53 protein-coding genes and 1 pseudogene (2 of these 54 only partly in view) are annotated in these 57671 nt (G+C 49.6%); 5 read left to right on the top strand and 49 right to left on the bottom strand.

Annotation, left to right across the window (positions count from 1 at the left end; translation table 11 throughout):
- On the top strand, nt 1-346 hold the final stretch of the coding sequence (locus tag BMW94_RS30825; protein WP_254790103.1) for a glycosyltransferase family 4 protein. It extends 1088 nt beyond the left edge of the window; the window shows 346 of its 1434 coding nt (coding positions 1089-1434); its start codon lies beyond the left edge, outside the window; the stop codon is at nt 344-346.
- Nucleotides 343-1014 carry a class I SAM-dependent methyltransferase gene (locus BMW94_RS04115; RefSeq protein WP_090994783.1) on the top strand — a complete coding sequence of 224 codons (672 nt, stop codon included), beginning with the start codon at nt 343-345 and terminating at the stop codon, nt 1012-1014. Before BMW94_RS30825 ends, BMW94_RS04115 begins: the two co-directional genes overlap by 4 nt.
- An 88-nt stretch (nt 1015-1102) precedes the next feature.
- On the opposite strand, the gene BMW94_RS30705 is transcribed toward BMW94_RS04115, so the two are convergent.
- The 5 genes from BMW94_RS30705 to BMW94_RS04085 form a co-directional block, all read right to left on the bottom strand.
- Nucleotides 1103-3118, bottom strand: a complete 2016-nt coding sequence (locus BMW94_RS30705) for a glycosyltransferase (RefSeq protein WP_090994780.1) — start codon at nt 3116-3118, stop codon at nt 1103-1105.
- Between the two features lie 45 nt (nt 3119-3163).
- Nucleotides 3164-5068 carry a glycosyltransferase gene (locus BMW94_RS04105; protein ID WP_139209294.1) on the bottom strand — a complete coding sequence of 635 codons (1905 nt, stop codon included), beginning with the start codon at nt 5066-5068 and terminating at the stop codon, nt 3164-3166.
- The gene (locus BMW94_RS04100) at nt 5025-7397 is read right to left on the bottom strand and encodes a glycosyltransferase (RefSeq protein ID WP_175480572.1); all 2373 of its coding nucleotides are present in this window, start codon (nt 7395-7397) and stop codon (nt 5025-5027) included. The genes BMW94_RS04105 and BMW94_RS04100 overlap by 44 nt, the downstream gene beginning before the upstream one ends.
- A gap of 79 nt (nt 7398-7476) precedes the next feature.
- The gene (locus BMW94_RS30820) at nt 7477-8982 is read right to left on the bottom strand and encodes a DUF6385 domain-containing protein (RefSeq protein ID WP_254790102.1); all 1506 of its coding nucleotides are present in this window, start codon (nt 8980-8982) and stop codon (nt 7477-7479) included.
- A gap of 45 nt (nt 8983-9027) precedes the next feature.
- Nucleotides 9028-9525 (bottom strand): DUF6385 domain-containing protein, encoded by a 498-nt coding sequence (locus BMW94_RS04085; protein ID WP_090994773.1) that lies wholly within the window; start codon nt 9523-9525, stop codon nt 9028-9030.
- A gap of 232 nt (nt 9526-9757) precedes the next feature.
- Here BMW94_RS04085 and BMW94_RS04080 point away from each other — a divergent pair, with 232 nt between their 5' ends.
- Nucleotides 9758-10291 (top strand): hypothetical protein, encoded by a 534-nt coding sequence (locus tag BMW94_RS04080; RefSeq protein ID WP_090994770.1) that lies wholly within the window; start codon nt 9758-9760, stop codon nt 10289-10291.
- A 33-nt stretch (nt 10292-10324) separates the two neighbouring features.
- Nucleotides 10325-10906 (top strand): hypothetical protein, encoded by a 582-nt coding sequence (locus BMW94_RS30085; RefSeq protein ID WP_139209293.1) that lies wholly within the window; start codon nt 10325-10327, stop codon nt 10904-10906.
- Nucleotides 10907-11006: 100 nt separating this feature from the next.
- On the opposite strand, the gene BMW94_RS04070 is transcribed toward BMW94_RS30085, so the two are convergent.
- The 44 genes and pseudogenes from BMW94_RS04070 to BMW94_RS03865 form a co-directional block, all read right to left on the bottom strand.
- Nucleotides 11007-12338 (bottom strand): MFS transporter, encoded by a 1332-nt coding sequence (locus BMW94_RS04070; RefSeq protein WP_090994764.1) that lies wholly within the window; start codon nt 12336-12338, stop codon nt 11007-11009.
- A 72-nt stretch (nt 12339-12410) separates the two neighbouring features.
- Nucleotides 12411-13589 (bottom strand): winged helix-turn-helix domain-containing protein, encoded by a 1179-nt coding sequence (locus tag BMW94_RS04065; protein WP_090994762.1) that lies wholly within the window; start codon nt 13587-13589, stop codon nt 12411-12413.
- A 139-nt stretch (nt 13590-13728) separates the two neighbouring features.
- The gene (locus BMW94_RS04060; protein WP_063567603.1) at nt 13729-14523 is read right to left on the bottom strand and encodes an ABC transporter ATP-binding protein; all 795 of its coding nucleotides are present in this window, start codon (nt 14521-14523) and stop codon (nt 13729-13731) included.
- Nucleotides 14524-14525: 2 nt separating this feature from the next.
- A complete protein-coding gene (locus BMW94_RS04055) occupies nt 14526-15446 on the bottom strand; it encodes an ABC transporter permease (RefSeq protein WP_072733758.1) in 921 nt (306 codons plus the stop codon).
- Between the two features lie 91 nt (nt 15447-15537).
- Nucleotides 15538-16587, bottom strand: a complete 1050-nt coding sequence (locus BMW94_RS04050; RefSeq protein ID WP_090994759.1) for an ABC transporter substrate-binding protein — start codon at nt 16585-16587, stop codon at nt 15538-15540.
- 338 nt (nt 16588-16925) lie between these two features.
- Nucleotides 16926-17786: an aminoglycoside phosphotransferase family protein gene (locus BMW94_RS04045; RefSeq protein WP_090994754.1), complete on the bottom strand. Its 861-nt coding sequence runs from the start codon at nt 17784-17786 to the stop codon at nt 16926-16928.
- Between the two features lie 22 nt (nt 17787-17808).
- On the bottom strand, nt 17809-18381 hold the full coding sequence (locus BMW94_RS04040; protein ID WP_090994752.1) for a TetR/AcrR family transcriptional regulator: 573 nt from the start codon (nt 18379-18381) through the stop codon (nt 17809-17811).
- A gap of 187 nt (nt 18382-18568) precedes the next feature.
- The gene (locus BMW94_RS04035) at nt 18569-19510 is read right to left on the bottom strand and encodes an Rpn family recombination-promoting nuclease/putative transposase (protein WP_090994750.1); all 942 of its coding nucleotides are present in this window, start codon (nt 19508-19510) and stop codon (nt 18569-18571) included.
- Nucleotides 19511-19699: 189 nt separating this feature from the next.
- A complete protein-coding gene (locus BMW94_RS04030) occupies nt 19700-20347 on the bottom strand; it encodes a helix-turn-helix transcriptional regulator (protein WP_090994748.1) in 648 nt (215 codons plus the stop codon).
- A 13-nt stretch (nt 20348-20360) separates the two neighbouring features.
- Nucleotides 20361-21248: an oxygen-dependent tRNA uridine(34) hydroxylase TrhO gene (locus BMW94_RS04025; RefSeq protein WP_090994747.1), complete on the bottom strand. Its 888-nt coding sequence runs from the start codon at nt 21246-21248 to the stop codon at nt 20361-20363.
- A gap of 251 nt (nt 21249-21499) precedes the next feature.
- Entirely contained in the window at nt 21500-22924 is a 1425-nt protein-coding gene (locus BMW94_RS04020) for a YfcC family protein (protein ID WP_254790101.1), read from the bottom strand.
- A gap of 4 nt (nt 22925-22928) precedes the next feature.
- On the bottom strand, nt 22929-24122 hold the full coding sequence (locus BMW94_RS04015; protein WP_090994745.1) for a M20 family metallopeptidase: 1194 nt from the start codon (nt 24120-24122) through the stop codon (nt 22929-22931).
- Nucleotides 24123-24496: 374 nt separating this feature from the next.
- Nucleotides 24497-25405 (bottom strand): LysR family transcriptional regulator, encoded by a 909-nt coding sequence (locus BMW94_RS04010; protein ID WP_090994743.1) that lies wholly within the window; start codon nt 25403-25405, stop codon nt 24497-24499.
- A gap of 129 nt (nt 25406-25534) precedes the next feature.
- Nucleotides 25535-26644 carry a DUF5050 domain-containing protein gene (locus BMW94_RS04005; RefSeq protein ID WP_175480571.1) on the bottom strand — a complete coding sequence of 370 codons (1110 nt, stop codon included), beginning with the start codon at nt 26642-26644 and terminating at the stop codon, nt 25535-25537.
- A gap of 55 nt (nt 26645-26699) precedes the next feature.
- Nucleotides 26700-28205 (bottom strand): sensor histidine kinase, encoded by a 1506-nt coding sequence (locus tag BMW94_RS04000; protein ID WP_090994739.1) that lies wholly within the window; start codon nt 28203-28205, stop codon nt 26700-26702.
- Nucleotides 28202-28912 carry a response regulator transcription factor gene (locus BMW94_RS03995; RefSeq protein ID WP_090994737.1) on the bottom strand — a complete coding sequence of 237 codons (711 nt, stop codon included), beginning with the start codon at nt 28910-28912 and terminating at the stop codon, nt 28202-28204. Before BMW94_RS03995 ends, BMW94_RS04000 begins: the two co-directional genes overlap by 4 nt.
- Before the next feature lie 225 nt (nt 28913-29137).
- A pseudogene (locus BMW94_RS03990) lies at nt 29138-29668 on the bottom strand (Rpn family recombination-promoting nuclease/putative transposase); the annotation flags it as partial.
- Complete coding sequence (locus tag BMW94_RS03985; protein ID WP_254790100.1) at nt 29665-30561, bottom strand: helix-turn-helix transcriptional regulator; 897 nt, start codon at nt 30559-30561, stop codon at nt 29665-29667. The pseudogene BMW94_RS03990 and the gene BMW94_RS03985, both read right to left, overlap by 4 nt.
- A gap of 288 nt (nt 30562-30849) precedes the next feature.
- Complete coding sequence (locus tag BMW94_RS03980; RefSeq protein WP_090994732.1) at nt 30850-32256, bottom strand: MATE family efflux transporter; 1407 nt, start codon at nt 32254-32256, stop codon at nt 30850-30852.
- A 306-nt stretch (nt 32257-32562) separates the two neighbouring features.
- The gene (locus BMW94_RS03975; RefSeq protein WP_090995164.1) at nt 32563-33426 is read right to left on the bottom strand and encodes a carbohydrate ABC transporter permease; all 864 of its coding nucleotides are present in this window, start codon (nt 33424-33426) and stop codon (nt 32563-32565) included.
- A gap of 54 nt (nt 33427-33480) precedes the next feature.
- Nucleotides 33481-34362: a carbohydrate ABC transporter permease gene (locus BMW94_RS03970; protein WP_076287393.1), complete on the bottom strand. Its 882-nt coding sequence runs from the start codon at nt 34360-34362 to the stop codon at nt 33481-33483.
- Between the two features lie 29 nt (nt 34363-34391).
- Nucleotides 34392-35711, bottom strand: a complete 1320-nt coding sequence (locus BMW94_RS03965; RefSeq protein ID WP_090994729.1) for an extracellular solute-binding protein — start codon at nt 35709-35711, stop codon at nt 34392-34394.
- A 111-nt stretch (nt 35712-35822) separates the two neighbouring features.
- Complete coding sequence (locus BMW94_RS03960; protein ID WP_090994726.1) at nt 35823-36626, bottom strand: response regulator transcription factor; 804 nt, start codon at nt 36624-36626, stop codon at nt 35823-35825.
- Nucleotides 36595-38376 carry a cache domain-containing sensor histidine kinase gene (locus tag BMW94_RS03955; RefSeq protein WP_254790118.1) on the bottom strand — a complete coding sequence of 594 codons (1782 nt, stop codon included), beginning with the start codon at nt 38374-38376 and terminating at the stop codon, nt 36595-36597. Before BMW94_RS03955 ends, BMW94_RS03960 begins: the two co-directional genes overlap by 32 nt.
- Before the next feature lie 289 nt (nt 38377-38665).
- Nucleotides 38666-39493: a carbohydrate ABC transporter permease gene (locus BMW94_RS03950; RefSeq protein ID WP_076287389.1), complete on the bottom strand. Its 828-nt coding sequence runs from the start codon at nt 39491-39493 to the stop codon at nt 38666-38668.
- Entirely contained in the window at nt 39493-40359 is an 867-nt protein-coding gene (locus tag BMW94_RS03945) for a carbohydrate ABC transporter permease (RefSeq protein ID WP_090903199.1), read from the bottom strand. The genes BMW94_RS03950 and BMW94_RS03945 overlap by 1 nt, the downstream gene beginning before the upstream one ends.
- A gap of 25 nt (nt 40360-40384) precedes the next feature.
- Entirely contained in the window at nt 40385-41590 is a 1206-nt protein-coding gene (locus BMW94_RS03940; RefSeq protein WP_090995161.1) for an ABC transporter substrate-binding protein, read from the bottom strand.
- Nucleotides 41591-41882: 292 nt separating this feature from the next.
- Nucleotides 41883-42377, bottom strand: a complete 495-nt coding sequence (lspA, locus tag BMW94_RS03935; protein ID WP_090994720.1) for a signal peptidase II — start codon at nt 42375-42377, stop codon at nt 41883-41885.
- Nucleotides 42378-42586: 209 nt separating this feature from the next.
- Nucleotides 42587-43534: a nucleoside hydrolase gene (locus BMW94_RS03930; RefSeq protein WP_090994716.1), complete on the bottom strand. Its 948-nt coding sequence runs from the start codon at nt 43532-43534 to the stop codon at nt 42587-42589.
- Between the two features lie 60 nt (nt 43535-43594).
- A complete protein-coding gene (locus BMW94_RS03925) occupies nt 43595-43999 on the bottom strand; it encodes a DUF350 domain-containing protein (protein ID WP_090903191.1) in 405 nt (134 codons plus the stop codon).
- Nucleotides 43981-45378 (bottom strand): glutathionylspermidine synthase family protein, encoded by a 1398-nt coding sequence (locus tag BMW94_RS03920; RefSeq protein ID WP_090994713.1) that lies wholly within the window; start codon nt 45376-45378, stop codon nt 43981-43983. Before BMW94_RS03920 ends, BMW94_RS03925 begins: the two co-directional genes overlap by 19 nt.
- A gap of 6 nt (nt 45379-45384) precedes the next feature.
- Complete coding sequence (locus tag BMW94_RS03915; RefSeq protein WP_090994710.1) at nt 45385-45660, bottom strand: hypothetical protein; 276 nt, start codon at nt 45658-45660, stop codon at nt 45385-45387.
- Entirely contained in the window at nt 45660-46094 is a 435-nt protein-coding gene (locus BMW94_RS03910) for a hypothetical protein (RefSeq protein ID WP_254790099.1), read from the bottom strand. The genes BMW94_RS03915 and BMW94_RS03910 overlap by 1 nt, the downstream gene beginning before the upstream one ends.
- A 570-nt stretch (nt 46095-46664) precedes the next feature.
- The gene (abc-f, locus tag BMW94_RS03905; protein WP_090994704.1) at nt 46665-48656 is read right to left on the bottom strand and encodes a ribosomal protection-like ABC-F family protein; all 1992 of its coding nucleotides are present in this window, start codon (nt 48654-48656) and stop codon (nt 46665-46667) included.
- 98 nt (nt 48657-48754) lie between these two features.
- Entirely contained in the window at nt 48755-48916 is a 162-nt protein-coding gene (locus BMW94_RS30375; RefSeq protein WP_017691697.1) for a hypothetical protein, read from the bottom strand.
- 113 nt (nt 48917-49029) lie between these two features.
- A complete protein-coding gene (locus BMW94_RS03900) occupies nt 49030-49314 on the bottom strand; it encodes a YesK family protein (RefSeq protein WP_090994701.1) in 285 nt (94 codons plus the stop codon).
- A 220-nt stretch (nt 49315-49534) separates the two neighbouring features.
- Nucleotides 49535-50443 carry a ketose-bisphosphate aldolase gene (locus BMW94_RS03895; protein ID WP_090994698.1) on the bottom strand — a complete coding sequence of 303 codons (909 nt, stop codon included), beginning with the start codon at nt 50441-50443 and terminating at the stop codon, nt 49535-49537.
- Nucleotides 50444-50535: 92 nt separating this feature from the next.
- The gene (locus tag BMW94_RS03890; RefSeq protein ID WP_090994694.1) at nt 50536-51627 is read right to left on the bottom strand and encodes a PTS fructose transporter subunit IIC; all 1092 of its coding nucleotides are present in this window, start codon (nt 51625-51627) and stop codon (nt 50536-50538) included.
- A 15-nt stretch (nt 51628-51642) separates the two neighbouring features.
- Nucleotides 51643-51960, bottom strand: coding sequence for a PTS fructose transporter subunit IIB (locus BMW94_RS03885; RefSeq protein ID WP_090903173.1), 318 nt, complete (start codon nt 51958-51960; stop codon nt 51643-51645).
- 63 nt (nt 51961-52023) lie between these two features.
- Complete coding sequence (locus BMW94_RS03880; RefSeq protein ID WP_090994691.1) at nt 52024-52488, bottom strand: PTS sugar transporter subunit IIA; 465 nt, start codon at nt 52486-52488, stop codon at nt 52024-52026.
- Complete coding sequence (locus BMW94_RS03875; RefSeq protein ID WP_090994688.1) at nt 52463-54514, bottom strand: BglG family transcription antiterminator; 2052 nt, start codon at nt 54512-54514, stop codon at nt 52463-52465. Before BMW94_RS03875 ends, BMW94_RS03880 begins: the two co-directional genes overlap by 26 nt.
- Nucleotides 54515-54699: 185 nt before the next feature.
- Nucleotides 54700-54840, bottom strand: a complete 141-nt coding sequence (locus BMW94_RS30370; protein ID WP_175480570.1) for a hypothetical protein — start codon at nt 54838-54840, stop codon at nt 54700-54702.
- A 3-nt stretch (nt 54841-54843) separates the two neighbouring features.
- Complete coding sequence (locus BMW94_RS03870; protein ID WP_090994685.1) at nt 54844-55842, bottom strand: glycosyltransferase; 999 nt, start codon at nt 55840-55842, stop codon at nt 54844-54846.
- A gap of 18 nt (nt 55843-55860) precedes the next feature.
- Complete coding sequence (locus tag BMW94_RS03865) at nt 55861-56832, bottom strand: phosphotransferase family protein (RefSeq protein WP_217648173.1); 972 nt, start codon at nt 56830-56832, stop codon at nt 55861-55863.
- Nucleotides 56833-57064: 232 nt separating this feature from the next.
- On the opposite strand from BMW94_RS03865, the gene BMW94_RS03855 reads away from it, so the two are divergent.
- Nucleotides 57065-57671: the 5' portion of a TetR/AcrR family transcriptional regulator gene (locus BMW94_RS03855; RefSeq protein ID WP_090994678.1), read on the top strand. 5 nt of this gene lie beyond the right edge of the window; only the first 607 of its 612 coding nucleotides appear in the window; its start codon is at nt 57065-57067; the stop codon falls past the right edge of the window.

Genomic DNA, 57671 nt, shown 5'->3' with positions numbered 1-57671 from the left:
CCATCAGGCAGATATCGCCGTGATTCCGACCGTCTTCTCGGAAGGAACATCCTACGCTTGTCTGGAGGCGATGAGCTGTGGGCTTCCGGTTGTTGCTTCCAATGTTGGCGGTCTGAATGATCTGATTCAGGATGGCTTCAACGGTCTGCTGGTACCTCCAGGTGAAGAAGCACTGACCGCCGCGCTGGTACGTCTCGTTCAGGATCGGGCCGAGCGGGAGCGGCTGGGTATCTATGCGCGTGAGACGGCGCTGTCTTACGACATATCCCACTGGCGGCGCAGGTGGAGTACGGTATTGGAATCTTTTTTGGCAGAAGCAGGATTAAAGGAGGGAATTCGGGGATGATGGATACGCCAAATGCAACGGATTTCACGGAATCAAGATACATTCGGGAGGGTGACCCCAAAACGGATACATTGGTTTTTCCACTGCATCCTGCGTGGTGGAGCCGTCCGTACGAGTACGAATGGGCACGCCAGTTTGCGCGGCAGGAAGACGTCGTACTCGACGCTGCCTGTGGTATATCCCATCCATTCAAATTTTGGCTGGCAGAGCACTGCCGGGAAGTTTATGCCTGTGATTGGGATGAGCGCATTTTGTCCAGAGAAGCGATCCGGCTGGATATCGCTTCTGATTTTGGTGAGCAGGCCGCACGTGATCTGCCCGAATCGAGCCTGGACCGACTGCATCTTGCGCAGGCCAATCTGGCTCAGCTTCCGTATGAATCGGAGATGTTTGACAGCGTATTCTGCATCTCTGTGTTGGAGCATCTGGATACAGGCACGATGCTGCGCGCCTTTCGCGAATTCGCCAGGGTGCTGAAGCCAGACGGACGGTTGATCGCCACGTTTGATGTGCCCGAGATGCGTCCGGACCTGCTAGAGACGATTATGGCTGTTACCGGACTGACGATCGAAGGCAAGCTGAGCGTGAAAGAACCGGAGGATGCCATCTGGTCTGACATGTACGGCCCGGCCATCCGTTGTTTTCGTGCTGTTATTCGTAAAGAGTAATTGGGGTGGATAAACGGGATCAGGATCAGGGGCATCGATTAAGATTAACTCTACATCCTTAAAACCCTTGGATTGCATTGCCTAAGCGTTAGAGATGAACCAGCAGCATGCTGCACTGGTTGGCATATGCTTCGGTGGATGCTGCGCCGGGTGATGTCAGGCGCAGCAGGGCGTGCAGGCCCGGCGGGATGGTCTTCGCCGGGCTGCCGGAGGCGGCAGGTTGCCGTGCAGTGACTTGGGCCGATTCGGCCCAATCACGCGCAGTGCGCTGCCGCCCGGCGAGCAAAGCGAGCGTGCCCGCCAGTACCATGGCGGGCACTTCGTGCGTGAAGGGCTGCTGCGCGCCATGCGGCGTGCCGAACAGCACAAGCAGCCCTTCACGCACGCTTGCGGGCGCGCGCAGCAGCCCGCAGCGGGCCGCAGGCGGAAGCGCCGCGAGCAGCGCCGGCGCCTGGCCGGGCGGCAGGGCCCGCAGCAGGCGCAGCCATGCGGCCCAGGCGCCTACGCGCGCGAGCGCCAGCGCCGCGGCGCGCACGGCCTGCGGCGCTGGCAGGGCGCTGCTGGCTGGGGCGCCGCGCAGCAGCGCTTCGGCTGCGCGGACTGAGTCGGGCGCGGCTGCCTGCTGGCAGGCCTTACGCCGCGTCGCCGGGGGCACGGCTGCGCCCCGCGCTGAGCCCGCCGCAGCACTGGCGCGGTGCTCGCCGGGCTGCTTGTGGCCGAGCGCCCACAGCGCCAGCGCCGCCTCCGGCCCGTGCTGCGCATGCGTCGCCCAGGGCTGCAAAGCCGCCCGGGCAGCGGCGTCCTCGCCGAGCTGGGCCAGCGCCAGCCCGGCGGCGAGGGGCTGCGCCCGCAGCGCGGCGGACAGCGATGCCGCGTGGCGCAGCAGCCAGTCCGGCCGATGCGCATCCAGCGCGGCCGGGATCAGCGCCTGCCAGGCCGCAGGCGGCAGGCTGATCCGCTGGGCTGCGCTTGCGATGGCGTTCGGCCGCCCGGTAGCTGCGGCCAGCAGTAACAGCCGCTGCCATGCTGACAAGCTACCGGGCTGTAAGGCGAGCGCAGCGGTATAGGCCTTAGCTGCCTCCTGCCAGCAGCCCATCCGTTCATGGGCCATGCCTTCCAGAGTCAGGCTGCGATACGTTCCGGCACCGGAAACGGACGTATATCGACTGGCTGTGGATGCTGCCGCTTTGGCCTGCTTGAGCCAGTCGAGGGCCGCAGCATCCCGTCCTTGATCGAGCTCCAACACAGCACCAAGCTCCAGCAGATCAGGGAAATCAGCATACACTGGCCTCCACTCCTCAATGATAGCGAGCGCTCTCTCTGGGCGGCTACGTTCCCGCCAGGCATAAGCCGTTTTGAGTACCAGATCCGAATGATATCCGCATTCCGGCGTAAGCTTTGCCAATAAAGGCTGCAGCAACCTGAGCGCTTCATCGTATCTCGCTTGCTGAAACCACTCGGCGGCCATGGCATATAAGAGTTCCGGTTGATCCGGTGACTCCTGGAGAGCGGAGCGAATCAGACGCATATTGCGCTCGGGTTTATTTTTGCCAACAATAACGTGCTCCAGATAGCCATGGTGAATAATCTCAAGCCCGGAATTGACCACACCCCACGGAGCGAAGGACAGAATGGAAGATGCCACTTCTTCATGAATCATGCCTTGAAAAGCAATCCGGGGATCATTCCGAAATAAACGACATACCGCATCCGTCACACGCTCTTCTCCAGACATGCCGAGCAAACTTGTGACCTGTATCCAGTATCCCCATACATCGTCCTGACCTGACTCCAGCAGCCGCTTCATCTCCGCCAGATTATGCTCGGACTGTATCCAGACTTCATCCGCATCCAGTACCAGAATCCAAGGATGGGTGGCCGCAGCAAGGGACAGGTTGCGGGCAGCGCTAAAATCTCCGGTCCATGCTGCATTAATGACAACCGCACCATAACGACGGGCAATGTCGGTCGTATCGTCCGTTGATCCCGTATCCACGATGATAATCTCATCCACAACATCCTGAATAGCATCCAAGCATCGCTGAAGCGACCGGGCCTCATCCTTTACGATCATGCACAGGCTGATTCCTGTCTGCATGTTCATCCTCCCTCCTTCCTATACGGGGTTCTGCTCTCTTTCACTCCATCCTCAAAACTCAAAACCATCCGGCCCCGGTAAATCCAGTCTAATCTGCTGAACCACAGGCCAACACCGGTGTCGCTGACCTTCTGTCCCTTGAGCGAACGCCTTCAGGTGATGATCGGCAGCACTGACAAGCCCTTTCACCAACCAGCTGGTTCCCACACGTGAATTGGAGGCTCCAACAAAGGGTTCTCCCGCTTCCTGCCGGGCGCCTTCCACCAATGGATACACCCCTTCTGCCAACTGCCTCTGACTAAGCTGGACCAGCGTATGCAGCACATCCCATTTCCCGGATGACACGCATCCCTCCATCATTAATCCAATTGCCTGCCAGCCATTATATGCTGTTCCAGCAGCCACGTTTGAGTCGTCATTTTGGGCAACGGCTTGTGAACTACTGATTCTTTCTGCCTGTTGATATCGCTTCGACTCCGTACCCGGTTGCGAATGACGACACAGCCACGCAGTCAGTTGATCTTTCCCCTCGATCGGTCTTCCTTCAATCCAGTTTAGTCGCTCTATCCAATGGGTAGCTGGTACAGAAAGCTCTCCTTTTTTTCGCCGTATCGTGTCCAGCTTAAGGCGTGCCTTGTGCCATTTTCCCAGTTGAATCTGAAGCAAAGCCTCAGCCATGGATAACCTCTCCCGCATCTCCCCGGAAGGGTCTGAAGATAGGTCTGGCAACAACTTCACAGCTGTATCATAGCAACGACACTGCTCCAGAATGCCCAATACTTTCTGGATCGCCTCTTCTGAAGTGATTGCAAATCGCTCCTGAATCAGCTCCACCAAGTGTTGCTCTTGACCCGAAACCCGCATGATCCGAAAAATCCGGTACAACGGCGGCAGCAGGCTCGATTTCGCACGGACTGCTTCCACATAAGCATCCACTGCGCCTTCAAGATCCGCCCGCCCCTCCAGCAGCCTACCCAAGGTATACCAGGTCTGATAGGTTCCGATTCCTTCTTCCGTATGAAATATGGGTGGTGGCGGTCCCATACGAACTGCTTCACGCAGCGATAGTTCTGCCTTTTCGGTCTCCCCTAACGCCTCCTCACATACTCCGCGATGATGCAGCAGGTCCGTGTATTCTGGGAAGAGTTCAAGAGCAGCATGGATATGATCCAATGCTTCCTGCCAGCGACTCAAATGCTGGAAACAGCGAATCTCATATTTGAACAACAGATGTGCATAACTTGTGAGGGTGGGATCAATTCCCGCTTTGGCTACGCCAAACGTCTTTAGCGCCTGTTCCGTTTCTCCCATCCGCAGATACTCAACACCCAGGTTATAGTGATGGAACGGCTGATCTGGCTCTTCCTCCACCGCCTGTTGAAGCAAACGCAAATTCCGGTTCACCTTATCCTTGCGCTCCACAATGGCCGTCTGATACCCGTAATGGTGAATGATCATGTCTGTCACGTGAAAAGCAGCCTGTGGATTCTTCCGACAGATTGCCACCGCAATCTGCTCATGAATCCGACCCTCGAACCGATGCTCCGGCTCATTCCTGAAGAGGCGCAATACCGGATTTACCGTCACCCCCTGCTGACCCGAACCCGTATAGTTATGGATATTTAAAAACAATCCGTCACATCCGCTGGATGCCGCCCAGCTTCTGATCTGCTCCCGTGCAGTCTCATCCAGCGCCTCGTCCGCATCGAGAAAAAGAATCCATTCGCCAGAAGCCTGCTCCAGGCCAGCATTTCGTGCCGCGGCAAAATCGTCGCTCCACTTAAACGGCACAACCACTGCCCCATATTCCCTGGCAATGGCAGCACTTCGGTCCGACGAACCGGTTTCTACTACAATGATCTCGTCCACCGCCCCGCGGACACTTTCAAGACAATGAGGCAGCAGTTCTTCTTCATCCTTCACGATCATGCATAATGAAATGTGCTTGGTCGCCAAGCTGGTTCCTCCTCTCCCTCGCACGGAACACCGTGCGCCAAGGGATTCCCTCGGCGGTGCGTAGTTGCTGCTCCAAAATAGTTTTTTGTGCCATAAGTACCTTGTCAGCAGGAGAACGAGTTCGTTCCTGTCTGATAACCCCAAGCGCCAGCCACATATAACAGACAGCAGCTCCAGCCCTCGCCTGCCGTTGTTCTGAATCCTTCTCCAATGCCTGCTGGAAAAGAATTAATGCCTGATCGTAATGCCCTTTGGCATACACGGCTTCCCCAAGGTAAAAAAGGCTTTCCGCATCCAGATCGCCTTGTGACATAGATTGAATCAGCAGCTCTGCGGCCGCCATGGTGTATCCCTGGCGATAAAGAACCGCAGCCAGCCATCGGCTATGAACATCATTCTCCTCGTGTTCAGGTTTAATTGCAGCCATCTTCTCATAAAGCTTCCTGGCAAACGCCAGTTGTCCCGTCTGCACTGCCCGAATCAATATGTTTTTAGTCAGCTCCGTTACAGCCTGAAGCGCCTGATGAACTGTTTTCTCTTCTCTGTCATCCTCAACATGCATCTGTTCTTCCGCATCCAGCAGGCCATCCACCAGTCTCCAGCCTTCCCTCTCCTGAGGTTCTGCTGCGGCCACAAATAATTCGGATACAGATAATTCATTTGTCCAATAGGTCAATGCCAAGTCCAATCGTTGCTCAGGCTGGAAGTTAATGCCCGCAATACCCTCCTCACTCCACTGATTCTGCACGTACTGCAAGGCTTCTGATACCCTGTTGGCACATAACATCCAATACAGATAATCTTCATGTTTTATAGGCGTATTTCGGTCATCTCCATCTAGCAAGTTCAATGCCTGCCCATACGCTCCGCTGGAAGCAAGTGCATGAACCACATGCGTCAGATCATCCTCGGATGTTATTACACTCGGATCTGAATCCTCTTCCTTTGAGCGCTCTTTCTTTGAATACTCTTTCCAGCGTGCGAGTAATGTCTCTGTTATGCTTTCATCCGTCTCGCCGGATTGCTGCAATACATCGGCTAACCCTGTCCATGCAGGAGCATACGTGATCTCGCTCCCCAGAGCCAGGCTGTACAGATGAGCAGACTCCTGCAGAAAGCCTCTTTTCTGTGCAAGCCTTCCCATGGCTGTATAGGCCTTGTAGCTATCGCAACCTATATCCGTTACGTAATATCTTTCCATTCGAGCTGGCTCTCTGTAAACATCTTCAGAGGACTTGCCCTCACATAATTCATCGCTTCCTGGTTTATCTGTTTGCTCAATTGCCTGCTGATGTACGCCTCGAATCTCTGCCTTGTTATTGTCCTTGAGATCAGCTCCATTAAAGCCCTCCCGGCAATCTGTTGCTCTTGCATAGGACTTGTAGGCCCTCTCCTCCAGACCCTGTTGCTCCAAAATCTCTCCATATAGCAGATGCAGGTCGGCATACCCAGCATAACGCTGTCTTTCTACCGCCAATAACCCATGAGCCTCGTCATAGCGCCCCCTTGCCAGAAGAACCTTGGCGTAGTCCCGAACCAGGGATGAGCGATACGGGGCGTGCAGAGGTGTATGAAGAAAGGATTCAGTAAAGGCTTCTGCTGCCTGTTCGATATTCCCTAGCTGGCAGTATGTTACCCCCACATTATAGAGGTGAAAAGGTTGCCCCGGACGATCAGCTAATTCCAGCTGCAAAAGCTTTAGATTACGCAAGGGTTTATGTCCTTGAGCAATCGTGGACGGCAGATAACCATCATGAACCAAACGTAGTGGAGCCAAGGGTTCATGCTCAGCAATCCAGCCTTCTTCACGGGTAAAGGAGTCCTTTATGTCCTGATCATCGGCTTCTTGTTCTCCACAATTCCTTGTACCGCCACGAACCAATTGCTCATGGATACGCCCCTCATACCGATATCCTTGATGGGCGCGAAAAAGACGCACAGGTTGGAAGATGACGCTCTCTCCCGTTCCCTCGCCAATTCGGTTCTCTATCGTAATCCGCAGTCTCGAAACGCTCTTATGGACCTTCGGTAGATAATCCAAAAGCTCTTCCAATCCCTGTATGACATACTCATCCGCGTCCAGACACAGAATCCATTCCGTGCTCGAGAGAGGCAAACTTATATTTCTGGCATGTGCAAAATCATCTTCCCAACGGGCATGAAGCACCGTTGCTCCATAACTTCTGGCGATCTCCGGTGTACGATCTGTAGACCCGGTATCTGTAATGAAGCATTCACTGCCCATCGGCTTGAAGCTGTCGAGACAGCGGGCCAGATGATGTTCTTCATTTTGCACAATCATATGAATTCCGAGTAACCTGTTCTGCATATGCAGCCACCTCCAATGCAAAAAAAAGTACATGAAGCCCACTAAAGGACTCCATGTACCTATATGACGATAAACCTGGTTATGTGCCTTGTCCATTGAAGAACACGTCAATCGTGCTGGGTGCTCCGAGCAGACTGGAACGGTAGGAAAGACGTGTATATTTGAGAAAACGCTGTGGCACTAAAACATCCACCGAGCCTGGCAAAATCCCGGTCACCGTGTCCACATCATCGTACCAGTTGGTACCGTTGGCGCTGATTTCCACGCGGGCATCGACCCGGTTTGCCCCCGGCCCTCTGTTATATACAAAGAAAGAATACGTGCCAAATACACTCGTCGTGACCGCCGGAAGCGGCGTAAACGTGTTTGCCGTTGGCGTGCTAAGAAGCTGTGATTCCTGAAAGCTCTTTTGCGAGATCGACGTCACGCTGCTGAGTGTACCCGCTGTAATCGTGGCTCCCAATACGCTGGTAATCGTACCATTCAACAGGTTGGTCAACGTCCCGGCTGTAATGGTTGCTCCAAGTACACTGGTAATCGTACCGTTCAGCAAATTCGTTAACGTTCCCGCTGTCACGGTAGCTCCGAGTACACTTGTGATGGTACCATTTAACAAGTTCGTCAGTGTTCCTGCCGTAATTGTAGCACCAAGTACACTCGTGATGGTACCGTTCAACAGATTGGTCAGCGTTCCTGCGGTAATCGTCGCTCCAAGCACGCTATTGATTGTACCCGCCGTGATTGTTGCTCCCAGGACACTGGTGATCGTTCCTGCTGTGATTGTCGCTCCAAGTACACTTGTGATGGTACCATTCAGCAAGTTCGTCAGCGTCCCTGCGGTCACCGTGGCTCCAAGCACGCTGGTGATCGTTCCTGCTGTGATCGTAGCACCAAGTACACTCGTGATGGTACCGTTCAACAGATTGGTCAGCGTCCCTGCGGTCACCGTGGCTCCAAGCACGCTGGTGATCGTTCCGGCTGTGATCGTAGCACCAAGTACACTCGTGATGGTACCGTTCAGCAAGTTCGTCAGCGTCCCTGCGGTCACTGTGGCTCCAAGCACGCTGGTGATCGTTCCGGCTGTGATCGTCGCTCCCAATACACTCGTAATTGTACCGTTCAGCAAGTTCGTCAGCGTTCCTGAGGTGATCGTTGCGCCAAGCACGCTGGTAATCGTACCATTGAGCAGGTTCGTTAATGTGCCCGCTGTCACCGTTGCCCCGAGCACACTTGTGATTGTTCCGGCAGTAATTGTGGCTCCCAAAACACTGGTGATCGTACCATTTAGCAAGTTCGTCAATGTTCCAGCTGTGATCGTTGCGCCAAGCACGCTGGTAATCGTACCCGCCGTGATCGTTGCTCCGAGGACGCTGGTAATCGTTCCGTTCAGAATATTCGTGATGGTTCCGGCATTAATGGTAACAGAAGTAAGACCTATATTGCTGATCGTACCATCCAAAATGATTCCAAGTAAGTTCCCGCTTGTATCGGTGTGAACTGGCTGAGCTGTGCCTGTACTATCATGACCAAAAATCAAGGTTCTGAGATTATCCGGATTTGTGTTAAACGTTGTAAAGTTAGGCATATGCCTCGTCCTCCTCCCTGGTCAAATCAGTTGTATTCCACGTTCTTAGGGCATACGCTGCGCCTGAAAATAAACATCAAGCCGGGTCGGCTGGTCCGGTTCAATCGATTGGATCACCAGCCGGGTATAACGCAGGAATCGCAGCGGCACCAGCGCTTGGGTCTGCCCTCCGGCGATCACCTCCTGGCTGTCCACAGCATAGTCTCTGGCATTAGGGCTGATCTGGATCTGTACAAGAGCCGGATGTTTCCCCCGATTTACAATGCCATATGTGTACATGCTGAGCGATGAGGTATCTTGTGCCGGGAGAGGGTTCATCTTACTGGTTGTCTCGGCTCCGATATACGTATGCTCTGTAAAACAGTGAGTAGCACCAGGGAGTGTCGTACGTGAGGAATTACCCTGCTTGAACCGGGGACGAGTCATCCGGGAACAAGGAGGTTTCAGCAATTTAGCGCGGCAGGAACGACGGGATTGGCGGCGGCTGACATATTTAGTTGTTTGGTTCGTTCTCTTCTTGCTACGCTTCGCTGTTCGACTCATATCGATTTCCCCTTAAAAAATGTGCTTCCGCATCGTATGCCCGCATATAAAATACGGGCACGGCGTCCGCCGTTATTTGAGGATTTACTGTTTTGTATCCCAAACCCTTCCCCTATTCCCTACATACACTGCAAGTACAACCTCTTCACGGTTTCACTTCAAATTTTCATCGAAGGAGCCATTCCCAAATTGGCTTTGTATGGCCCGTTCAGGCAGATCGGAGGTGGATTAGTTGACCAATTCCAATATATTCAACCCAGCCAATAGTCCCGTATATACTCAACTGACCAATACATTCTCCTCCCCTGGCATTGAGTCCACTCCAGAGGGAGGAGCGGCAGCAGCAGGCAGTTCCTTTATTTTGACAACCGGTAGTGTCAGCGTGGGTGCGGGACTGAATCTCCTGTTACAGGTAGTGAATGCAACGAGCAGCGGGCGTACACTTTACGTCTCCCGGATCAGCGGAGGCGCAACGGCAGCCGCAACGCTTATTGTTTACTCCGGTGGTACCATTACGGGCGGCACTACACCTGCTCCAGTCAACACATTACTAGGTAATGCCAATGCAAGTGTAATGACGACGAGACAAAATACGAGTACATTAACGGGCACATCAACAAGTCTGCTCAGCATCCCCCTTACGGCCGGCATGTATTGGTTAAACCTGAACGGCTCGATCATCGTCCCTCCTGGTCAGACATTAACCATCAGCGTGGGAACGGGTTCCCAAACCGCAGCAATCAATCTTTCCTGGTGGGAATTCTGATTTGTATATTGAAGAAAGGGCGGTGTGTGTACAATGCCGAATCATAACGTATTCAACCCGCAGAATAGCCCCGTCTATACTTCCATTACGAATACGTTTACCTCACCCGGTATTGTCGCTCCGCCTGAGACGAATGCCGGCAGCACGGGAAACCTGTATAATGCAGGCTCAACCAACTCCACCACATTGGGGTTGCTGGGAGGAAGCGTTATCGCTACTGTACAACTGACCAACCCATCCGGAAGTGGTAAAAATGTATATATATCAAGGCTCTCCGGCGGAATAACGGTCGCGCTCAACTTGCTTTCTTCCTTCAGCGGTAGCATGGCTCTGTCTGCAAATGGAACGCTAACATCACCGAGCACACTCACACCGCTAAACAATAATTTATCAAGCAGTAACACCAGCATTGCAACGGTACGATTCTCCGCTGCCGCTCCCACGGGTAGCACAACCTTATTGGCTATGCCTTTGCAGGTAGGTCCTTTTTTATCCAATGAACTAGGGCGCTACGTGGTTCCTCCCGGTCAGTCCATTAACCTATCGGTTAGTGGCTCCCTCACTGTTGGGGGGCTGATGGCCTCCACCTCTTATTTCTCCTGGTGGGAAGTATGATGTACTGCCCTATTAGATCAGAATAGCCGCTTACGGATAAGTCCGTAGCGGCTGTTTATCGTTTATATTCTTTTTACCGTAACGATGGTAATCATGGCTGTCAGACTGACTTCTGCCCAAGTTCTCCAGTCGACTCTGCCGGAAGCGGTTGTTTCCCCTCCCATAAGATTCGTTGCAGCAGCATGCCTGTCATGCCAATCGCCAGTGTCGCCATGCCGATATATTGAAATGTGGGACTCGGTCCCACGCTCCGAATCAAGGCACCGCCAGCAAGTGGAGCAACGACCAGCACGACGCTGGAAAGCGAGTTTTGAATACCGAATACACGGCCGACATAGGCAGGAGGAGTTTCTTTTTGCAGCAAGTAATTCAACGTCACCATAAACAGGCCATTACCCACTCCGATGCATAAGCCCCACATGATGATCCAGAACTCGGACGTTTGGGAACTGACCCAGCCAAGCGCAGCGATTCCGGCACCAATCAGCATATATCCACCACCCAGCCCCCAGCCATACCCGATTCGTGGAAGCCGATTCAACAGTAGAATAATCACAACTGCACCTGCCCCGGCGGATGATCCCAGCCAGCCAATCAGAGCTTCGTTACCCGGCTTGATCTCCCGAAATAGCGTCGTAAACTGGTAATCGATCATGAGAATGGCCATTAATCCAAAGCAACCAAACAGAATCGTACTCAGAAGAGTGCGGCTGCTCTGGATAAAACGCCAGCCCTTCTTCCATTGAGTGAACAGGGATTCTGCGGTCTCCCCCGTTTCCAAAGGACTTTCGCCCGATGCAGATGATCCTGATTCCTCAGTTAGACGACGTAAAGGCCATAACACAGCTCCCGACAACAAACGTGTACAAGCATTGATTAGAATACAGATTTGCGGTGAAAATACGGCCACAATGACTGCACCCAGCAGCGGTCCCGCTACTTTGGAGCATTGGTTGACAAAACCGTTCAGTGATGATGCTTGAAACAAATGCTCCTCTGCTACCACCTGGCGCGTGAGCGCCTGCTGCGCAGGAACATGGAATACCCCCATCATCGCTCGTAAAGCAAGAAGCGGCAGCAGCCATGCCGCACTTGGCGCGAACAGAATGGCAATCGTTAATATAACGGTGATCACATCACATATCATCATGATTTTCACCTTATGCAAACGATCTGCCAGCGCACCTGCCACCGATCCAAGTACGATACCCGGAACAGCCATACATACCGGAATAAGGGCAATGATCAGCGGATCAGCACCCCAACGATAAGCGACCATGATCTGGATGGCGAGTGCGTCAAACCAATCCCCAAAGGTTGCGAGCGAATACGCAATAAACATCCGCATGAAGCGGATGTTGGTCCATAGGCTTTTGGATGCGCCACTGGACGAGATGGATGCTGGATTGGGTTCTTTTGAAATGACGGTCATACGTTATACTTCCTCCCCTGATTACAGCCTTGTTGCTGGCTTATATGTTCCTTGGCTTTAATCATAAAGGTGTTATATCAGAGGAAGATCAGAGGATGGGGGAAACGGGGATAAAAATGTGCGGATTTCATCCACAATTCGCTGTCCATGAATAGGCACGCCGTAACTTTTGGAGATATCCGCATGGACTTGACGGTATTTAGTGCGAAGACGCCCCTCTATGCGGTGGTGTTCCAAGAACAACAATATTTGGTAAGCCGAATTGAGATATAACGGTGCGTTCAAAGTCATTTTCAAAACGTCCAGACCATCGTCCAGTCTCGGCTCTGCCTCTCGGATTCTCCCTTGTCTGAGCAGCCATAGGCCTTCCATCACTTGAAAGCGTCCGATTTCCCGCAAGTATGGCGCATCTTTCAACCCGGAACGCAGAGCAGCCATCTGATCCTCAACCGCTTCACCGCTGCCACCCCACAGTTCCACATACAACGCTGAGAGCTTTACCGGAAGTCTGAAATGAACCAGTTCATCTTTCTCCATGACATGATACGTTTCAATGAGTCGAGCCTTGGCTCGTTCATACTGGCCTACCTCAGCGTAGACTTCAACAATGTTCAGAATACGAAGTTCACGAAGCTGATCGGCAGACAGCGCGGATGAATTCAGGGCCTTTTCGTACAAGGGCAAACTCTCCCATGGTTCAATCAGGGTATGTGTAAAAATTAACAGCCAATACAAACGTTCCTCGAAGGGAATTTCCGTTGTCGTAATCAGCCATTCCAGATCTCCCTGAATAAAGTGGATATACAGCTGATAAAATGGATCAATCTCAATGCCCAGCGCTTCTTGCTGATCCAGCAGCGTGAGCATCGATTTGCCCTGTCCATACAGATGGTATTTGCGGAACAATCCATGAATCACTTCTCGCATCTCCTGATCTTGGGCGGAAGGGTTAGAGGGCAATATCGCCATATTCGATCGGATGATAAGCCGGTAACCATAACCACGCACGGTCTCCAGTGCAATTTCTTCCCAACGTTTCAGCTTCTTGCGCAGGCGATACACATGGTCGTCCACGGTGCGTTCAACCGGATATTCCAAGGGCCATACCCGGTCCAGTAGTTGGCTGCGAGTAAAGGCTTTTTCCTTGTTTTCATACAAAAAATACAGCAGCGCAAATTCCTTCGCCAGCAGGCGAATGGAATCGGTACGCCGGGTTACGCTGTATGTTCCTTCATCGAATTGTAACGACATGCTCGGCCCTCCTATGTATGCTTACTAATTGTGGTCCTTATTCTGTTCAACATACCACAAAAACCCTTTGCGAGAACGCAAAAGGTTTTTGTAATGAGATGTACTGGCTCTCTTCGGTGATCGCAAGATGCTCCTGGATTTAACCCAGCACCACGCGATCATCGGCCATTTTTTTACCACTGATACGTTCAAACTCACCCAATAACTCAGGTACGGTCAGCGTGCGCTTACGCTCTTCACTAACGTCCAAAATAATTCGGCCTTTGTCCATCATAATTAGACGATTGCCCAAACGTATGGCCTGCTCCATGTTGTGTGTGACCATCAACGTTGTAAGTCTCATCTCACGTACAAGCGTCTCTGTCAGCTCTGTGATCAGCTCCGCACGAGAAGGATCAAGCGCAGCCGTATGCTCGTCCAGCAGCAAAATTTGCGGCTGGGTGAATGTTGCCATCAGCAGGCTGAGCGCCTGGCGTTCACCACCAGACAGAAGGCCCACTTTGGCATTAGGACGTTTGTCGAGCCCAATACCGAGCTTCTCCAACTGGGCGTTGAAAATCTCCCGTCTTGCACGGGTCACTCCAAAGCCCAGTCCACGGCCCTTGCCGCGTTTGTACGCCATCGCCATATTCTCCTCAATGGACATATGCGGTGCTGTACCCGCCATCGGGTCCTGAAACACACGGCCAATCCAACTGCTGCGTTTATGCTCAGGCAGGCTTTTGATGGAACGGTCATTGATCAGCACATCGCCCATGTCGGGCTTCATAACGCCTGAGATAATGTTCATCAACGTTGATTTTCCCGCGCCATTACTGCCAATCACGGTCACGAAGTCTCCCGGGTTCATCGTCAGGTTTACGCCAACCAGCGCAGTCTTCTCGTCGGTCGTTCCCGGATTAAACAGTTTGGTCACTTGTGTAATCTCAAGCATAATCACATGCCTCCCTTCGCCTGTTGGCTCGACGAGCCCATAAGCTCTTCGGTTCGTTTGCGAGCCAGGCTTTTCTGCTTCATGGAGCGCTGCATGGTTGGGAAAACAAGTGCGATAATAACGATCACCGCGGTGATCAGCTTCAGATCGGATGTGTCAAACCATTCGACCTGGAGTGCGATCGCGACCACAATCCGGTAAATAATTGAACCGACAACGGCCGCAAGTGTGGCCCAGAATACGGTTCTTGCACCCAGAATCGCTTCTCCGATAATAACGGAGGCCAGTCCGATAACGATCATCCCAATTCCCATCGTAATATCTGCAAAACCGGATTGCTGTGCAATAAATGCGCCAGACAGCGCAACAAGTCCGTTGGACAGACTGACACCAACAATAGTGGTCACATCCGTATTCGCACCGAAGCTGCGAATCATGCGTTTGTTGTCACCTGTGGCGCGCAGTGCCAGTCCGATATCTGTTTTCATAAACAGATCCAGCATAATTTTGAATACCAGCACAACTACGATAATGATAACCATGACATGCTCACCCGAGAAGGGGTTATCCATGCCCATAATGGATTTGTTCGGTGCGCCGAGAATACGCATATTAATTGAATACAGAGCAATCATCATCAGAATACCGGATAACAGCCCGTTAATTTTGCCTTTGGTGTGCAGCAGACCTGTACAGGCGCCAGCCACCATTCCTCCAGCCATTGCTGCCAAGCAAGCGAGCCAAGGAGAGAAGTCGTTGGATATCATGACCGCCGCGATTGCGCCTCCAGTTGTAAAACTTCCGTCTACGGTGAGATCGGGGAAGTCCAGTATGCGGAATGTAATATATACACCCAATGCCATCAGTGCATACAACAATCCAAGCTCGATTGCCCCTTCAATTGAACCCCAAGTCAAATTCACATTGCTTCCTCCCTGTCTATCGAAAAGAATGAGGCGAACCCGCCTGCATGTCCGCCTCGCATCCGTACTGCCGGAGATTCGTCCGGTCAGATTATTGAATAATGTTGGTATCCTGGTCCTTCACTTCCGCCTTCATCTCATCCGTAACGGTGATGCCTTGAGCTTCAGCAGCTTTCAGGTTCAGAATCAGGTCCAGCTTGTCCGGCACGGTGACTTTCATGTCGCCCGGTTTTGTACCATTTTTCAGAATGTCCGCAGCCATTTCACCTACTTGGTATCCGTGATCGTAGTATTTGAAGCCAACGGTTGCGAAAGCCCCTTTTTCCACGGTATCCCGGTCACTGGAGAAGAACGGAATTTTATTTTTATTCGCTGTCTGGATGATTGTATCCACTGCGCTAACTACCGAGTTATCCAGCGTGATATAGAAGGCATCCACTTTGCCAACTAGAGAATCGGTCGCCTGTTTTACTTCGGATGTGTTCGTAACTGGTGCTTTGACCAGCTTGATATTATGTGTGGCCAGTGCTTTTTCCGCATTGTTCGCCATCACAACCGCATTCGGTTCGCCCTCGTTAATAACCAGACCTACCGTCTTCACATCCGGCAAATATTTGGCGATAAAATCAGCCAATTGCACAATCGCCTCCGGGTTCGTATCCGATGCACCTGTTACGTTGCCGCCTGGCTTGTCCATGTCACTCACCAGTTTGGCACCCAACGGGTCCGTCACTGCCGCGAACAGCAATGGCTTGTCCTTCACTTGTTGAGCCAGAGCCAGTGCGGATGGTGTTGCAATCCCAAGGATCAAATCATTTTTGGAATCCCCGGCAATCTTCTGGGCAATGGACAGGTTGTTCGTTGAATCGCCTTGCGCGTTATTGTAGTCAATCGTCAGATTCTTGTTCTCTTCAAGACCAGCATCCTTTAGCGCTGCAACGAATCCTTCACGTGTGGCATCCAACGATGGATGCTCGACGATTTGTGAGATCGCAATGCGATATGATTTTTCTGCCGTACCTTCACCTGTTGTGCTGCCTGATCCCTCGGGTGTTGTGCTACCGCCGCTGTTATTTCCGCAACCTGCCGCTACGATCATAGATGCAACCATCATCAGAGACATTAAGAATTTCTTTTTCATGTGTGAGAACCCCTCTCCATCTTCTAAAATGTTGATGCCCTCATCGTTATCCAAGTGACACGATAGGGCGGGACAAAACGAACGCTTCAACGCATTGTTGCTTTGATCGACAAAAGCAGACAAATATAGACTTTTCTCATGCGACTGAAGTCCATGACTCGTGTTGGTATTTTATTGTTTCCCTAATATTAAGGTGCGACCTGTTTTCCGTCAATGGTTGAACCACTTCCAATTTGCATTCATTGCAGATACGTGAGAGAAAACATTACATAAAACAAAAACCACCCACAATGTTCTGTAGATGGTAATGTTGGCACAGCTAATAGACAGGCTATTATTCATGGATATGGAGTATCGAGTCTTTTTCTAATTTCATCTATGAGCATTTTTTTCTCCGCATCGGATATCCCATCCGCGATCAATTTGCGTGCCGCAACAGGCGCAATCCAGGGTTCGGTATCTGCATAACCAATACCGGACAGCTTCTCATATTCCTCCATAAAGATTTGGATACTTGCCTCTCTCGTAGCATCAAGAGCAACCATCGCCTCATGTGGCAGATGAGGCGGCAGTATGGCGTATCGAATCATAATGATGTATTCGGCCAAGTCTGCTTCCGGATTTCCGGTAGAGGCATTGTTCCAGTCGATAATGACTGCATCATTGTCCCTAAGCAGTATGTTACCCGGGTTGGGATCACCGTGACATAGTTGCTGTTTCATTGGTAATCGATCCAATTGGGCAATCACGGCAGCTTTCTCCGCTTCAGACAAATATTGTGCTTCAACAATATTATGCTTGATATTTTCCCGCTGACTCGGCATATTGGCCACAGAATGTGAATGAATCTGATGAAAAAGCTGTGCTGTAATTCGGGCATTCACGAAGTCTTTGCCGACATCCAAAGGCGCCTGCATTCTGGACTGTTCTACTGATCGGTCTACAAAACGCTTCATGATCGTCTCGCCATCAATCCGTTCGAATACAATACCTGATCGTCCCTCGACAGTCACCAGATCATATGGCTTAGGAACCGGCAATCCACACGCCGAAGCGATTCGGCAATGATGAAGTTCGGCCTCCAAAGCAGCCGTAATCGTGTTCGGTTTGGCCAGTTTAACGATCTTGCTTCCATCTTCCCATTCGAATACCTCCGCACAGCCGCCTTCACCGATTTTGTTGCCAAGCCTATGGACCATACTGCTCACTCCTTCAATGGATTTAATAAGTGAGACCTTCCTTATGCAGCAACATCTCGTACATTTCCCTAATCATTTCAGTCGCTTCCTTCATGTCCAGCTCCAAGGTGTGCGAGTTCAGAAGTGTTCCAATGCCAATTAAATAGATCATGAGCTTTAAGAAAATGCGCTTGAGTTGCTCGACAGATACATCCTGTAACCGTTTGCTATACCGCATGTAGAACGTGGTTAATTCTTCACCCAGAAACTGATCGGTATGGGGATTGTATTGTCGGTAACCCGAAAGATACAACGTTCGAAATAACTGCTTCTCGTTCTGTGCAAAGTACAGGAATCCAATCGTCAGGTTCAAAGCAGGGGAATTAGCATCGTCCTTATACTCCACCATACTGTGACGGGCAAATTCGGCAGCCTTGTCATACACGCTTGATTTCAACTCTTCAATGTTGTTGTAGAGACTATATATGGGTTGGGTGGAACAATGGAGCGTCTGAGCAACGTTTCGCGCAGTGAGCGCCTCCAAGCCTTGAGTCCGTACAAGCTCAAAGGCGGCAGATAACACTTTTTCTTGCGTAATCTCCGATTTGGGTGGCATATACTGCTCCTTCCGTTGTTAATAACAAATGTTATATAACATATGTTATTATGAGTGGGTTCATGTGTCAAGTGTACATCCGGGATGAGATTTTTCATATTTAAAATTTTCAATAAAAAGAGGTGTCCCTCCCAATGTACTTTGGGTATGGTCGCCTTATATCAATCAAAAGATAGCTCCAGAGTGCTTATTCCTTTTCTTTTTGCAGTTCCTCTAATTCAGATGAGGTTAGCCCGGTAGCTTTGATAATGGTATCTTGATCAAGCCCCAAATTTAGCATATTCATTGCGATTTTCCGCTTGCTCTCAGCTTCACCTTCTTTAATTCCTTCTTTGATGCCTTCTTCGATTCCTTTTTGGATTCCTTTTTGGATTCCTTTTTGGATACCTTCCTCCATGCCTTTCTTGAGCCCCTCTTCTCGTGCGCCCTCAATCATGGAAACTTCATCCCACAGAAATTTCTGACGGTCAATATATTGTTGACGTGCTTGCTCATCCTGGCTCAGAAACTCCAATACACTCATGGCTTTTTTCAACGCCGGTTCCGGTTCGTGCATCAATAACGCCTCCCAGCTTGATCTAGTCATTCCTTTCAAAAATAACAGCCAGCGCACCAATCCATTCTTCATTTGAATATTTTCATCATTCAGCTTAGGTATTTCCATAAAATGAATCTCTATAACATCCGTCAAAGGAATATTGGTATGGTCTTCTCTTAAATGAAATACGTTGTGGTACTGGTCATTAGCAAGCATTTTGAAATTAACAATGTTTATCGCAACGCATTTTTTGAGTTGGCTATATCTCTGTCCCTCAAGTAATTGTCCGGAGTATTGTTTACCCCAATAGAACAAAGTCCTCTTCTCTAAATCATACTGATTAAACAACTGCATTTCAACATTAATTAGCTCACCTTGATCTGTTTTGGCCCGTATGTCCAGAATGGACTGTTTATCTCTCGGGGTAACCTTGTCCAAATAAGGGTTGATCAACACAATGTCGGTCAGTAAGGATTCACCTGCATTTTTGAAGGTGTGATTCAGAAAAGCCAAAAGCACATCCTTATTCTCTTCACTTCCAAAAATTCGTTTGAATACATAATCGTTCTTGGGATCAAGCAACTCTGTCATCATTATTCACTCCTACGTGCAAAATGAACAGGATATATCTGCTGAAGTATTAGCAAATATAAGGATGCGAACATAAACTAGATGTTAGCTCATTATAGCACGCATCGCCATATAAAAATAGCGCATCTACGTAATTTTGGTCAAAAAAAAAGAGACTGTTCCGAGTGATCGAAACAATCTCCATACATGCTAATTCCCAGCCGCCTCGCGAATCTGGTACGTGCATTTTTTGCCGCCATCAGCATAACATTCGGTGCGCTCCACATCAGCCTGCAGCAATGAACGGAACAACTCCAGTTCACAGCGGCAAGCCTGTTTATAGACACTAGCTACCTGCACAATAGGGCAGTTCAGCTCGGTAAGCACATAAGTGCCATCCTCTTCCTTGGAGGCATCGGCCATATATCCGTTTGCATTCTGAATGCGCGCGAGTTCCTCGACACGTCCGGCCAGATCCTGACCTTCCATCTGTGGTTGTCCGCTGCGAAGCAACTTATCCCGGCGGCTCTCGAACAATGCATCCACGACACCGCTGCCCGCTGAATCCGACAGTTCCTCCAGCAGCTCCAGGGTTAGTGATGAATATGATTTTGGGAAAAAGCTATCCCCGCGTACCGTCAGATGGTACACAGCGGATGGACGTCCAGCTGTAGCTCTGGCTTCCCGAACCTCAATCCATCCATCCTGCTCCAGTGCCGTGAGGTGACGGCGAATCGCCATGCCGGTCAGACCAAGCTCAGCTGTCATTTCCCTTGCGGTCATTGTGCCTTGCTGCTTCAGCATGAACAAAATCCGTTCACGCGTCGTTCTTTCCTCTTCGCGCTTCACGATCAGCACCTGCTCTCCCTGCTTATGCGGTTACCGGTGCTGCCTCCCGGCAGGCATCCGAGCAAAAGCGGTTATGCGTCTCTTCGCAATCCTCACAGCATACATGCTGCAGGTTGCAGGTTGGACAGTTAATATAACGGTCATGTGTCGTTCCACAGTGATAACAGCTGGCAATCACGATATCTTCATCTGTCCGGTTAATCGGCACGGAAATACGCTCGTCAAAAACATAACATTTCCCATCAAACAAACGACCTTGTACCTCATCATCCTTGCCATAGGTCACGATTCCGCCATCAAGTTGAGCCACGTCCTGGAAACCTTCCTTAATCATGAACCCGGTCAGCTTCTCACAACGGATACCGCCAGTACAGTAAGTAATGATCTTTTTGTCCTTCATGTCGCCCAGGTTCTCCCGAATCCATTCCGGGAACTCGCGGAACGACTCAACGTCCGGACGAATCGCACCTCGGAAATGACCAATCTCGTACTCGTAGTCATTGCGGCCATCAATTACAATGACATCCTCTTGTTGAAGATGCTCGTAAAATTCTTTTGGGGACAACCGTTTACCGCTAATTTCGTTCGGGTCCAAGTCTTCGTCCACGCGGAACGTAACCAGCTCTGCTTTGTGACGAACAAAGATTTTTTTGAACGCATGCTCTTCCACATCATCAATCTTGAACACCATATCGTTGAACAGCGGGTTCGCATGCATGTCTTTCATGTACTGTTCTGTCTGTTCTGGCGTTCCGGATACCGTGCCGTTAATGCCTTCGGATGCGATCAGAATACGGCCTTTTACACCCAGGTCCTTGCAGTATTGCAGATGCTCTTGCGTAAACGTTTCAGGGTCTTCAATCTTCACGAACTTATAATATAAAAGCACGCGGTACGCGCTGTTACACATGTGTATCACCTGTTCCTATTCCATGTTGTTATTGGCCGGATCATCCGACAAGACTACAACGTTGCAACCTTGCTTATGAAAAAGAAAAGAAACAGCCGTCCGAAACAATGTCTCGAACTGCTGCTTTGAACATTCGACTTTTATTCCTGCATTCTAGTTTATCGGAAGCGGAATAGCTTAGTCAATATAAATGTATAGAAAGGAATGTAAGTTATGGAATACATTTTTCGTTACTTATCTTAATTGAACGATTACGAATACTGAATGGCATTCGCAATAAGCATAAATACAATACCCATAGCGATCCACATCACCATCAGCGGCCAGAAGAATCTAACCCATTTCTGATACGGAATGCCAGATACTGCGAGACTGCCCATCAAGGCTGAAGACGTTGGCAAAATCATGTTGGTGAATCCGTCTCCGAACTGGAAAGCCAGTACGGCAGTCTGACGGGTAACCCCGAGCAGATCCGATAATGGAACCATAATCGGCATCGTTGTCACTGCCATACCTGTACCCGAGGTGATGAACACGTTCATGATATTTTGGAAGAAATACATACCCAATACCTGCACGGAGGACGGCAATTCGCCAACCGCTGTAGACATCCCGTATACTACGGAGTCAATCACGTTACCCTGATCGAGAACAACCATGATGCCTCTTGCCAGACCGATGATAAAAGCACCATAAGCGATGCCACTTGCACCTTTGACGAATTCACTTGCAATTCGACTAGGACCGAACCCGGAGACAAGACCCGCGATCACGCCCATGCTCAGGAAGAGAGCCGCCAGTTCTTCCATCCACCAGCCTTCTTTGGATACACCCCAGATTAACAGGGCAAAGCCAGCTACAATTGTAATGATGGTCAGAATATGTGTGATGCGAATCGTTGGCAGTTTGTTTAAGTCCACCGCAGGTGTATCTGCTGCCTGCTCCTGTTCCAGCTCATGCACCAAACCGCGAGTTGGATCAGACTTCACTCTGGACGCGTACCGCATAATATAGATACTTGTTACGGAGATGAGACACACCAGGATGATCGCACGCAGCCACATGCCTGAGAAAATCGGGACTTCTGCAATCGCCTGAGCCAGTCCCACATTGAACGGATTGAGCAGTCCGGCGGTAAAACCACACGAGGCCCCCAGGGAGATCATCGCCGTACCCGTTAAAGCGTCATACCCTAGCGCACGCGCGATGGCTATTCCGATCGGTACAAAGACCATGACCTCTGTGGACATGCCCATCGTGAACCCGCCAACAGAGAACAAGGTGATGAATACCGGGATGACCCATAATCCTTTATTAGCGAACGAACGGGCTACCCGGCCTGTAAGAGCTTCAATTGTTCCCGTGCTCGTAATGATCTGAAATGCTCCGCCGATGATGAAAATAAAGAATACAACGTCCGCGGAGTCAACCAGTCCGCGAACGATGGACTTGGGAATATCCCATAATCCCGTTGGATTGGCCTCTACATGATGATATGAATCCGGGACGAGCAAGGATTTGCCTGTTGCTTCATCCTTTACCCGATCAAATTCCCCTGCGGGAATAATATAGGTCAAGACGGTAGCTACCAGCACCAGAATGAACAAGATGACGAAGGTGTGAGGCATCTTAAACCATTTGCGCCGTTGTTGTGGTTGTTTTGTTATGTTTTCCAATTCATCATCCCTCGTCCTTCTGTTGTTTCCACGCTTCAAACTCATCCCGTACATGTTGCAATGCGGCCTTGTCTGCGTACAAATCGAACGCTGTCAGTGCAAGGGCCTTCGCCGCACGGTTCAGTTCAATCATGCCTTCCTCTGCTCCGGCAAGCCGGGCAAATTCAGGTGTGTGTGTTGTCGCATCTCCTAACCGAATATACGGATGGATGGCGGCTGTAATCTGGCTTACGTTACCGATATCCGAAGAACCGACGCCGCCCGTTTGCGGTGGATCATGCACTTCAATGCCCATATCCTCCAAGTTCTGCTGGAACAGACCCGCCAGAGTTTTGTTGTTATTCCGCTCGGCATAGATCAGGCCTTCCGTAATATCTACCGTAGCCCCAACGCCTTCCGCAGCATGGCGCACGACGCGATATACTTTGTCCATGACGATTTTCAGCTCTTCGACGGTCTTCGCCCGAATGATATATACGGCTTCAGCCAGCTCAGGCACCACGTTGGGCGCATCTCCACCCTTGGTGATGATCCCGTTCACCCGAACGTCATCCTTCAGATAAGGACGAAGCGAGTTTATGCCCGCGTACGCGTTGACCAAGGCATCCAGCGCACTAATACCCTTCTCAGGAGATGAAGCTGCATGTGCTTGTTTGCCATGGAACGTAAAGGTTGCATCCACACAGGACAACGCACCTCTCAGTACCATCGTTTTTTGCTGCGGGTGACACATCATGACGGCATCAATCTCATTGAATACGCCATCGTTCACCATAATGATTTTTCCGCCGCCCTCTTCTTCAGCCGGTGTGCCAAGAACGACGATCCTTCCCGGAAGATCAGGGCAAGATTCCTTGAGCGCCAGTGCTGCACCTACAGCAGAGGTTCCGATCAGATTATGTCCGCAGGCGTGTCCGATGCGGGGCAGCGCATCATATTCAGCGAGCAGTGCAATCGTGGGTCCACCTGGTTGGCCTTCCCATACAGCACGGAACGAGGTGTCGAGGCCTGAAATACCTTTTTCCACCTGAAATCCGGCTGCTTCCAGCGGTTCGGTTAACCATTGTTGTGCTTGGGCTTCCTGAAAGCTAAGTTCAGGGTTAGCGTGGATGCGCAGGGATAATTCCCGCAAGTCGGGGTCCAGCCGATCTACGGTTTCTTTGATTTTTTGCTTCATATGAGCTGGGTCAGGATACATATTGTTTGGCCGCCTTTCTCCAAATACAGCATTTCTATATTCAATTCAATCGAATAAATATACAATCAGATTGGATATATTGTATGTGTGACCAAGCCAGAAGTAAATTCAAAAAAATTAAGGAATAGCCCATAAAAAATTTTATGGACTCGCTAGACAATAACATATGGATATCATTAGATGTCAGTATATTACTGGTTATTTTTCATATTAGCCAAGACGGCATCGGTATACATTTTAATCTTATGTACATCCTTCGAATGGGTACTCCCTATAAAAATGACACTGCCAAATAGCAATAAAATTCCTTATTTGATAATAAAATATCGGATAATTATGCATAAAGCCTAGCACCTGCACCACCACGTCTGTATCTAGTTTCCGTCCACAACATGCTGTGTTCCAGCCGTTTTCATCAAGTCAACAAAGCGACCCACCGTTGCCTGCTGCAGCACACTTTCTTTATATACCAACCACGTATTACGCCGCACTCCCTGTCCATTCTGTCGGATTAGTTCCTGCTGATGAAGACCATCCGAAGCAGATACGAAAATGCCCGGAATAATGGCATAACCAAGCCCGTATCGCACCATTTCCTTGCATGTCTCATAGCTGTCCACACGCATCGCTACAGTTGGTGAACATTCATAGCGCTCATACCACCAGGCCGCCACTCCCTCGCGGAATGGGCTCACGGGAGATCCACCCGTTTTGGTCAAGGGCTCCTGAAATGCGATTTGTGGAAGCCCGGGAAGTTCATCCAGATTAATGGGTTCACGGGATACAATGCAGACCGGTTCATCGTGCAGCAGATGTTTCCCCTCATACCATGGATGCTCCCCCCGTATGACACCTACCTGAATTTCATCCCGCATCAACAATTCCATAACCTCCACACTCAGTGCACAGGTCACAGCAAACTGAACCTCAGGGTACAGCTCCTTGAACTGCTTTAATAAGGGAGGAAGCTTGTACAACGAATAATGATTGGCAATCCCGAGGCGCAGCGTTCCTTTGACTTCATTCCGAATGTTCGACAACTGCTCCTTGACCTGGTTAAGTTCATTGAGCATTTTACGGGCATAGATCGCGAGATGTTCTCCTTCGGGAGTGAACCTGGCGCCTTTTAACGTTTTATCGATAAGTGGCACGCCAAATTCCTTCTCCAATTGCTGCAAACGGTATGTCAAAGCCGGCTGGGTCATAAACATGCGCTCCGCAGCCTTGGTCAGACTGCTTTCCTCGGAAACGCTCAGCAGCAGACGGCAGTCCTTTTCATCCATGATCATGTTCCCCCTTCACTTCTCGTCTCTTCAGTATAACCCAGAAAACCAGCGTTACAGGTACAGAAAAAGCCCAACTCGATAGGAGTCAGGCCCGCCCTGCTGATTTGCTTCTTTTTCGATGATGATTTACTGCGAAATCGTAATGACCGAGGTGACAAAGTGGTACGATTCATTTTCCTGCACTGCCTGTGACAGCAAAATTCGGTTGCCCTCCGGACTCCAGCTCAGGGGATCAGATGCGTTATCCATTTCGGCCGAGACCTGGAACTGCTCCGCCGATTCCGTATTGGAGACGAACAGCCCTTTCTCCTCATCACTCTCCGAATTGATCGTGTAGGCGATTTTGGAATCGTCACCAGACCAGCTCGTGCCGAAGATCTGCGTGCCTCTGGCAAGCGTGGCTTTTTCATTCCCTTCCAGATCGGTTAGCACCAGCGCCCGTTTGGTATCGGCTGTTTTTTTCACAATCGCCAGTCTTGAGCCATCGTTGGACGGGATTACCCTCTCTACACTTTTCAACACCTGCTTCACTTCACCGGTCTTCGTATCGTAGCTATTCAACTGTCCGTCCGTGCCTGTGATGTAGTAAATCACATTCCCCGAAACGCTGACACTGCTTATATTGAAATTCCCCGTCTTGACCAGCGCTTTGGTCGTTCCATCTACACTTGCTGATATAATATCTCCATTCATGTTTGGAAAAACGACATGCTCCTGATCCAGCCATGCTCCTTCAAAAACAAATCCATCATCCTGGCCCGCAGGTACCACTTCCCCGTTGTGCAGGTTCAGAATGAAGCCTTTGCCTGTCGATTCCTCCGGTTCTCTGTAAAAAATATACTGACTATCCGGGGACACGAGTGGTGAGCCCAGATTCACTTCACTTTCCTTTACGGGTGTATCTGTACCCTTCGTAAGATCATACATGTATAAGTTATGCGGATAACGTTTCTCACCCTCAACCGTAACAGGCTTCATGGACTCGTTTACTTTATCCGACAAAATCAAGTCATTGCTCAGCCACGCTACCCCGCGCATATTCGACAGTTTATCGATTTTCTCCAGCTTAAAGCTCTGGTAAACCGATGTATTTGTATTATCCTTCACCGTAATATCCGTGCCGGATTTCCCGTTCTGTGTATTGCCCCCTGGTTCTGTTGTTCCCCCGCATGCTGTTGCCGATAATAGGACGATTGCCCCGAGCGTGCCCATAGCCGCCTGCTTCCAATTCATCATGGTCCCCCCTGAGTGCTTTCTATAGACCAAGCATACACATCGCATACTTCCAAAGTTATTCAGACTTGTTTCCAACTTGTAAACTTGAATGCGCCAGAGGGAAAACCAGCTGGAACGTCGTTCCTTCCCCATGATTCGGATCGCTCGGCAGCAATGTAATCGTACCGCCCTGCTTCTCTACAAATTGCTTGACGAGTGATAGTCCCAGCCCGGTGCCCCCGGTTTTTCTGGCCCTGTCTTTGTTGACGGTGTAAAAGGGTTCAAAGATTTTCTCGCGCGCCTCATCCGGAATGGGCGTACCCGAGTTGAAGATGCGGATAACCGCTTGTCGCTCCTGCATTCGCAGTTCATTGCTTACCCGGATGATACCTCCCGGCACATTATATTTGATCGCATTATCCAACAGATTGATGAAAATATGCATCAGGCTCTCCCGATCGCTGCGGATCACCGCAGGCAGTAACGTCAGCTCCATGTTCAGCGCAAACTTCTCGGCTTTGCCCCGCATCCGGCCACAGGCATCCTCCAGTAGAGCACGAACCTCCACGTCTTCCGCCTGATTCTCAAAATCATATTTCTCCAGGGCTGATAAATGTAATACCTTCTCAACCATCTCGTACAACCGCTCCGTTTCCTTGCCAATATTGCTCGTGGCATCATCCAGCAATTGCGGATCATCCTTATACATGTCCAGCAGCTCCACATATGCCTTAATCGACGTAAGTGGCGTCTTGAACTCATGGCTGATGTTGCCGATATATTGTTTCTGCTGCTGCTCCAGGGCCTGAAGCTTCTCGATGGCGAGCTGAAGCTTCTGCTGTTCCGCATGCATGGCTTCAATATTTTGCTGAATCGATGTGCTCATATAATAAATGCCCTGTCCCAGCTCACCCAATTCATCCTTGCGTCTTACAGGTGATTCGGTAATATAATGCCCTTCGCGGATGGAATCGGCAGACCTCTTCAAGCGGGTTATAGCAACAGCAAAACGATTGTAGAAGAGATATCCCAGAATGAAGCTTAACCCAACAACCGCAATTCCCGCCCACATAAACAACTGAAGGATACGCGCATAGAATTCATGATAGCTCTGAACCGGATACTGCATGCGCACAACCCCCATCTGTCCATCCGGGCCGTCCAACGGTGCCATATATAGCAGGGTATCCCCCTGTTCGTGATAAGCAATTTTATTTTGCAGCGCATAGTTCAGCGTCGCTGTGATATCTGCACTTTCCTCAGACATGATTGATGAACCAACCTGCTGTCCCTTCATATCATAAAGCGCGATGGGCAAACCTGTGGAGCTCGCAAGCTCTTGAGCCAACCTGCGGCCATTTTGCTGTAAAAAAACCTCCTGCTCCAGACGAACGGACTCGGTATAGTAAGACTGCCGCACATTCAGATTCACCAGACGGGTCTGCTGGGACAAAATGGTCTCGATCTGCGTCTGCTGGTTGCGCTCAATACCTCGCAGTACAAGAGAACTGAGCACAACGACGGTCAGGATTAGCAATGCAGCTAGAAAAACGCTGAATTTCAGCTTGATGCTGACTCTCATACGGAGCCGCCCGGTTCAGGGGCTGATGCCTTATAGCCAATGCCGTATACCGTCTGCAATTTTTGCTGATCGGTATCGCCGATCTTTTTGCGCAGCCGCTGAATATGAATATCCACCGTGCGTGTACCCCCGGCATATTCCATGCCCCACACCCGGTCCAGCAGATCATCCCGCGTGTATACACGCTCGGGGTTGGACATCAGAATGGTCAGCAAGTCGAACTCTTTTGGCGTCAAATCCAGCTTCTCCTCATTCACCGTCACGGTGCGGTGAGCGATATGGATACGCAGTGTTCCATTGACGATAGCCTGATTCTTCTGGTCGTCAGGGGACGGGCTGCTTTTCTCCACACGGCGCATCAGCGCCTTTACTCGGGCGAGCAGTTCGCGGATCTCAAACGGTTTGGTCATATAATCATCCGCGCCCATTTCCAGGCCTACGATCTTATCCACGATATCATTTTTGACAGTCAGCAAAATAATGCCGATATCCTCCCGATCCTCCAGCCTGCGGCATACGCCGTATCCGTCCAGCTTGGGCATCATCACGTCCAGAATCATGACCTGGGGATGAAATGACGCCACCTTGACCAGCGCCTCTTCGCCGTCATTCGCTGTCTCAACTTCATATCCTTCGCGCCGCAGCGCGTAAGCAATGGCACTGACGATGCTTGACTCGTCATCCACGACCAGTACTTTTCTATTCATCGGAATCATCCTCTATATGTGTCATGAATTATCCTATTCTTTGGATCTATGTTAACAAGGTATCGCCTGATTAGCTATGGAGGACTTTACGATTTGATGGAAACGCCAGAAACGCCTGTATCCTCTAAGCTTGGACTTCGCTCCACTTTTTTTATACCCCAAACACAACAAAAAGAGCCAACCCGTGATTGGATCAGCCCTGGAAAGTGTAAATTCAGTTTCTTATCACTGCTTAGGCAGCAGTTTTTTGATTTCCTCTGGGGAGAGTCCAGATGCTTTCACCACAGCAGACATATCTACGCCAAGTGCAAGAAGCTCGCGAGCCATTTCCACTTTACCCTCTACTCTACCTTCTACTTTCCCTTTGGCTTCTCCCTCAGCACGTGCACCTTCAATCATCGACTTTTCATCGCTTAGTGCTTTCATCCGCGCATCATAAGCCATTCTCGTAGCTGCATCCTGACTCAGAAATTCCAGCGTGTCCATCGCCTTTTTTAGCATCGGTTCATTCATCGCCAGCACCTCCCAGTTTGATGGATCAATCCCTTTTAAGAATAAAAGCCAGTTCACCAGTCCGCCCTTGTCCATGGGGACAGGGTGTTGATCCAGTTTGGTCAATTCCATTACATGAATTTCTATATCATCTGTCAAACCAATACCTGTATGATCTTCGCGTAAATGAAAAACATTGTGATATCGTTCATTGTCCAGACATGAGTAATTTAAAATATTGATCGTCACACATTATCTGATCACTCCTCAAAAGACAAATTCATTGGCTCGTCCGACATCTCATACTCTGTCTCCATATGAGTCAATGGTGTATTCGGATCAACCTCTTCAAAACGGAAACTATCCACCCAAACCTTTCCTTTGCCGTTCAAAATAACCCCGAATGAGATGATCGCACTGCCCTGCGGAACATCCAGTACAATATGGTACTGATTCCATGGCTGCGTTCCCGTAATCGGTCGATCATGCATGTTATCGAATTGGAGCACATCCAGAGCGTTGTTATCCACACGCATCCATAATCCGCAAAATCCTTCAACGCGGTCAGTCTTCACAAAACCGGATAATCTCATCCGTTTGCCCACATACCTGTCCGCTTTGAACTGCTGCATCATGGTGGCAAACTCATTACTCTCCATCGGCGTAACAGCTTTCAGATAGCCCGATGACTTGCCCTGGTGTACTTCGGCAGGATCAATACCCATCTCATAATTTTGCGGATGACTTCCGGTCAACATCCACCCTTTGATCATTGACATCTCATTCATCTGTATTTCTCCCCCTCTGGTTCTTCCTTCAAATAATCTTAGATCGAACAATTTGCGAAAACGTCCAGGCGGCATACCGTATATCTTCCTGAATGCCCGAGTAAAAGCTTCCTGACTATCAAATCCACACTCCAGAGAAATGTCCAGAATACCCACATTGGTCGAACGCAGTGCAGCAGACGCATAGCTCATTCGACGATGCCGGATATATTCCACAACGGTCATGCCAACCTCCCTGCGGAACACCCGATGATAATGATAGGGTGACAGGAGCGCTTCAGACGCCACTTCTTCAAGCCCAATATCCTCGTACAGATTCGTTTCAATAAAGTAGAGACTTTGCTGAATCAATTCACTGTAAGAATTCAAATAAAGTCCAACCCCTTTCCATATCCTTACTATACGTGAGGCTGCACATTTCGTTTTGATCATTTTTGCTAACCTGTTCTGGTGACAACCTTCGATTCAGCACCCACCTATGTCTGAACCTCTCTAAGATATCAAGGTAATACTGCACAAATAACGAAAAAAGAGCCCCTCATCAGGAGGAATGCTCCATCCCATGATCGGCTCTTCTTTAATCTGACTAACGCCCCAAGTGCGGCACCTTTTATTTTTATAAATCGCTCAAATCAAATTGGTTTCCCAAAACCACCATTATACTGCCGGTACCGGCTGAGCTCCAATTTCCTCCTCATGATCCAACAGATCATGTTTCTCCCAAGCCCGGCTCTTCCAGCGGAAATACATAATAACAGCACGTGTCCACTCGTCTGCGGCAATCGCAAGCCATACACCGGCGAGCCCCATGTGAAGCTTGAACACCAGCAGGTAGCCTAGCGGTAGGCTCATGCAGACCATGGAGATCAGTCCCATGTATACCGGGAACTTCGCATCACCTGCGGCACGAAGCGAGCCAATAATCACAATATTGCAGGTTCGCCCGGTCTCCAGCAGAAGACTGAGCAGGATGACCTGTGCGCCCAGTTTTATAATTTCCGGATTATCCGTGAACACACTCATCAGTGGAACACGGAAGAGAATAATAATCACATCGATCACAACCGTAGCGAGTAGCGCCCATTTCACACTGTCAAATACCCGTTTGTATGCATCGTTCTTGCGCCTTGCACCGACAAGCCGGCCAACAATAATGGATGTTCCCATTCCGATCGCCATGCTAAACAGATAGATGTAGCTTGAAATGTTACCCGCATATTGCCGGGTTGCCATCGCTTCAGCACCCAGATAGGTCACGTACAGTGTGAAGACGAGCTGGCAGGACTGATATACAACAGATTCCAGTGCAGAGGGGATACCGATTCGCAAGATTTTGCTGATAAACTTCTTCGAAAGATTGATGTAATAACCGAACTCCACCCTTACATCCATTACCCGATAGAGCAACCAGAAGAAAATTATCAGGCAGATCAGACGGCTTCCAACCGTAGAGATCGCTGCCCCTTCCACACCAAGCTTTGGCAAGCCAAAATGACCAAAAATGAGGGCGTAGTTACCCACGACGTGAATCACGTTCATCAGAACGGAAACATACATCGTCTCTTTGGTGTAACCATGGGTACGAATCGTCGCGGCCAGCGCGTTAATCAGCGCCTGAAGGAAGATCCCGCCTCCGACAATACTTATATAAGAACGGGCAAAATCGTATATTTCACCTTGAATATGAAGCAGTGTAAGCAGATGTCCTCCGAACAGAAGAAAGCTTCCGCTCAGGATCAGTCCAACAATCAAATTAAGTGTAATCGCATTACCCGTGACCTGTGCCGCCTCACTCAACTTCTTCGAACCAATATATTGAGCCACAACAATAGCAGCGCCATGTCCAATGACTTCCAGTACAAGAATCGCAATGGAAATAATCTGGTTGGCTGCTCCGACCCCGGATACTGCATTATCGGACACTGAACTGAGCATGAACGTATCCACGCTCCCCATCAACATAAACAAGAAGAGTTCCAGGAAAATAGGCCATGTTAGCCGAATCAGATTCAGATCCTTGGCATCCGAACGCAGGGACTCTTGGGTTGAGGATATTGCTGTCATTTTCTCACCTTTCCCGTGTGGGCTTTAATTCTTAGGGTATGTTAGCACAGGTAGTTTGAAAATGCAGTAGTTTTGCGAAAAAACTTGAAAGTTTTTTGTAATTCCAATAATAGGTATTTTCAGTTCTTTCATTTAATTTGCATTATAGAGAATAACTAAATCGATATACTCGTTATAAATACACGATCTGGGGAGATAGAAGAAGTCCGTAGCGATGAGCAAAAACCCTCACACATCCCTATTGGATCGGGATATGTAAGGGTCCAAGGTTTAAATTAGCCAATAACTCATGTGTGGTGCTCAGATCTATCCTTTTACCGATCCGGCAGCAATACCCTCCACGATTCGATTGCTCAAGACGAGGAAAGCGATCAGGATCGGCAGGATGCTGATCATCAGTGTCGCACCAATCGCTCCCCAATCCGTTGTGTACTGTCCAATAAAATTCTGCACCCCAACGGTCAGCGTCTTGTACGCATCTGTGCTGATGAACGTATTCACGAAGATGAATTCGTTCCAGTCATAAATCATGTTGATGATCGCCGTCGTGGCGATCACCGAGGATGTCATCGGCAAGACGATACGGAAGAAAATCCGATGGACAGAGCAGCCGTCCATCACGGCTGCTTCCTCCACTTCCCGTGGAAGGGCGTAGTAGAAGCCAAGCAGGATCATAATCGTGATCGGCATATTAAACGCGATATATGATAGAATGACCGACAATGGATGATCCGTAAGGTGAAGCTTCAGAAACAGGCTAAACAACGGAATCAGCGTAGAATGCACAGGGATCATCATCCCCACCATGAACAATCCGAGCACCAGAGAACGCCCTTTCCAGCGCATGCGGGTTATTGCGAAGGTGACCAGACTCGCGAACAGTACAGTGAACACAACGGAAACCAGCGTGATCCAGACACTATTGAAGAAATATAAGCTAATGTTGCCTTCCGTCCACACCTTCACATAATTCTCCCAACGCGGAGTCGCGGGAAGGGCAAACGGTGCCATATCGAATACTTCCTGATTGTTCTTTAGCGAGAACAGCAGCAGCCATATCAAGGGCAGAATCTGCAGCAGCGCCACCAGAATCAACAGGCTGTAGAGCAGGACATAGCCGAGCCTTCTTAGCACGGTCGGTCCTGTGCCTGTTCCCGGATAGGCTGGCAACCGAACCGCGGTATCGGTCTTCACAGGGATGGGCCTCCTTTCATTTCACTTCACTCAAGAATACTGAATGGTGTCCTTGGATGCCGTAGCCTTTCGAAGCAGCCAGGTTACGACCAGACAGATCACGAGCAGGAAGAAACCAACGGCACTCCCGTAACCAAAGTCGAATCCACGGAAAGCCTGATGATACATATAAGAAGCCATTACTTCACTGGAGCCATTCGGTCCACCGTCCGTCATCACATAAATGAGGTCAAAGTATTTCAACGAGCCAACGACAGCCAGCACGATCGTCACTTTGATCACTTCCGTGATCAGGGGCAGCTTGATTCGGAAGGCAATCTGCCAAGGGCTTGCTCCATCAATCCGCGCTGCTTCAACCAACGATTCCGGGATATTCTTAAGTGCAGCATAGTAGATCAGAATATAGAATCCGGCATACTGCCACAGGATGGGCACGAACAGCGCATACAATACCAGGGATGGCTCCGCCAGCCAGGCTGGCGGATTGGCAATACCGACAGATTCCAGAAAGGTATTAAGCACACCATTGCTGGGGTGATAAATCTTCAACCATAACTGGGCAATCGCTACGGAGGACAGCAGCATCGGAATCAGATATATTTTCCGAAACAGGTTGGCTCCCTTAATTTTGCCTGACAACACCAGGGCAATCATAAGATAACCGATCAGACTCAGTGCAGAGAACAAGGCCAGGAGAAAGGTATGGTATGCACTCTGCCAGAACGTGGCGTCATGAAGCAATCTTGCATAATTTTCAAAACCGATAAAGGTCATTGCGCCGATCCCGTCCCACTGCATCAATCCGTAATATCCGGTCAGCACGATCGGGATATAGATCAGTACCAATAACAGCAGCAGTGCGGGAAGCACGTACAACGCAGCGACTAAACGGTTGGACATGACTTTATCCATCACAATATCCTCCCTATGAGCGTTGTACGTTAGTTGCCTTTATCAATCGCTTCCTGATGCTTCTTTACAAATTCCTCAGGAGTGACTGCTTTTCCGAACAACGCCTGGATCATGTCCAGATGGACTTGAGCGGCCGTCGGTTTCATCTGCACGTCGGCGAATAAGGTCAGGCTGCTGGCCTGATTCAATTCGTTCAGCAGGTCGGTATAGAGCTGCGGCAGTTTGACTTCCGCTGTGTCCACTTTCGTTGCCGGAATAACGCCCGCTTCGGTTACAGAGCTGTCGCCCCACTTTTCCACGAAATATTGAACGAATTTCTGAGCTTCATCCTTCACCTTGGAGTTCTGTGCGACGAACAAGCCTACACCCGGGCCGCCGACCCAACTGTTAATATCGCTTTTGCCGCCATCCATCGTCGGGAATTTGAAAAATCCGATTTTATCCTTGAACTCCTGCGGTACATCCGGATTGGTGGTATAGTTCGGCAGTTCCCAGGTACCCATGAGGTACATGGCAGCTTTCTCATTCATGAATTCCGATTTGCCTTCATCATTGGACAGGCCGTTGTAGCCTTTGTTAAAAGCGTTCATATCCACCAGCTTCTGTACTTCGGCTGCCGCCTGGATCAGGGCAGGATCGTCAAACTTGCCTGTGCCGTTAATTGCCTTCTCCAATGCATCCCCGCCTAAGCGATTGGCCAGATACATATACCAGAGAGATCCGGTCCATCGATCCTTGTTGCCGAGAGCGATGGGAACCACACCATTGTCTGTCAGCGTTTTCACAACATTCAGGAATTCATCATATGTGGCCGGGGGCTGCAGATTATATTTGGAAAAAATATCCTTGTTGTAATAGATGGGAGATATGTTCAGCTCAATCGGGAGCGCATAGGTTTTGCCATCTACGGCATACGCTTCGGTTGTTCCCGCAATGAATTTCCCTTCCAGCGAACCACTCAGGAGGTCATCCAGCGGAGCAAACAGATTGCCCTTCACATAAGGCTCCAAAAAACCTGCTGCCCACGTTACGCCTACATCCGGGAGTTCATTGGATGCGGAAAGGATTTTCAATTTGTTCTTATATTGCTCATTCTCCAGCACTTCCTGTTTGATGGTCACGTTGGGATGATCGGTCTGGTACTGTTTGATGATCTCGTTGACCAGCTTATTCTGCTGTGCAGAGCTGCCTGCTGGCCAAAGATGCATAAACTTGAGGGTCACTTTTCCGTCAGAGCCACTACCGCTCGCTTCACCCTCTCCGTCAGAACCTGAATTGCTGCATCCGGATAAAAACACGGCGAGGATAAGTGTCCATGTCAGTAGCATTGCTATTGGCTTTTTTCTCATATTCCTAACCCCCTGTAATGGTTATTCGGTTGATGTAACCGCTTTAATAAAATTGTAGCATGGGTACATCTCCCCCATAAGACCAGGATGATTTGGAAAAACTCCACTATTTTATGGTAATTCAGTCTCTTTACGAACCGTAATGGAATGACGATATTTGCTTGGGCTGAGCCCTTCGAGACTTTTGAATACCTTAATAAAATATTTATCCGTCTGGTAGCCGACCTGTTCGGCAATCTCCGAGATGGGCAGGGCCGTCTGCACAAGCATCTCCTTCGCCCGCTGAATACGCGTACGGGTTAGAAATTCGCTGAAATTAATCCCGATCTGCTCCTTGAACAGAACGCTAAAATAACTTGAGTTCAAATGCAGCATATCAGCAATTTCCCGCAGGGTAACATGCTCGCTAAGATGGGCTTCCACATAGGCAACAGCTTCACTGATCTGGGGATTAAGCCTCTGATCTCCCCGTTCTTTGGCATCCAGCAGCTTGGGGTCAACCAACTTCTGCATCATTTGAATACGCCGTTGTTGTTGTCCAAGCTGCAAAGCCTTCTCTACCGTCTGAATAAGCAGTTCCTTCTCAATCGGTTTAAGCAAATAATCTACCACGCCAAATTTAATGGCCTGCTGAGCATATTGGAAGTCAGAATGACCTGACATAATCAGCACAACTGGTTTGCTCGGAAGCTGCTGAACGGCTTCAACGAGAGACAGGCCAGAGAATTCTGGCATGCGAACATCTGTAATCAAAAGGTCCGCCGTCTGTTCCCGGAGCCATGCCGCTGCCTCTACTCCACTTGCCGCAGTTCGAATTTTATTACGGCCTGCTGACCAGCCTTCCAGCGTTTTGCGAATGCCTTCTCGTGTACGCGGCTCATCATCAACGATTAGAATTGTTCTGCCATGAATCATATGCACCCTCCGTATCCTTCGGAATATCAAAGCGAATAACAGTCCCTTCACCGACCTCGCTCGTAATGGTAAGCCTGCACAACTCGCCAAGCTGACTGCCAAAATAAAGCTTCAACCTGCGATGCACGTTAATCAGCCCCACACCTGTTCCCTTGTCGGAAACAGCAGGTCCACCATTCAATGCGCGAACAACAGATTGAAGCCGGGAATCATCCATGCCGGGACCATCATCCCGAACTTCGATATGGACCAGACCCTCCTGCGTGGAAGCATCTACATAGATGCTTACCTTTCCCGGTTCGATTTTGCTCTCGATCCCGTGAAGGATGGCATTCTCCACCAAGGGCTGTATGAGCAATTTGGGAATTCTCACGGTGCGCATTGCATCACTCAGTCTGATCTCCCATTGCAGCCTTTCTCCCAGCCTCATCTCCATAATTCGAAGATAACGCTCCGCGTGCTCCAGTTCATCGGCAATCGTAACCCATTCATCCTGATTGGGACTGGTGATGATGTAGCGAAATAGGCGGGACATTGCCACAACCATACGCGCCATTTCCTCATCTCCCTTGTCTTCAAGTGACCAGTAGAACGCCTCCAGCGTGTTAAACAGAAAATGAGGATTGATCTGCGACTGCAGAGCTTTCAGTTCTGTGCGGGACTGCATGATTTCCTTCTCGTAGATCTCCTCGGTCAACTCGTTCAGCCGATAAACCATCTGATTGTATACTTCATTGAGCCTGTGAATCTCCATCGTTGAGCTGAACATAATGTTGGGCTTCATGGCTCCCGGGCGTGCACTACGCATGGCCCTCATCAGACGGGTGATGGGACGTGTAATCATGGTGGACAAGAGAAAAGACATAATGAGGAACAGCACGACGCCAAACAAGCCGGAAATAAGCAGTGCCGTCCGAAGAATGGATACACCCTCCGTCGTCTCGCTCACAGGAGTAAGAACCGCCAGCGTCCATCCTGTGATTTCGGAATGCTGTCTAACGACGATATAAGGCTCATCCCGGGTCTGCACTACAGAGCTATCACTGCTTAGGAGTGCCTTCACATCCAGACTAGCGTCCAGATTGGAAGTAACTACACTTCCTGCCGCATCCACCAGCAGAATTGAATCCTCTACGTCGTCCTCAGCATCCAAGTCATTCAGTTGAAAAAAGCTGCGCTGCATCCGCACCACGACATAACCGCCAGGTTCAAAAGCCCGATCCATCAGGCTGATTCGCCGAATAGCCATAATGACCCCCGGATCTTCCGGGTCGGGACCGACCCAGACCAGCCTTCCCTTCTCCGCGTCTGCTTCCGCTATCCAGTTACGTCCGAGCCTTCCATCCAAAGATCGGTCATCCATGGGAAATATTCTGCTGTAAGTTGTCGTATAGATTTCCAGACTCTGCACACCGCTCATAAAGGACGGATAGCTGCTCACAACCTGCAAGAGCGCTTGACGCTGATTAAACGTAGCCGTTTCCCCACCTTTCTCATTGCTCAGCAAACGCTGCACATAAGAATCATCTGCCACTTGAGCTGTCAGCGAGTTAACCTGTGCGATTAAGGCATCCAGTCTGCCATTAGCCTGAACAGCAGTTTGATGGATGTGCTTCTCCGCATTGGTCTTCAGCAAACCGGATACCCGGTCATAGGCGGCGATTCCCGCAATAAATAACACCACCAGCATCACCAGTACAAAACCAACAAAAATCTGATTGCGCAACGAGTTCCATCTGCCCCAATTCACTCGCAAACCCCATTCTCCTCCCCGCATGTAAAAGAAATCGCCACCCGCTTCTCATGTTGGGTGACGATTGAGTACAATTATGCCGGAATTCCATCATCGCCAAGTATTGGAGCGTTTACATCTTGGCTCATTGATCTCCTTCACCGATCTTTGTTTAGTGATTAAACTAACGACTAAAAAATAGCACAATTCCCTATCTTAATCAATCACTTAAATACAGGATAGCTCCACAAACCAGAAGCTCATGAAAAAAAAGGAACGAACTCCATGAGTCCGCCCCTATTCTTCATTATTTCACTGAGCCTTGCGTTACACCGTTGATGATCCACTTCTGTGCAAAAAGATAAATGATGATCATCGGCAGCAACGCCAGCAGGTACGATGCAAACGCCAAGTTGAAGTCGGTATTAAATTGACCTTGAAACACATATTGTACCAGTGGTAGTGTGTATTGTGCCGGGTCACTAATAATAATGAGTGGCAGCAGGAAGTCATTGTAAGTAGACAGACAAGTTAGGATACCAACCGTGGCACTGATCGGCGCCATCAATGGGAAAATGATTTTCCAGAACGTACCCCAAGTTGTCGCTCCATCTACAAAGGCTGCCTCCTCCAGCGCTACCGGAATGGACCGAATATAACCTACATACACAAATACGTTAAAGGCGAGACCATACACCGTATGCAGCAAGATAAGACCCAGCAGATTGGTCATTTCCAGTGATGCAGTCAGCTTAACAATCGGCAGCATAATGATTGGAAACGGAATGAACATCGCGCTGACGAAGTAATAGTACAGCCCTTTGAAAAATTTCCGTTTCTCCATATTCCGTGCAATCGCATAAGCAACCATGGAGTTACTGAGCAAGGTCAGAATGACTGTTGACGCAGTAACAATGGCACTGTTACGGAACGATTGGAAGAAGTTTGTCATATCTATTGCACTTGCAAAGTTCTCCCAGTGAAGCGTCGTCGGAATAGCAAAGACGGATTGGGCCATTTGCTCCGGATTCTTCAATGCGATCGTAACCGTCATATATAAAGGGAACAGAATGAACAAGGTACCCAGAACAATCAACAACATAACGGGCCAGTTGGTACGTAAACGACTTCTCATTACAGATCCGTCTCCCTTCTTTGCAGGAACCGGATTTGCAGAATCGAAATCACCGCAATAACGATGAAATAGATAACCGAGTTCGCAGATTGATATGCATATTCGCCGCCTTCAAATCCACCCGTGTAGATCAGATGGGAGATGGACTGTGTTGCCCGTCCCGGTCCACCATTGGTCAAAGCCACGATTTGGTCAAAGACCATCAGTGAGTTTTTCATCGCCAGCACCATATTAATTGTGAAGAACGGGGCAATAAGCGGAAATGTAATGCTCCAGAATTCACGCCATTTGCCGGCGCCGTCCAGATTTGATGCTTCATACAATGTCGTAGGGATCGTTTGCAATCCCGCCAAATACAGAATCGTATTCAACGCAACGGATTGCCATACCGCTACAATCACGATCCCAATCCATGCCAGGCTTTCGCTGCCCAGAATGTTGGTGGATAAGGCGTTAATGCCCAGGTTTTGTCCCCAGATCGGGAATACGTTGGAGAACAGGTAGTTAAATATGTAACCTACGATCAATACACTCAGGATATTCGGCAAGAAGTAGATGCCACGGAAAAAGTTACGGAACTTGATCTTGGCATTCAGCCCGAGTGCAATGAGTAGGCTTAGAATATTCGTCAGGATCGTTACAACGATCGCAAACTTGAAGGTAAACCAGTAGGCATTGCCTACATTATCATCCTGAAAGAGATTGAAATAGTTTTTGAATCCAACAAAATCATAACCTTTACCGAATCCGTTGTAGTTCGTAAATGAATAGTAGATCCCCTGGAGGGCCGGCAGCGTCATAAACACGAAGAACAATACTACCGCCGGAACCGTCATCCAGTAATAAGGCGCGATGCGCTTGTTCATACTCCATCCTCCTTCGGACAAGGCGTTATCGCCGATTCGCTACCTTGTCCCATTCTTTGTCGAGTGTATCCAGATAGTTGTCGATGTTCTTGTTCTGCAGAAAGGACTGTACGATGGAATTCAGCTGCACCGCAGCCGGAATGTAGTGATCGGCGAAGTCGATAACCTTGCCCTGCTCAATGTAAGGTGTCAGTTCCTGCACAGCAGGATCATCTTGTTTTACACCTTCCACCGCAGAGAACAGCGTCTGTTCCTTAATGTACTTGCCTATATTTTCAGGCTCCAGCAGAAACGCGATGAACTGCTCGGCCTGCTCCTTGTTTGGTGTATTCGCTGAAATGGTAAAAAGGGAGTCAATTCCGTTCACCAGCTTGATCTGGCTCGGATCGTTGCCTGTCGGGAATGGGAAGAAACCAATGTCCACATTCGGGTTCGCTTTGCGAATCTCGGAGATCGCCCAGGTACCCTGGATGTACATATATGCTTCGCCATTGGCAAAGGCACGGTTGCCATCCGAGTACGCTTTACCGAAGTTGTCACCGTGACCGTAATTCATCAGCTCCAGCTGCTTCTCGGCAACCTCGCGGTACTTCTCCTTGAAGGTCACCTTGTTCTCGCGACGCTCCAGATAGAAATCAATACCAACCAAGTTAGGTCCGAGTGCATTGAACGGCAGATTGGTCTGCCAGTCATCCTTGTATGTGAAGTAAAACGGAATTTTACCCGCATCCTTAATTTTTTGGGCAGTAGCAATCAGCTCGTCCCAGGTCTTGGGTACGTCCAGACCCATTTCTTTAAACAACGTTTTGTTGTACATGATGCCGTTTGCATTTGTTGCGTAAGGAACACCTGTTACTTCATCCATGCCCGTGACATCCTTAAGCATCTTTATGTAGTTGGGATCGATCGTTTTTAACAGTGGACTGTCTGTCAGATTGGCGAAAATATCACTCTGGGCAAGAATGGAATAGGTATCGGTTGCCCCCATTGCCATAATGTCTGGCACATCGTTCTTCACCACACGTGTCTTCAGCACCGTCTCCGCGTCGGGTGGATTCACCTGAGTGACCTGAATATCGGAGTGTTCGGCGTTGAACGTTTTGATTAATTCGTCAAAGGTTCCTTTGGCTTCGGGTTTGTTCTGAAAAAATTCAACCTGCACTTTGCCATTGGCATGATTCCCGCTCGTGCAGGAAGACAGAAGTACAGCCGTTATTCCACAAAGCAGCATTAACCCGAGTGCCTTGGTAAGCGATGTTCTCATGTTGTACCTCCCTCAGCTTATATACGTAAAGATTTACCCATTAAATTAGTGAAGTAACCATATGGTTAATCCTTCCACCGTTTTATACTTAGAGCGTTGACTATAATGTGTCCTAATATTCCTAAAACGGTTTCGATCAAATTGAATCAGGCCCACTGACCGCGAACCCGGTCATCGACATAACAAAAAGGGACATCGGAATATATCCAATGTCCCTCATGTATTCAGTTACGCTGCTTACATCAAAGCGGTTGTTAACTCATGATGAACGCTCTATTTTCGGCAAAGCATTGCGTAAACGCTTGGCTCGGTAACTCTGAAATGCACGGATTAACATGCCGATGACCAGCATAACCACACCAACATTAATGGCTACATCCGCCAAATTGAGAATACCACGTCCCGACGGAAATACGAGAAAATCCGTTACGCGTGCGTAGATAAACCGATCGATTGCATTACCCAAAGCACCACCAACCATGAAACCGGCACCTGCCTGCATCCAGAAACCGCGAATCTCACCTTTTCTCCGATAATACATTATTCCCGCCACGAACAGAATAGCGACCACACCGAACAGACGCGCATTCCCTTGAAACAGGCTGCCTGCCATGCCGCTATTCTCATAATGCTGCAATTGCATTCCTGAGTCGCCAAGCCTCATCGTGTCGCCAACTTCCATATACATCCTCACCGCCATCTTGGTTCCCTGATCAACCAAGGTAACCAGCAGTGCTACAAAATAAAATAACATCGTGCCACTCCTCCTGCCGGACGCTCCAAAGTTAAACTAAAGAGTCTCTGCTGTAACATTTCCTTCACTTTAACACACCCGAAGCGTTGTCACCAACTGGATAGAGAACGCGCATTGCACACACTCATAGGAATGGAATGGGCAAAAAAATCCGTACCTGGAATAGGCACGGATGATAAATACTTTTATTGGAGTTAAAATCACCAATTTTATTGAATAGCGGAGAGCACATCCAGCAGCATGGATTTGAATTTCGGACGGTCAATGGCCTCACAGACACGTACATTCGGCTCTTTACCGAAACGTCCATTGATATCCACAACGCTATATCCGCGTGTTAACTCTCCTGCTGCTTCTACATCCACATAATACTGACCGGATTTGATCATCAATGACTCATCTGCGGCAACAGCCATCAGCAACGTATCCGGGTGAGTGGTGCCATTCAGTTTATGTACCGATTTGTTAAACTGCATAACCACTTTGTTGATGGCTGTGAAGAAATCGGCACCAGATGTACCCAGTGCTGCAATTTCCGCGTGATCATCATCATCCATAACAGAATACTGCGTACACATCTCCCAGCCAACCATGGTGATCGGAATGCCTGCGTGCAATACAATTTTGGCTGCTTCCGGATCGACATAGAAGTTATACTCCGCGGCTGGTGTGATATTACCCAGTGCATTATTCGTTCCACCCATGATGTAGAGGTGAGCAATCTCCGGAATAATGGTTGGGTCCTTCTGGATTGCCATCGCAATGTTAGTCAGGGGTGCAATGGCCAGAAGCGAGATTTCGCCCGGATGTGCGTGTACCTTTTCAATGATAAAATCAACCGCATGCCCTGCCTCTGGACGCTGGTCTGCCTTCGGGAAATGGGCTCCGCCCATGCCGTCATCTCCATGTACGTCTTCCACCGTGCGGTGCTGCGCCTTGCCATAGGCCATCAACGGGCGTTCGCACCCTTTGTACACAGGCACCCTTCCGCCATGTCCCGCAACCTGTACCGTGTACAGGGCATTTTCAACCTCCTGGTCAAACTGTACGTTCCCGCCTGTAATTGTAATGCCCTCCACCTGGAAATGGTGCAGTGCCGTCAGGATCGCAATCGTATCGTCTCCTGCTGTATCTGTATCGATGATGACTTTTCTCATGATGCCGCGCTCCTTCTTCGTTGAATTGATATTCATTCCAAATAAACACTAGGGTTTATTTTACATCAAAAACGTACCGATGACGATGGAAACGCCGATGATAATGGAACGCAGCAGCTGAGCTACCGCCATATTGCCTCGTGCGATTTCGTCACATACCCGCATCTTGGGGGTAAGGAAGTCAAATATAATATAGACCAGACACAAAATAATGATTCCAAGCGCCGACCAGAGCAGCATATCCAGCCACGAATGCGTAGAAAAGGACACCATGCCCACAATGATACACAGGCCCAGCAATTTGCTGCCCATATACATGCCTGCCGCCTCGTTGCCTTTCGCGATTTCCTCGCTATCGTTATACCGGGTCAATTGGCTAAAAGCGAAATACCCGCATACCAATACAACCAGTAAAATACCTATACCTACCGCTACATTCAGCAGGTTCAATCCCAAATTGTCCATTCCTTCTCCTCCTCATCATCTATCCGTTCATTGACTACAGCCGCACAATAAAAGGCCATATCTCCGGTTACCTTCTCACCGATCCGGGGCAGCACACCAGCAAAACGTCCACCGATGACAAACACCCCTGTAAGCAAATAACCGCTGTATTCGCCATCCTCTGTCTGAATCACGGCCTGTTCCATCGGTACCAGCTGCTGATATATTTTAGGCTGATTATTATAATAGGCTGCGATCTCATCTTCTTCTTGCAGTTCGGCTATTGTGTTGGAGTTCGTAGGGGCGTGCAGCTGATGAGAAGCAGCCGTTTGGCCCGCATGATGATCTGATTCCTCACCCAGCAGCGATGTGCCTCGACCCTCACGCCCCCAGTAGCTTTTGGCTACATAAGGCATTGCGCTCCATTCGAAAGGTCCAGTTTCGAAATAAGTAGGTAGCAGATAACGCGAAATCGCCGCTAACTCTGCATCATCAAACAGCCGAAACCCGCAATATTCCATGGTTTGTTCATTGCGTTCATAGAGTGACCAGATCGCAGCCATGAAGCCCTTGCTCTGCATCAGCACATGCTGTACAGGATTCATCAGGCCCAGGCGTCCATCCTGAACCAATTCAAGCAGTGCTGCGCCGATGTCCACGCCGGTCGTTTCATCTCGATCATCGATTAGATATTCCAGGGGATAGAGCCGGTACAGCAGGTTGATCTCGCGTCCATGATGGTAGAGCGCCTCCCCTGGAACAATCTCCAACTCCTCCAGTGGAGCGTAGAACGTTTCATACCCCGCCTTCTGGCACAGCTTCATCAGATACTCCGTATTGGTCCGATCCTCCACATGCTCTCCAAATGAAGTAAAGGTCACCGGGCCCAGCAAACCCTGCTGTGCGTAAGCATCCAGCCAGCGGCGAAAGCATTCCCGGATACATTCATCCATTCCTTTGGACGGAGCATGGAGCGATGTTTTTTCAGCCATCCCCACCAAAAACCCTTCCAATGCAGCTGCTTCAGGTATGCCCGTTGGAGTATCCGTGTTATTTTCAATACACTTAGGTCCCGCTTCCCCGATAATCCAGTCCTGCCGAGTAATCCCGCCTGTCACCATCTCCATACGAGCCGCCGGAATAAGGCCGGGATGAATGCCCAACTGCTGCTCCAGAAATGAGTCGGGCATGTATTGCTGAATAAAACGCATCACCTTGCAATAGATCCCGTCTACAGCCTCAACTGCCGTACGTAATTCCTGCATCTCCTCAGGGGAATAGACCGTCAATGCAGGCACACAATATTGCTTGCCATACATCCGATGGTAGGGAACCTGCTGCCCTGCTTCGCCCCTGAATACTTCATCATGACTGAATGGCAGTTGGTATATATGCCTCATCAGGTTCTAACCTCCCGAACTGCGGAAGAAGCTGCCAAAGCCGCTCGATTTTGAACTGGATTTGCTGTAGGAGCTGCTATCCTTGTTGCTCCGATAGGACGATCCGCCACCGTAGTAATAGTGCCCACTGCTGGAGTCATATTCACATCCGGTATCGTATTCCGGGTCACACTCATCGCTATTGCTGCTACAACCGGATAATACGGCTGGAACCGCAAGCATTAGCGAGAAGGCAACCAGCTTGGCGCGTGATCCAGGTTTGGATTTGGAATTTTCGTCCATCACAGATCCACCTCCTTCAACAAAAACAACACTTTCTTGCGATCCGCATCCAGCACGGAATACACAAATTCATAGGTCGTACCGCCCCGCACCATGTAATGGTCCAGCAGTTGCTCGGCAAGCTCCATCGTGTACGATGAGGATTCTGCCAAATCCAATTCCTGAAATGCACTCCCATTCCACAGCATATATTCCGCACTGTACATGGAGGACATTTTACACATTGCCAGTGCAGCGTCCGCAATCGCTGTACCGTATCCCGCAGGTTTTTGATTGTCATACTCGGTCACGTAAATTGCATGCTCCCGACGATCCTCGCATTCATTGGATAGATGCGCCCAGAGCTTATTTTCCATCAGGGTCGCATCGACCAGCTTGCGCATGAACAGCTCATCGCGAGTAACCGACACCTGCTCCAGTACCCCCGTCTCCACCTGCCGGTCATCCGACCAGTTCCGATAAGTCATTGAATAATAAATAACGATAACCTGCCTTTCTGTGAGCTCTAAGAGGAGCCGTTTCCATACACACAAACGTATTTAACGCATGAGAAGGAAAAAAGTTACACTATTCCCGATGACATGTAAAAAAGAATAGGTTATCGATCTCGTGCCCCAAGCATGGGGTTCAAGCGTTAACGAATCTCAGAAGCCTTATATGGTGATTACATGTGAAATACAGATTTTAACAAACCTGAGAGATGCTATTTCGGAAAAGAACAGCCTAAAACAACGATAAACATCCACTTCATGAGGAATAACATCTCTGTGGTTCGTTAGATATTCGTTGTGTGGATTTTGAAGCCAATAAGATCTCCTCGGTTCGTTAGAATGTCGGATATTTGAATCTGTCGAATCATGGGGAGTAGTCCCTGAAACGCAAAAAAACTGTCCCAAAGCCAATGCATGACTTATGAGACAGCCTCCTTGCTTGCTCAAGCTGTTGCTAACTCCTATTCTATTGCTGTTGCTGTTGCCAATGCCCTTCCAGCTGACACGTATGGCTTATAATTCGGCCCACTGTGCGAACAGTTCATTGTATTCCGCCGACAACTGCTCTCGCTCGTTCCACATCTGTTCCAAAGCAAGCGGATCATGCGCCACCGTTTCGAGCTGTTGATCCAGTTCCCGGAGCCGTGTCTCCAGGTGTGCCATGACCTGCTCCAGCTTCTCCGCAGTACGCTCGCTGTCACGGCTCTTTTCAGTGTCCCCAGCCTGGAAGAAGGATGGATTGTTCAGCTTGCCTGATCCCGCCGCAGCCGCAATCCCGTGAGAAGAACCTCCTGATCCTGCCCCAGAGGCAGTACCCTGGGGTGACGCCTCCGCTCCTGCTATATGCTGATTTCCCGCCGCTGCACGAGCTTGCAGATCAAGCTTCTTCTCCCGATAGGCTTCATAGTCTCCCAGATAAGCGGTCATCCGCCCATTCTCCAGTTCCCACACACGGGAAGCGAGTCGATTGACGAAGTAGCGGTCATGCGAGATGGCAAGCACCGTGCCTTCGAAATCAACCAGCGACTCTTCGAGTGCCTCCCTTGAAGCGATATCCAGATGGTTGGTTGGTTCATCCAGCAAAAGCACATTCGGCTTGCGCTGAACCAGCAGAGCCAGCCTTAGCCGCGTCCATTCCCCACCAGATAACTGTCCTACCGAGCGAAATACATCTGCTCCATAGAATAGATATCGGGCCAAAATGCCGCGTGCTTCTCCTTCTTCCACGCCCGCTTCCAGACGGAAGTACTCCAGCACATTCAGCTTCGGATTGGAAGGCTCCTCCTGCTGGGCCAGATAACCAACATCTACACGTGCACCCCACTCCAGGTTGCCTGCACTGGGTTGTTCCTCTCCAAGCAACAGCTTGAACAACGTTGTTTTGCCTGAACCATTACGTCCAATGAGGGCAATTTTGTCGCCATATTCGAGTAATCCCGATACCCCGCGCAGAATCGGGCGTTCTCCATAAGCCTTTTCAACTTGTTCTATCACAGCCACCCGTTTTCCCGTACGGTCTGTAGGACGTACATCGAAGTCGGCGTTACGCCGCTCCAGTATCGGGCGCTTCACCTGTTCCATCCGTTCGATTGCTTTACGCATCGAAGCAGCGCGCCGAAAGAACTTTTCATTGCCCCCGACTCGGCCCCATTCTTCCAGTTGGCGGATCGTTTCTTTCATTTTTTTGATCACCTTCTGCTGCTCCTTGAACTCCTCGAATTGCTGTAGCAGCCGTTGTTCCTTCAATTTCATATATTCCGTATAACCGCCAGCTGACGTTTCTGCTTCTCCATCCTCCAGCTCTAACGTCCGGGATGCCACGCGGTCCAAAAAGTAACGATCATGTGAGATCAGGATTATCGTACCTGTGTACTCGCGCAAAAATCCTTCCAGCCATTCCACCCGCTCCAGATCAAGATGGTTGGTCGGCTCATCCAGCAATAACAAATCAGGCCTTACAATTAGCTGTGAAGCCAGCACAATCCGGGTCTGTTCACCACCAGACAACGAACCAAACCGCCATCCGTAATGCTCCTTCGCAATATCCAGACCTTCCGCCACCTGATCGATCCGGGCATCCATTTCATATCCACCCTCGCGCTCGAACTGGTCCTGCAATGCCGCATACCGCTTCAACAGTCGCTCCAATTGGTTTGGATCGGATGCACAGTCCGGATCGGACATCTGCTGCTCCATATCCTTCATTTGACTCTGGCACGCCATAAGCTCCCTGAATCCAAGGCTCAGCACATCAAGCACCGTGTAATCATCCATCCCTTCCGGCACCTGAGCCACGTAACCGATTCGTGTATCCTTCTTGATCATCAATTGTCCTTCATCTGGCTGGTTCAATCGTGCCATCAGACGCATCAATGTCGTTTTGCCGCTTCCGTTGCGGCCGATCAAGGCGACCTTGTCGCCTTCCATAATTTCAAACGTAATGCCATCCAGCACCAGATGTGCTCCGTGGTATTGGGTCAGTTGTTGTGCGCTAATTATCATCATAATAAGGTTCCTCCTATGGATTGGAAGATCCTGACCGCAACACAAAAAGAGCCGCAGGAGGTTAGCTCCGCGGCCCTTCAGAATTCAAGCAAAATTGCTTATCGTCCGAATGAGGTCAAGGCAGGCATCTTCTCGCAAATGTTAACTTCCGTATATTCAAAATTGGACAGACTTCTCCCGTTGGTCAGAAAAGTATGAACAATGCCAGCCATAGCAATCGGCAGCTGGCTAATACGGTTGTTAAGCATCTCGTGATTCACCTGTCTTCACCTCCCTTGTCATAATTAATGTCAATATATCACAGACGAATGTATTCCTGCAACCATCCCATCCGCCCAAATCACTCTAACTGTACCGCAGTTTAACCCTCCGATTAATTCTTTCTCCGACGCCGAAACACCACATCCATGATCGCCACCGTAATGAGTGTCAACATCCCCGCTGTACCCAGCGATACGCCAAGCAAGGCATAACCAATGCCGTTCCACCCGCCAATATCGATGCTAATCATGATCACAACGGCTCCACCGAGCAAGGCCACACATGGCAGTATATATTGGACCCCGGTCATTCGACGTCCCTGCAATCGATAGATCACCCATTCGATCAACAGCAGTACAACCCAAACAAGGAGTATCCATAGAACTAGCCCTGTCATTGAAACGCCCCCTTCTCCTAAGCTCAGCTCGTTTCTCACGAATCCAAACTGAAGCTGATATCCGTTGAATTGAGATATGCAATATGACAGGATTGTATCACATCATAAAGCCCTGCATTCCACAAACATTTGAGTTCGTGAACGAGGGCTTCCTGATTTTTATGCGATGATGAGATTGGCCAATTACTCAGGGTTCCTTACGTCTGGTCACCAGCAAGCGTCAGTAAAGGCTGACACTTTCAGCCTGGCGCTGTTCATAACGCAATCCTTTGTACAAATCGGCTTTGCCGACCGAATGGAACAGCTCCATTTTATAACGAATGACGTTTCGGGCCTCAGCAATGCATTCCGGGTAAATCGCGTTAGGGTCCCATAACTCGGTTGTGCTTAAAATTTCGCGAGCTTTTTTGAAATATGCGTGCTTCATATCGCTGGATATATTGATTTTGCAAATGCCCAGCTGAACGGAGTCCGATACCTCCTGATCCGGGTTGGCAGAGCCGCCGTGAAGGACGAGAGGAATATCGACCAATTGGCTGATTTCTTTCAGAATATCCATTTGCAGCTCCGGTTTGATGTGCTTTGGATATATGCCATGGGCTGTACCGATAGCGACCGCGAGTGTATCAATCCCCGTACGAGCCACAAAATCCTGCGCCTGCGCCGGGTCTGTGTAAGTGACCACCGATACGCCGCCTTCAATCGAGTTGCCGGTCTGACCGATCGTGCCCAATTCCCCTTCAACCGATACGGAAGCAGCGTGCGCAATCTCCACCGCCTGTTTGGTCAACGCCACATTTTCTTCATAAGGGAGCAGAGAGCCGTCAATCATGACAGACGTAAATCCACACTTGATCGCCCGGATGATATCAGCAATGGATCCGCCATGATCGAGATGGATCACCAGCGGAACATGGCTGGCGAGTGCACGCTGTCTGGCATAAGCCAGAAATTCATCCGTCAGAAATTCAAGCTCCGTGGGGTGAATGGCGATAATTGCCGGGGAATTGGAATGCTCCGCCTCCTCAATGACTGCCCTTAAAAAGGTGCTGTCCGCTACGTTAAACGCGCCTACTGCAAATTTGTGTTCTTTGGCTGCTTTAAGCAATTCCTTCATCGTAATCAACATAAGCTCACATCTCCCTTGGATGGTATTCAAATTAAAATTCGTCATGAAACATGACCAGCGTGTGCTCGCGCCCGACCCATCATCAACAAACCTTACTCCACCTTGAACACAATGTCGTCGAAGCTTACGCTTTCGTCTTCGGTATCGTCGAATTCTTCATCCACCGCTGTAACCGGCTTCTTTAACAGCGATAAGGTTACGCCACAGATGCTGGTTCCAATGAGCAGCGACAACATAAACAGCCACGGATGCGTGAAAAGAGGGACAACAAACAGCCCGCCATGCGGTACCGGAGCTTCAACACCCCAGATCATAATCATACCGCCCGCTATCGCTGAGCCGATGACACAGGAAGTCACCACCCGAATCAGATCTCTTGCGGCAATCGGAATGACGCCCTCCGTCACCATACAGATGCCCATTGGAAATGCTGCCTTTAATGATTCCTTTTCTGCGGCCGTATATTTGTTTCTCGTCAGGAAATACGACAGGGTAATGCCGAGTGGTGGAATGATCGAGCCGACAAACTTGACCGCCTCCGGCCCGTAGATGCCTTGGACCAGCATGCCATCCGCAAACAGCGACATCGTTTTATTGACAGGTCCTCCAAAATCAAAGGTCGCCATCAGGCCCAGAATGGCCCCCAATACAAATTTGGAACCGCCCTGCATCGATTCAAGCACATGGGTAAGGCTGTCTTGCAGCCAGACAATCGGCTGACCGATGACGAGGAAGATACCCAAACCGGATATGAGTGTAGCTAGAAACGGAATCACAAGCACAGGCATTAATCCCTGCATGGACTTGGGCAGCTTCACATATTTTCGGATGGCAACCACGACGTAACCCACCAGAAAACCTCCCAGCATGCCACCAATAAACCCCGCCTGAATCTGACTGCATATAAAACCAACAATCAATCCCGGAGCAATGCCTGGGCGGTCAGAGATCGAATACGCAATCGCTGCGCAGATTAAAGGTACAACAAGCCCCATGCCCCAACCGCCGATCTGGTTGATCATATACGGAATCGTTCCTTCCGCCTTGCCCACATCCGCCCCGCCCAAAACCTGACCCAGCGCAATACACAGACCTGATGCAACGATCAGAGGAATCATATAGGAAATGCCTGTTAACAGATGGCCCTTGATGACTGAACCTGCGTGATTGGATTTTGCGCTCATCGTCCTGCCTCCCTTTTATGAGGATATGCCTAAAGTCTGCTCCACTTTTTCAATAAATTTAATCGGGGCTTTAATGACCGTTTCGGTTTTCACGCGAATGATCCGTTTTCCCTTGAAACGTTCTTCTCCGCCAATCTTGATATCAGCGGCCACAATGATCACATCAGCATCTCGAATCTCTTCGCGGCTAAGCTCGTTTTCTGTGCCAATGGTGCCTTGGGTCTCCACTTTAATCTCATGTCCGCGGGCCTTTGCACCTTTGATCAATTTTTCCTTGGCAATATACGTGTGGGCAATACCTGCAGTACAAGCGGCTACAGCGACAATGTTCATCCGTATCCCTCCAAATATGATGTCGTGCGTTCCATTTTAATCAACATCGTAATGCCCTCTGCTCTACGACACACTCTCCCTGCGCGCAAACAGATCCATAATCATGGCCGGATCAGGCTCGTGCAGCAAACGCTCCAACACCTCCTCATCGGCAAGCATCTCTGCAACCTGGACCAGCAGCTTCATGTGGGTTGTATTTCGATCCACCAGCCGTACGGCAAACATAATAATGACATGCACCGGTTTGCCATCCAGCGTTTCCCATTCAAGCGCATGCGCTGTCCGCCCGATGGCGAGCGAGGTTTTGAGTACAGCGGCTGATTTGCCGTGAGGAATAGCGACATGGTTCTCCAGACCCGTCTGGCCTTCGTCCTCTCTTAAATACACGTCCTTGATAAAAGCCTCCTTGGAGGACAGGGCGCCGTCCTTTTCCAGCAAATCTGCCAGCTCCTCAATGGCTTCATCCTTGGTTCGCGCCTGGAGATCCAGCTTGATCAACCGTTCATTGATAATTTTGGTGATATCCATACGTCTCCTCCTTCTGGGTATGCCCGGACTTGCCGGACTGACGGGATTGTAAAATCTCTGCAAGCTCCAGAGGTGTGTTCACCCTCATAATCTGGTCATATATCCACTTGCACTTGAACAAGCTGTTTATCTCCATCAACAATTCAATGAATGGTCCGTCGTTAGAGAAAGCGATTACAATTTCAAGTTTGCCTTTTCCCGTTTCGCCCGTCGTTACATTAAAACCGACGACCGGATTGGCGGTCAGCTCACTGCGCAGCAGGAAAATGGACAAATGCTTGTTCAGCCTGGCCTCGGCAAACGTTCGGTTATGCAGGTTACCGTCCGCACCTGCGGCTGCGAGTACGGATGCAAACAGCTTCCTACGGGATGTTATCTCTTCTGCCGCCTGCTCTTTTGTATTTGTTTCCATATGGAAACAAGAGGACTGGAAGTACGCTTCGAGCAGTGAAAACGACGGCATCTTGTTGGGATCGGGACTGACCCTTTCCTCATCAAGCTTGGCCTTGATCAGACTGACATCCGTGTCATTCAGGAGTGCTGACACATACACAACCGGCAGATTATGATGCTCCAGTTTCACGGTCGATATGATCAGATCGATATCCGCCCAATCCTCCATTTGCTTGAACCAGCTTGCTGAAATGACGTCCACGACCTCCCATTCAGGGAATGAACGATTGATCCGGCTTTTCAGCAAATGGGAGGTGCCTATTCCTGTAGAGCAGACCAGAACGACTTTTTTCTTTTTACTGTTTTTCTCAATGGACGCCTGAAAATAAAGAACCAGGTAACTGATCTCATCATCACTGAACGAGTTTAAACGGGAGGCCTCCGCAATGGGCAGCATTCCCAGGCTAACCAAGGTAAAAATCTCGGCATACTCCCTGCGAATATCCTCCAGCAGAGGATTATGAATGGCGATGTTGTATTTAAGACGGTTCAGCATTGGTTTGAAATGAATGATCAGTCCCTTATACAACTGCTCGTCTGTTGTGAGGTCACGATGAATCATTACGGACACAGTCTGAATCAATTCCCGGACCATCGCTTGGGACTGCGCACACGCCTTGTCCATCAGACCCGACAGCTCCAGGTTCAGGGAAGGCAAGCTCATGCCTGAAGAGATCAGATACTGATAGATAAAATAAATTTCTTCTCCCGGCAGCTCCAGCTCGCATTGCTCACTGATCTTTGCGGCCATATTTTTGGCAATGGCATACACACTGGGATCGGTTACCGGATGCTCAGAAACACTGTCGGCCAGGCGAAGGGCTTTGCCATTCTTCAATCTGCGGATGCAAATCAGCAGGTGAGTCAGCAGGTTGATGTAATATGGATCACCAATGGTGTACCCTAATTGCTGCTCGGTTTCTTCCAGAATGCACCGTATACCTTCTACCGCATCGGAGCCAAAATGCCTGACCAGCTCCCCTAGCGTATTGCCATCGATCCGGGCTTCATGTTCCTGTGCATGCTCCTCTTCCTGCTTCTGGTCCTCATTGACAAGCTCGTGAATCAGAGAGGCCATCGCTTTGCGGATATCGATCTCTGATCCGATAAGACGGGTCCCAAGCTGACTTTTCTCCAGCCGCAGTTGAAAAGGTGCAATTCGTTCTTCAATCGCCTTGAGATCATTCACAATCGATGCCTTACCAATAAAATATTGCTCCGACAGCTTGTTGATGGAGGTTTCCTCAGGAGAATCGTATAGCAGATTCGTCAATATTTTGATTCTCCTGGCCTCGACTGAAAGGCTGGGCACCATCTTTTTTCCAGGCATCAACTGCGTGCTTCTCAGCTCCATCGTCTGCTCCTGCGTTAACGCCAGCGCAATTCCCGTTCCCGGCTTTCGTTCAAGGTGAATCCCGCGACGATTCAAGCTTTGCTCCAAGGCATTCAGTTCCCTGTAAATCGTTTTTTCAGACCAGTTCATCTGACTGGCCATTTCTTTGACCGGAACGAAATCCCGACGCTCCAACAGAAAATGCAGAATCTGATATTCTCTCGCAGATAGCGCTTTCATTAGGAAATCACTCCTTCCTTACGCCCAAAGCATAACACCCGGCCTTTTTTTGATAAATACTAAAATATGTCCATTTCATTCGGGTCAAATTAATACAGCTCCTGTTCAGCGCTATCGGAACACCTGTTGATTTCGGCACAACAAAAAGGCTCCTGATCGGGTTTCCTGCCCAATTAGAAGCCTTTTTAGATGCCTTTTTGTCTCCGTTTTCTATTCACCACTGGATGCTCATCCTGCACTTGTCCTTCTGGCCCTGTTGCCTTCGTTGCTACTGTTGCTATTGTTGCTCCAATAGAACCCGACGTCGTTAGAGCCTGCATCTGCAAGTTTTACTTCAACCAGTTGGCAAAGAACTCCCGATATCCTTCTTTCATGATCGTGCGCGAAAAAGCACCAAAGGCATACTCACGGTTGTCTTCCGACACACTGCGCGGCGCAGCAGCAGCCATGTTCACCAGTTCAAACCAGTTATCCTCGTTGCCTGCAAAGGCATGCGTTGATCGAATGTGACCATAGCAGGCATGCTCCGGTTTCACGACCATTTTGCCCATCGCCATGGCTTCAGTCAGCGGCATTGCAAACGTATCAAAGGCGGAACAGCTCCAATACACCTTGGACGAGTTCATCAGGGTAAATACATCATCCTGTGTCAGCGCGAATTGCAATTTTACGTTGTCTGGAATGTTGTATTTCTTCATGCTTTCCTCATAGCGGCGACCGCCGAATACCATGTATACTTCCTTGTCCGGGTTCTGCCGGGCGTATTCCAGCACCAGATCCGGGCGACGATTCGCTTCATCCCGACCGATCCAGAGCACACGATTATGCACAACCTGAGTCGGGTCGTAGTGGCGATGCGCCAGTTCTTCGTTGAAGCCGATCGGGATGACGTTCACGTCATGTACACCGAAATTCCGGCCCAGTTCTGTTTTCAAAAACTCCGTCTGCACAATTGCTTTATCCACCATCGTATAAAATGGCTTCATCATCTCGTACCCCGTCAGCGCCGGGTCGGGAAAGCTGTGTGGGAACAACACACTCTTCGGTAAAAACATCTTCAAAAACGTAAACCCGGATACGGTGTAGATGACATGCTCTATATTTTGGCTATAGATCTGGTCTAATACGATATCATAGTTCACCAGGTCACCTTTCTCATGCTCATAACCCGGCAACCAGTCATACCCGCTGACATGGCGTTCCGGCGAGATGAACACAATCTCCACGCCCAGCTCCAGCCCGATCTGCTTCAACCGATCCGCAAATACGCGCGGGCCCTGGGCCTCCGTGAATTGAATTTTACGCATTACGAGTCCTACTTTACGCATGTTCTGCACCCCTCATTTCTATTCCCTACTACACTGCTTCATGCACTGTTCCAGCGTCATTGCCGTCTCGTGCCACTGGTTCCGCAGCTGTTCCTCCGGCCATACACAGTCTGCACTTCTCAGATCTCCATCAATCAGACGCAGCATCCAGAGCGAGAATACAATGGCATATGCACTGTACCACCTTTTAAAAGAAACCCGGTCAACCTGGACGCTATGGTGCTCCAGCCCGTCCAGATAAACATCCATAATCCGCTCCCGCAGTTCAGGCGTAACGGTTCTCGGGAACAGCGGATGCGATAGATCTACCAGATGATATACGTCCCAGAGAGCCGTATTCAGATGCGCATGCTCCCAATCGATAATTACCAGCCTGCCATTCACATCCGCCATGTTGCCGGGATGCAGATCTCCGTGACACAAAACACGAGGTAACTCCTCCTCTGCCGTATGGATTAGCGCGGCGATGTTGTGCCAATCCGATGGTGACAGCGTGATCTCCAGCTTGGACAACAAATCAGCAGTGGATTCCTTTTGCCCAAGCAGATCATCCAGTATGTCCCGGATTGGCGGTTTGTGACCCACTCGGGGCAGTTCGCCCCAATCAGCAACCGATAACGTGTGCCACTCCGCCATATGTACAGCAGCAGCCAGCATCGTCTCTTCCCGCGAATCATGCACCAGTTCGCCCAGATCCTCATAGATGATCCAGCTCTGTTCCGCATTAATTTCACGGTCTGATGCAGCAACTAGCGCTGGATATATAGGGGGTAATACTGAGAGCACATGCCTCGACATCCATTGTTCACGCCCATGTTGTGCAGGATTGGTCAGCGGTTTGAAAATATAACTTTCCCCGATACGAACAGTGAAACGCTCCACATATTTACCATTCATCCCTTTGTAGAGCCGTTCCCTGCTTGTTATATGTTGTTCATTCAACGTCCCTTCGGGAGTCACCCAGCGATGCGCCTGCACGTCTTTCTTCACGCCATTCACCTTCCATTTCGTTTCCCAGGCTTGGAGCTGGTGCTATTCATGTTTGCCTTTGCAGTCCTACTTCTGCACACGCTCCGTACCTACCAATCCGTTATTATTTCTATCCATCATACGTTGCCGTTCACAAGCCTGCAAGCTTTGAGCGAAAGCACTTTGGTAGCATAAAACGGGGCATTCCGAAATGGTAGTTGCAATTTAGTTAGTAATCACTTACTATACAATCATGAAGAACAAACCTCATGTTGACAGCAAAAAGAAAGACATCCTACAAGCGGCGATGCGCTTGTTTGCAACCAAAGGCGTTGACGGCATTTCCGTCAAAGAGATCGGTGACGCCGCCGGAGTAACGGATGCGGCGATTTACAAACATTTTAAAAACAAAGATGCCGTCGCCCTTGAGGCTTTCACCCAATATTGCGCGGATTATACCGCCCTGATTGACGGGTATGTTCGCCAGAAGGGCCCGGTGCTCGAACGCTTCCGGCAACTGATTACCGAAGTTCTCCACCTGCATGATGAAGATCCCTACGGACTGCTGCTGATTTCACAAAATCACGAGATTTTCATTGAAGCTGGAAGCAGTGATGATTACCGCCAGCCGCTGGATGCGTTGATTGATCTCATCGATCAGGGGATTATGCGAGGTGAACTACCAGCTCAGGACTCACGGCTCACGGCTGTTCTGGTCATTGGTGCCTTTACGCGCATGGCCGTCTCCAGTATGCAAGGTGAACTGCCGGAACTGCTTGTTCCCTACACCGGAGAAACCGTTCACCGACTCGCATCGATGTTGGGACAGGGGGCAACTAATGTGGGGCAGAAGCGGGCGG

Source organism: Paenibacillus sp. OK003 (assembly GCF_900109515.1).
Taxonomy (GTDB): domain Bacteria; phylum Bacillota; class Bacilli; order Paenibacillales; family Paenibacillaceae; genus Paenibacillus; species Paenibacillus marchantiae.
The sequence above is the reverse complement of the archived record's forward strand: the minus strand, read 5'-3'. Positions and strand labels throughout refer to the sequence as shown.

Bases quoted from the DNA above. Each gene is read 5' to 3' on its own strand.
- BMW94_RS04115 (WP_090994783.1), top strand. From the start codon at position 343: ATGATGGATACGCCAAATGCAACGGATTTCACGGAATCAAGATACATT.
- BMW94_RS30705 (WP_090994780.1), bottom strand. From the start codon at position 3,118: ATGAACATGCAGACAGGAATCAGCCTGTGCATGATCGTAAAGGATGAG.
- BMW94_RS04100 (WP_175480572.1), bottom strand. From the start codon at position 7,397: ATGCAGAACAGGTTACTCGGAATTCATATGATTGTGCAAAATGAAGAA.
- BMW94_RS30820 (WP_254790102.1), bottom strand. From the start codon at position 8,982: ATGCCTAACTTTACAACGTTTAACACAAATCCGGATAATCTCAGAACC.
- BMW94_RS04085 (WP_090994773.1), bottom strand. From the start codon at position 9,525: ATGAGTCGAACAGCGAAGCGTAGCAAGAAGAGAACGAACCAAACAACT.
- BMW94_RS30085 (WP_139209293.1), top strand. From the start codon at position 10,325: ATGCCGAATCATAACGTATTCAACCCGCAGAATAGCCCCGTCTATACT.
- BMW94_RS04070 (WP_090994764.1), bottom strand. From the start codon at position 12,338: ATGACCGTCATTTCAAAAGAACCCAATCCAGCATCCATCTCGTCCAGT.
- BMW94_RS04065 (WP_090994762.1), bottom strand. From the start codon at position 13,589: ATGTCGTTACAATTCGATGAAGGAACATACAGCGTAACCCGGCGTACC.
- BMW94_RS04060 (WP_063567603.1), bottom strand. From the start codon at position 14,523: ATGCTTGAGATTACACAAGTGACCAAACTGTTTAATCCGGGAACGACC.
- BMW94_RS04050 (WP_090994759.1), bottom strand. From the start codon at position 16,587: ATGAAAAAGAAATTCTTAATGTCTCTGATGATGGTTGCATCTATGATC.
- BMW94_RS04045 (WP_090994754.1), bottom strand. From the start codon at position 17,786: ATGGTCCATAGGCTTGGCAACAAAATCGGTGAAGGCGGCTGTGCGGAG.
- BMW94_RS04040 (WP_090994752.1), bottom strand. From the start codon at position 18,381: ATGCCACCCAAATCGGAGATTACGCAAGAAAAAGTGTTATCTGCCGCC.
- BMW94_RS04035 (WP_090994750.1), bottom strand. From the start codon at position 19,510: ATGACAGAGTTGCTTGATCCCAAGAACGATTATGTATTCAAACGAATT.
- BMW94_RS04025 (WP_090994747.1), bottom strand. From the start codon at position 21,248: ATGTGTAACAGCGCGTACCGCGTGCTTTTATATTATAAGTTCGTGAAG.
- BMW94_RS04015 (WP_090994745.1), bottom strand. From the start codon at position 24,122: ATGTATCCTGACCCAGCTCATATGAAGCAAAAAATCAAAGAAACCGTA.
- BMW94_RS04010 (WP_090994743.1), bottom strand. From the start codon at position 25,405: ATGGATGAAAAGGACTGCCGTCTGCTGCTGAGCGTTTCCGAGGAAAGC.
- BMW94_RS04005 (WP_175480571.1), bottom strand. From the start codon at position 26,644: ATGATGAATTGGAAGCAGGCGGCTATGGGCACGCTCGGGGCAATCGTC.
- BMW94_RS04000 (WP_090994739.1), bottom strand. From the start codon at position 28,205: ATGAGAGTCAGCATCAAGCTGAAATTCAGCGTTTTTCTAGCTGCATTG.
- BMW94_RS03995 (WP_090994737.1), bottom strand. From the start codon at position 28,912: ATGAATAGAAAAGTACTGGTCGTGGATGACGAGTCAAGCATCGTCAGT.
- BMW94_RS03980 (WP_090994732.1), bottom strand. From the start codon at position 32,256: ATGACAGCAATATCCTCAACCCAAGAGTCCCTGCGTTCGGATGCCAAG.
- BMW94_RS03970 (WP_076287393.1), bottom strand. From the start codon at position 34,362: ATGGATAAAGTCATGTCCAACCGTTTAGTCGCTGCGTTGTACGTGCTT.
- BMW94_RS03965 (WP_090994729.1), bottom strand. From the start codon at position 35,711: ATGAGAAAAAAGCCAATAGCAATGCTACTGACATGGACACTTATCCTC.
- BMW94_RS03960 (WP_090994726.1), bottom strand. From the start codon at position 36,626: ATGATTCATGGCAGAACAATTCTAATCGTTGATGATGAGCCGCGTACA.
- BMW94_RS03950 (WP_076287389.1), bottom strand. From the start codon at position 39,493: ATGAGAAGTCGTTTACGTACCAACTGGCCCGTTATGTTGTTGATTGTT.
- BMW94_RS03945 (WP_090903199.1), bottom strand. From the start codon at position 40,359: ATGAACAAGCGCATCGCGCCTTATTACTGGATGACGGTTCCGGCGGTA.
- BMW94_RS03940 (WP_090995161.1), bottom strand. From the start codon at position 41,590: ATGCTGCTTTGTGGAATAACGGCTGTACTTCTGTCTTCCTGCACGAGC.
- lspA (WP_090994720.1), bottom strand. From the start codon at position 42,377: ATGTTATTTTATTTTGTAGCACTGCTGGTTACCTTGGTTGATCAGGGA.
- BMW94_RS03930 (WP_090994716.1), bottom strand. From the start codon at position 43,534: ATGAGAAAAGTCATCATCGATACAGATACAGCAGGAGACGATACGATT.
- BMW94_RS03925 (WP_090903191.1), bottom strand. From the start codon at position 43,999: ATGGACAATTTGGGATTGAACCTGCTGAATGTAGCGGTAGGTATAGGT.
- BMW94_RS03920 (WP_090994713.1), bottom strand. From the start codon at position 45,378: ATGAGGCATATATACCAACTGCCATTCAGTCATGATGAAGTATTCAGG.
- BMW94_RS03915 (WP_090994710.1), bottom strand. From the start codon at position 45,660: ATGGACGAAAATTCCAAATCCAAACCTGGATCACGCGCCAAGCTGGTT.
- abc-f (WP_090994704.1), bottom strand. From the start codon at position 48,656: ATGATGATAATTAGCGCACAACAACTGACCCAATACCACGGAGCACAT.
- BMW94_RS03900 (WP_090994701.1), bottom strand. From the start codon at position 49,314: ATGACAGGGCTAGTTCTATGGATACTCCTTGTTTGGGTTGTACTGCTG.
- BMW94_RS03895 (WP_090994698.1), bottom strand. From the start codon at position 50,443: ATGTTGATTACGATGAAGGAATTGCTTAAAGCAGCCAAAGAACACAAA.
- BMW94_RS03890 (WP_090994694.1), bottom strand. From the start codon at position 51,627: ATGAGCGCAAAATCCAATCACGCAGGTTCAGTCATCAAGGGCCATCTG.
- BMW94_RS03885 (WP_090903173.1), bottom strand. From the start codon at position 51,960: ATGAACATTGTCGCTGTAGCCGCTTGTACTGCAGGTATTGCCCACACG.
- BMW94_RS03880 (WP_090994691.1), bottom strand. From the start codon at position 52,488: ATGGATATCACCAAAATTATCAATGAACGGTTGATCAAGCTGGATCTC.
- BMW94_RS03875 (WP_090994688.1), bottom strand. From the start codon at position 54,514: ATGAAAGCGCTATCTGCGAGAGAATATCAGATTCTGCATTTTCTGTTG.
- BMW94_RS03870 (WP_090994685.1), bottom strand. From the start codon at position 55,842: ATGCGTAAAGTAGGACTCGTAATGCGTAAAATTCAATTCACGGAGGCC.